At 36.7% G+C, this 57671-nt stretch carries 56 protein-coding genes, 3 pseudogenes and 2 riboswitches (2 of these 61 running past the window's edge); of the genes and pseudogenes, 47 read left to right on the forward strand and 12 right to left on the reverse strand.

Features of this window, described 5'->3' with window-relative positions; all coding sequences use genetic code 11:
- The 11 genes and pseudogenes from M3225_RS14870 to M3225_RS29950 form a co-directional block, all read left to right on the forward strand.
- Positions 1–2001 carry the 3' portion of an efflux RND transporter permease subunit gene (locus M3225_RS14870; protein ID WP_251394963.1) on the forward strand. 1011 nt of this gene lie to the left of the window's left edge, so 2001 of the gene's 3012 nt are visible here — the last part of the coding sequence; its start codon lies beyond the left edge, outside the window; it ends in the stop codon at positions 1999–2001.
- Positions 2002–2094: 93 nt separating this feature from the next.
- Positions 2095–2268 (forward strand): Fe3+ hydroxamate ABC transporter substrate-binding protein, encoded by a 174-nt coding sequence (locus tag M3225_RS14875; protein WP_251394965.1) that lies wholly within the window; start codon positions 2095–2097, stop codon positions 2266–2268.
- Positions 2269–2373: 105 nt separating this feature from the next.
- Positions 2374–2637, forward strand: a complete 264-nt coding sequence (locus tag M3225_RS14880) for an autorepressor SdpR family transcription factor (protein ID WP_013055788.1) — start codon at positions 2374–2376, stop codon at positions 2635–2637.
- Positions 2638–3276 carry an SdpI family protein gene (locus M3225_RS14885; protein WP_251394967.1) on the forward strand — a complete coding sequence of 213 codons (639 nt, stop codon included), beginning with the start codon at positions 2638–2640 and terminating at the stop codon, positions 3274–3276. It abuts the gene before it with no gap.
- 348 nt (positions 3277–3624) lie between these two features.
- The gene (locus tag M3225_RS14890; protein WP_251394969.1) at positions 3625–3774 is read left to right on the forward strand and encodes a hypothetical protein; all 150 of its coding nucleotides are present in this window, start codon (positions 3625–3627) and stop codon (positions 3772–3774) included.
- 739 nt (positions 3775–4513) lie between these two features.
- A pseudogene (locus M3225_RS14895) lies at positions 4514–4867 on the forward strand (EAL domain-containing protein); the annotation flags it as partial.
- A gap of 57 nt (positions 4868–4924) precedes the next feature.
- The gene (gene folE / locus M3225_RS14900; RefSeq protein WP_013055793.1) at positions 4925–5569 is read left to right on the forward strand and encodes a GTP cyclohydrolase I FolE; all 645 of its coding nucleotides are present in this window, start codon (positions 4925–4927) and stop codon (positions 5567–5569) included.
- A 47-nt stretch (positions 5570–5616) separates the two neighbouring features.
- The gene (locus tag M3225_RS14905; protein ID WP_251394971.1) at positions 5617–6543 is read left to right on the forward strand and encodes an NAD(P)/FAD-dependent oxidoreductase; all 927 of its coding nucleotides are present in this window, start codon (positions 5617–5619) and stop codon (positions 6541–6543) included.
- Between the two features lie 528 nt (positions 6544–7071).
- On the forward strand, positions 7072–8016 hold the full coding sequence (locus tag M3225_RS14910; RefSeq protein ID WP_251394973.1) for a PAS domain-containing protein: 945 nt from the start codon (positions 7072–7074) through the stop codon (positions 8014–8016).
- 33 nt (positions 8017–8049) lie between these two features.
- Positions 8050–8169: pseudogene (locus M3225_RS29945) on the forward strand (PAS domain-containing protein); the annotation flags it as partial.
- Positions 8170–8208: 39 nt separating this feature from the next.
- Entirely contained in the window at positions 8209–9516 is a 1308-nt protein-coding gene (locus M3225_RS29950) for a putative bifunctional diguanylate cyclase/phosphodiesterase (RefSeq protein ID WP_374109837.1), read from the forward strand.
- 32 nt (positions 9517–9548) lie between these two features.
- Here the strand turns inward: M3225_RS29950 and M3225_RS14920 are convergent, their stop codons facing one another.
- On the reverse strand, positions 9549–11051 hold the full coding sequence (locus M3225_RS14920) for a glycosyltransferase family 2 protein (protein ID WP_251394974.1): 1503 nt from the start codon (positions 11049–11051) through the stop codon (positions 9549–9551).
- Positions 11052–11074: 23 nt separating this feature from the next.
- Positions 11075–11159: riboswitch (cyclic di-GMP riboswitch) on the reverse strand.
- A gap of 587 nt (positions 11160–11746) precedes the next feature.
- Here M3225_RS14920 and M3225_RS14925 point away from each other — a divergent pair.
- The 3 genes from M3225_RS14925 to M3225_RS14935 are packed head-to-tail and all read left to right on the forward strand — an operon-like array spanning position 11747 to position 15211.
- Positions 11747–13126 carry an APC family permease gene (locus M3225_RS14925; protein WP_251394976.1) on the forward strand — a complete coding sequence of 460 codons (1380 nt, stop codon included), beginning with the start codon at positions 11747–11749 and terminating at the stop codon, positions 13124–13126.
- 52 nt (positions 13127–13178) lie between these two features.
- Entirely contained in the window at positions 13179–14051 is an 873-nt protein-coding gene (locus M3225_RS14930; protein WP_251394978.1) for a carbon-nitrogen hydrolase, read from the forward strand.
- A gap of 38 nt (positions 14052–14089) precedes the next feature.
- Positions 14090–15211: a class II histone deacetylase gene (locus M3225_RS14935; protein ID WP_251394980.1), complete on the forward strand. Its 1122-nt coding sequence runs from the start codon at positions 14090–14092 to the stop codon at positions 15209–15211.
- 342 nt (positions 15212–15553) lie between these two features.
- Here M3225_RS14935 and M3225_RS14940 read toward each other — a convergent pair whose 3' ends face one another.
- Positions 15554–15868, reverse strand: coding sequence for a hypothetical protein (locus M3225_RS14940; protein ID WP_251394982.1), 315 nt, complete (start codon positions 15866–15868; stop codon positions 15554–15556).
- A gap of 319 nt (positions 15869–16187) precedes the next feature.
- Here M3225_RS14940 and M3225_RS14945 point away from each other — a divergent pair, with 319 nt between their 5' ends.
- The 4 genes and pseudogenes from M3225_RS14945 to M3225_RS14960 all read left to right on the forward strand — a co-directional run bounded on the left by M3225_RS14945 (position 16188) and on the right by M3225_RS14960 (position 19357).
- Positions 16188–17345 carry a flagellin N-terminal helical domain-containing protein gene (locus M3225_RS14945; protein WP_251394984.1) on the forward strand — a complete coding sequence of 386 codons (1158 nt, stop codon included), beginning with the start codon at positions 16188–16190 and terminating at the stop codon, positions 17343–17345.
- A gap of 343 nt (positions 17346–17688) precedes the next feature.
- A pseudogene (locus M3225_RS14950) lies at positions 17689–17802 on the forward strand (flagellin); the annotation flags it as partial.
- A gap of 268 nt (positions 17803–18070) precedes the next feature.
- Complete coding sequence (locus tag M3225_RS14955) at positions 18071–18256, forward strand: hypothetical protein (RefSeq protein ID WP_251394986.1); 186 nt, start codon at positions 18071–18073, stop codon at positions 18254–18256.
- A 102-nt stretch (positions 18257–18358) separates the two neighbouring features.
- Positions 18359–19357: an endonuclease gene (locus tag M3225_RS14960; RefSeq protein WP_251394988.1), complete on the forward strand. Its 999-nt coding sequence runs from the start codon at positions 18359–18361 to the stop codon at positions 19355–19357.
- 117 nt (positions 19358–19474) lie between these two features.
- Here the strand turns inward: M3225_RS14960 and pcp are convergent, their stop codons facing one another.
- Genes pcp through M3225_RS14975 form a run of 3 tightly spaced genes read right to left on the reverse strand, consistent with a single transcriptional unit; the run spans position 19475 to position 21801 of the window.
- Complete coding sequence (gene pcp / locus M3225_RS14965; protein ID WP_251394990.1) at positions 19475–20116, reverse strand: pyroglutamyl-peptidase I; 642 nt, start codon at positions 20114–20116, stop codon at positions 19475–19477.
- A gap of 14 nt (positions 20117–20130) precedes the next feature.
- Positions 20131–21096, reverse strand: coding sequence for a DUF979 domain-containing protein (locus M3225_RS14970; protein WP_251394992.1), 966 nt, complete (start codon positions 21094–21096; stop codon positions 20131–20133).
- Positions 21097–21801, reverse strand: a complete 705-nt coding sequence (locus M3225_RS14975) for a DUF969 domain-containing protein (protein ID WP_251394994.1) — start codon at positions 21799–21801, stop codon at positions 21097–21099.
- Positions 21802–22177: 376 nt separating this feature from the next.
- Here M3225_RS14975 and M3225_RS14980 point away from each other — a divergent pair, with 376 nt between their 5' ends.
- Together M3225_RS14980 and M3225_RS14985 are read left to right on the forward strand one after the other, a co-directional pair.
- A complete protein-coding gene (locus tag M3225_RS14980; RefSeq protein ID WP_251394996.1) occupies positions 22178–23089 on the forward strand; it encodes a zinc ribbon domain-containing protein in 912 nt (303 codons plus the stop codon).
- Positions 23090–23153: 64 nt separating this feature from the next.
- A complete protein-coding gene (locus M3225_RS14985) occupies positions 23154–24611 on the forward strand; it encodes a zinc ribbon domain-containing protein (protein ID WP_251394998.1) in 1458 nt (485 codons plus the stop codon).
- Positions 24612–24709: 98 nt separating this feature from the next.
- On the opposite strand, the gene M3225_RS14990 is transcribed toward M3225_RS14985, so the two are convergent.
- A complete protein-coding gene (locus tag M3225_RS14990) occupies positions 24710–25267 on the reverse strand; it encodes an HPP family protein (RefSeq protein ID WP_116074413.1) in 558 nt (185 codons plus the stop codon).
- Positions 25268–25500: 233 nt separating this feature from the next.
- Between M3225_RS14990 and M3225_RS14995 the strand changes: the two genes are divergently transcribed.
- Positions 25501–26292 (forward strand): histidinol-phosphatase HisJ family protein, encoded by a 792-nt coding sequence (locus M3225_RS14995; protein ID WP_251395000.1) that lies wholly within the window; start codon positions 25501–25503, stop codon positions 26290–26292.
- 107 nt (positions 26293–26399) lie between these two features.
- On the opposite strand, the gene M3225_RS15000 is transcribed toward M3225_RS14995, so the two are convergent.
- Both M3225_RS15000 and M3225_RS15005 read right to left on the reverse strand, forming a co-directional pair.
- Positions 26400–26522, reverse strand: coding sequence for an anti-repressor SinI family protein (locus M3225_RS15000; RefSeq protein WP_251395002.1), 123 nt, complete (start codon positions 26520–26522; stop codon positions 26400–26402).
- Positions 26523–26542: 20 nt separating this feature from the next.
- Positions 26543–26629: riboswitch (cyclic di-GMP riboswitch) on the reverse strand.
- A gap of 120 nt (positions 26630–26749) precedes the next feature.
- Complete coding sequence (locus tag M3225_RS15005) at positions 26750–27085, reverse strand: helix-turn-helix domain-containing protein (protein ID WP_016766484.1); 336 nt, start codon at positions 27083–27085, stop codon at positions 26750–26752.
- A 210-nt stretch (positions 27086–27295) separates the two neighbouring features.
- Here M3225_RS15005 and M3225_RS15010 point away from each other — a divergent pair, with 210 nt between their 5' ends.
- Positions 27296–29023 carry a phospho-sugar mutase gene (locus M3225_RS15010; RefSeq protein WP_251395004.1) on the forward strand — a complete coding sequence of 576 codons (1728 nt, stop codon included), beginning with the start codon at positions 27296–27298 and terminating at the stop codon, positions 29021–29023.
- A gap of 68 nt (positions 29024–29091) precedes the next feature.
- Here M3225_RS15010 and M3225_RS15015 read toward each other — a convergent pair whose 3' ends face one another.
- Positions 29092–29538, reverse strand: a complete 447-nt coding sequence (locus M3225_RS15015) for a VanZ family protein (RefSeq protein WP_251395006.1) — start codon at positions 29536–29538, stop codon at positions 29092–29094.
- Positions 29539–30081: 543 nt separating this feature from the next.
- Between M3225_RS15015 and M3225_RS15020 the strand changes: the two genes are divergently transcribed.
- From M3225_RS15020 to M3225_RS15080, 13 genes are all read left to right on the forward strand, one after another.
- On the forward strand, positions 30082–30849 hold the full coding sequence (locus tag M3225_RS15020; protein ID WP_251395008.1) for a tyrosine-protein phosphatase: 768 nt from the start codon (positions 30082–30084) through the stop codon (positions 30847–30849).
- Between the two features lie 304 nt (positions 30850–31153).
- The gene (locus M3225_RS15025) at positions 31154–31324 is read left to right on the forward strand and encodes a hypothetical protein (RefSeq protein ID WP_251395010.1); all 171 of its coding nucleotides are present in this window, start codon (positions 31154–31156) and stop codon (positions 31322–31324) included.
- Positions 31325–31486: 162 nt separating this feature from the next.
- On the forward strand, positions 31487–33316 hold the full coding sequence (locus tag M3225_RS15030; protein WP_285885719.1) for a polysaccharide biosynthesis protein: 1830 nt from the start codon (positions 31487–31489) through the stop codon (positions 33314–33316).
- Between the two features lie 15 nt (positions 33317–33331).
- Complete coding sequence (locus M3225_RS15035) at positions 33332–33946, forward strand: sugar transferase (protein WP_285885584.1); 615 nt, start codon at positions 33332–33334, stop codon at positions 33944–33946.
- 2 nt (positions 33947–33948) lie between these two features.
- Entirely contained in the window at positions 33949–34743 is a 795-nt protein-coding gene (locus M3225_RS15040; RefSeq protein ID WP_251395012.1) for an NAD-dependent epimerase/dehydratase family protein, read from the forward strand.
- 27 nt (positions 34744–34770) lie between these two features.
- Positions 34771–35697, forward strand: coding sequence for a glycosyltransferase family 2 protein (locus tag M3225_RS15045; protein WP_251395014.1), 927 nt, complete (start codon positions 34771–34773; stop codon positions 35695–35697).
- 47 nt (positions 35698–35744) lie between these two features.
- Positions 35745–37064 carry a nucleotide sugar dehydrogenase gene (locus tag M3225_RS15050; RefSeq protein ID WP_251396093.1) on the forward strand — a complete coding sequence of 440 codons (1320 nt, stop codon included), beginning with the start codon at positions 35745–35747 and terminating at the stop codon, positions 37062–37064.
- A gap of 13 nt (positions 37065–37077) precedes the next feature.
- Positions 37078–37647 carry a CatB-related O-acetyltransferase gene (locus M3225_RS29610; RefSeq protein WP_308215743.1) on the forward strand — a complete coding sequence of 190 codons (570 nt, stop codon included), beginning with the start codon at positions 37078–37080 and terminating at the stop codon, positions 37645–37647.
- Positions 37648–37652: 5 nt separating this feature from the next.
- Positions 37653–38768, forward strand: a complete 1116-nt coding sequence (locus M3225_RS15060) for a glycosyltransferase family 4 protein (protein WP_251395016.1) — start codon at positions 37653–37655, stop codon at positions 38766–38768.
- 7 nt (positions 38769–38775) lie between these two features.
- Complete coding sequence (locus M3225_RS15065) at positions 38776–39939, forward strand: hypothetical protein (protein WP_251395018.1); 1164 nt, start codon at positions 38776–38778, stop codon at positions 39937–39939.
- On the forward strand, positions 39932–41128 hold the full coding sequence (locus tag M3225_RS15070) for a lipopolysaccharide biosynthesis protein (protein ID WP_251395020.1): 1197 nt from the start codon (positions 39932–39934) through the stop codon (positions 41126–41128). Before M3225_RS15065 ends, M3225_RS15070 begins: the two co-directional genes overlap by 8 nt.
- 355 nt (positions 41129–41483) lie before the next feature.
- Complete coding sequence (locus tag M3225_RS15075) at positions 41484–42239, forward strand: YveK family protein (protein WP_251395022.1); 756 nt, start codon at positions 41484–41486, stop codon at positions 42237–42239.
- The gene (locus M3225_RS15080) at positions 42229–42939 is read left to right on the forward strand and encodes a CpsD/CapB family tyrosine-protein kinase (protein WP_251395024.1); all 711 of its coding nucleotides are present in this window, start codon (positions 42229–42231) and stop codon (positions 42937–42939) included. Before M3225_RS15075 ends, M3225_RS15080 begins: the two co-directional genes overlap by 11 nt.
- Before the next feature lie 54 nt (positions 42940–42993).
- Here M3225_RS15080 and tagU read toward each other — a convergent pair whose 3' ends face one another.
- The gene (gene tagU, locus M3225_RS15085) at positions 42994–43950 is read right to left on the reverse strand and encodes a polyisoprenyl-teichoic acid--peptidoglycan teichoic acid transferase TagU (protein ID WP_251395026.1); all 957 of its coding nucleotides are present in this window, start codon (positions 43948–43950) and stop codon (positions 42994–42996) included.
- Positions 43951–44129: 179 nt separating this feature from the next.
- Between tagU and M3225_RS15090 the strand changes: the two genes are divergently transcribed.
- The 6 genes from M3225_RS15090 (at position 44130) to M3225_RS15115 (ending at position 51209) form a co-directional block, all read left to right on the forward strand.
- Positions 44130–44897 carry an SGNH/GDSL hydrolase family protein gene (locus M3225_RS15090; protein WP_251395028.1) on the forward strand — a complete coding sequence of 256 codons (768 nt, stop codon included), beginning with the start codon at positions 44130–44132 and terminating at the stop codon, positions 44895–44897.
- A gap of 175 nt (positions 44898–45072) precedes the next feature.
- Positions 45073–45834, forward strand: coding sequence for a tyrosine-protein phosphatase (locus tag M3225_RS15095; protein ID WP_251395030.1), 762 nt, complete (start codon positions 45073–45075; stop codon positions 45832–45834).
- 142 nt (positions 45835–45976) lie between these two features.
- A complete protein-coding gene (locus M3225_RS15100) occupies positions 45977–46717 on the forward strand; it encodes a CpsB/CapC family capsule biosynthesis tyrosine phosphatase (protein WP_251395032.1) in 741 nt (246 codons plus the stop codon).
- 278 nt (positions 46718–46995) lie between these two features.
- Positions 46996–47763, forward strand: a complete 768-nt coding sequence (locus M3225_RS15105; protein WP_116074356.1) for a tyrosine-protein phosphatase — start codon at positions 46996–46998, stop codon at positions 47761–47763.
- A gap of 100 nt (positions 47764–47863) precedes the next feature.
- The gene (locus M3225_RS15110) at positions 47864–49585 is read left to right on the forward strand and encodes a pyruvate oxidase (RefSeq protein WP_251395034.1); all 1722 of its coding nucleotides are present in this window, start codon (positions 47864–47866) and stop codon (positions 49583–49585) included.
- A 43-nt stretch (positions 49586–49628) separates the two neighbouring features.
- Entirely contained in the window at positions 49629–51209 is a 1581-nt protein-coding gene (locus M3225_RS15115) for an FMN-binding glutamate synthase family protein (protein WP_251395036.1), read from the forward strand.
- 25 nt (positions 51210–51234) lie between these two features.
- On the opposite strand, the gene M3225_RS15120 is transcribed toward M3225_RS15115, so the two are convergent.
- Positions 51235–51861 carry a GntR family transcriptional regulator gene (locus tag M3225_RS15120; RefSeq protein ID WP_251395038.1) on the reverse strand — a complete coding sequence of 209 codons (627 nt, stop codon included), beginning with the start codon at positions 51859–51861 and terminating at the stop codon, positions 51235–51237.
- Positions 51862–52153: 292 nt separating this feature from the next.
- On the opposite strand from M3225_RS15120, the gene garR reads away from it, so the two are divergent.
- The 5 genes from garR to M3225_RS15145 all read left to right on the forward strand — a co-directional run bounded on the left by garR (position 52154) and on the right by M3225_RS15145 (position 56578).
- Positions 52154–53056: a 2-hydroxy-3-oxopropionate reductase gene (gene garR / locus M3225_RS15125; RefSeq protein WP_251395041.1), complete on the forward strand. Its 903-nt coding sequence runs from the start codon at positions 52154–52156 to the stop codon at positions 53054–53056.
- Positions 53053–54492 carry a four-carbon acid sugar kinase family protein gene (locus M3225_RS15130; protein WP_251395043.1) on the forward strand — a complete coding sequence of 480 codons (1440 nt, stop codon included), beginning with the start codon at positions 53053–53055 and terminating at the stop codon, positions 54490–54492. Before garR ends, M3225_RS15130 begins: the two co-directional genes overlap by 4 nt.
- A gap of 105 nt (positions 54493–54597) precedes the next feature.
- Positions 54598–55956 (forward strand): GntT/GntP/DsdX family permease, encoded by a 1359-nt coding sequence (locus M3225_RS15135; RefSeq protein ID WP_251395045.1) that lies wholly within the window; start codon positions 54598–54600, stop codon positions 55954–55956.
- Positions 55957–56096: 140 nt separating this feature from the next.
- Positions 56097–56234, forward strand: a complete 138-nt coding sequence (locus tag M3225_RS15140) for a hypothetical protein (protein WP_251395047.1) — start codon at positions 56097–56099, stop codon at positions 56232–56234.
- 11 nt (positions 56235–56245) lie between these two features.
- A complete protein-coding gene (locus M3225_RS15145) occupies positions 56246–56578 on the forward strand; it encodes a competence protein ComK (RefSeq protein WP_308215754.1) in 333 nt (110 codons plus the stop codon).
- Positions 56579–56684: 106 nt separating this feature from the next.
- On the opposite strand, the gene M3225_RS15150 is transcribed toward M3225_RS15145, so the two are convergent.
- Complete coding sequence (locus M3225_RS15150) at positions 56685–57176, reverse strand: sigma-70 family RNA polymerase sigma factor (protein ID WP_251395049.1); 492 nt, start codon at positions 57174–57176, stop codon at positions 56685–56687.
- A 466-nt stretch (positions 57177–57642) separates the two neighbouring features.
- On the opposite strand from M3225_RS15150, the gene M3225_RS15155 reads away from it, so the two are divergent.
- Positions 57643–57671, forward strand: the 5' portion of a protein-coding gene (locus tag M3225_RS15155; RefSeq protein WP_251395051.1) for an SGNH/GDSL hydrolase family protein. The gene runs 718 nt beyond the window's last position; the window shows 29 of its 747 coding nt (coding positions 1–29); it begins with the start codon at positions 57643–57645; its stop codon lies off the right edge, out of view.

Genomic DNA, 57671 nt, shown 5'->3' on the forward strand with positions numbered 1-57671 from the left:
TTTTTACGCAGCGTTCGCTCTACGTTTATTACGATTGTATCCATTCCTTTATCGCTTTGCTTTACGCTGTTTTTATTATCAAAATCAGGCGTCACGCTTAATATTTTAACGCTTGGTGGAGTAGCGGTAGCGATTGGGAGATTGGTAGATGATAGCATCGTTGTTATTGAAAACATCTTTCGGAAAATGCAAAAAGAAGAATTTTCGCTTGGTCTAATTATTGATGCAACTAAAGAAGTAGGCTCTGCTATTACCGCTTCTACGTTAACGACAGTGGCCGTCTTTTTACCAATCGGCCTTGTAAACGGAGGGCTTCAAGACTTTATGCTTCCGTTTGCCTTAACGCTGACGTACTCGCTGCTGTCTTCATTAATCGTGGCACTTACCGTTGTGCCGTTAATGAGCGCCGGATTATTAAAAAATGAAAGACTTCGCAAGCACAAACAGCCGGTTCGTTTTACAAAGGTCATTACATGGTCGCTTAATCATAAATGGGTTGTGCTGCTGCTTTCGCTGCTTTTATTTGTAGGATCCATTGGTGCCTACACGCTGATGCCTAAAGGAGCTGTGGATAACTCTTCATCTGACTTTGTAGGCACAACGTTAAGCTACCCAAATAATACGCCAATTGGAACCGTAGAAGAAAAATCACTGCAGCTTGAACGCTATATTTTAGCTCAAAAAGAAGTAAAAGATGTATATATGCAGCTTGGTAATACGGACGAAGGAGCAAAGTGGGGAGACGTTGGTTCGCCTACTGAAGCCACGTATACGATTTTAGTAAAAGACAGTAAAAACATTGATTCGCTGATGAACCGAATTGAAAATCAAAAGAAACTCTATGACGGAGGGGATCTTAGCGTCAGTGCTGCTTCACTAATGGGAGCTTCCACTACTTCCATTACCGTTGATGTTATTGGAAACGACATGAATAAATTAGAAAAGACAGCAAGCAGCATCAAGAAAGAAATTAGCGATATAAAAGGTATAGACAAAGTTTCTACCAATCAAGATGAAAAGAAAACCGTTTACTCTTTAGACGTAGATCCAACAAAAGCGAATACTCAGCAAGTAGCGCAGCAGCTTGGCGTTATGCTGAACAAAACGCCGGTCGGAACAGTGGATTTAGAAGGCAAACAAGCAAACGTATTTCTTGAATCTGTACTAAATCCAACATCACCGCAAGAGTTAAAAGATATTTCCATTATGACGGAAACCGGAGCATCACCTGTTTTAAAAGTAGCTTCACTAAAGCAAGATGAAAAGCCAACAAATCAGTTTCATAAAAATGGAGACCCTTATATTCAAGTAACAGCGGATGTAGATCCAGAAAAGCTTTCAGAGATTAATAAAGACATTCAAACAACGATTTTTGGAGACGGTAAGAAGAAAGGACTATCGATTTCAAAAGATGTTGACGTTGTAATTGGCGGAGCAAGCACTCAGCAAGGAGACGATTTCTCTGACTTGTTTATTACAATGCTCGTGTCGATTGGTATTGTGTTCTTAATTATGGTGATTACGTTTAAAACGATCCGTACACCGTTTGCGATTTTATTTTCACTTCCGCTTGCAGCTATCGGTGCCGTTTTAGGGTTATTAATCAGCCGTATCACAGTAGACGTAACGGCTTTATTAGGCGCATTGATGCTGATTGGTATCGTCGTGACCAATGCAATTGTACTATTAGACCGCGTTAAGCAAAATGAAAAGAAAATGATTATGCGCGATGCCATTGTTGAAGCTTCCGCTACGCGTATGCGTCCGATTGTCATGACTTCTGCTGCTACGATTTGTGCGATGCTGCCGCTTTTATTTAAACAAAGCGAAAGCGGAAGCCTTGTTTCTCAAAGTCTAGCAGTCGTGGTGATTGGAGGATTGGCCGTTGCGACTCTTCTTACGCTTGTAGTCATTCCGGTTGTATATGAGCTGCTTCATTTCAGAAAATCGAAAAAGCAAAGAATACAGCAAAAACAGCAAGAAGATGTAACGCCACTATAAAATGTTCAAAAGCTCGCTTACTTCAAGCGGGCTTTTTTACGAAACTTTTTTGCTAGTAAAACGTATAGTTATACAAAGGGATGGAGGGGTAGTATGTTTGGAATAAAAGAGCTATGTTCTGTTTGTCAAAAAGAAATTCAGCCCAATGAAGAAGTATGGGTGCGGATGAAGTATCCAAGTAAAAGAGGCATGACCGAAATTAAAGCTTTTTTACATCAAGAAGCGCAGTTTGTATGCATGGACTGCTTTGAAGAAACAAAAAAATGAGCCAAATGTAGCTGTTCTCTTTTCAAAATATTGACATAGTATAATTTATAGTTTAATATTTAGATAATTATCTAAATACTTAAATATGATGGAGATGAACTTCAATTGAATGAAACATTTAAAGCCTTAGCGGATCCCACTCGCAGAAAGATTTTAGAGCTGCTAAAAGAGCGGGATTTAACCGCAGGAGAAATTTCCGAGTATTTTAATATGACCAAACCAAGCATCTCAAATCATTTAAAAATCTTGAAGCAAGCGGACCTCGTTCAAGATGAAAAAAGAGGGCAGTTTGTGATTTATTCATTAAATACAACCGTTTTTCAAGATTTAATCGGCTGGTTTTTCAGCTTTCAGAAAGGAGAGAATTAAATGAAAAAGCACGTATTTCCTTTAGGTATTACCCTCTTAACGCTGGCGGTATGGCTGATTGCACTGCCGCAACTTCCAGCTACGATGCCCATTCACTGGGGAGCAAATGGGGAAGCAGACGGATTTGCAACAAAGATAAATGCAATGATATTAACAGTAGGAATCATGGTACTTATTTACTTTATAATCGCATTCATTCCGCGAATTGACCCTCGAAAAGAAAATTATAAGTATTTTTCAAAAACGTATAACATCCTTTTAAATGCCGTGCTGCTATTATTCTTTTTTATAAATATGAGTACCATTTTACAGGGGCTTGGTTATAATGTGCCGATGTCGTACATTGTTCCAATTGTTGTTGGAATCATTTTTATCATTATCGGAAACTACTTGCAGCGCGTTCGCTCTAACTATTTTATGGGTATTCGTACACCGTGGACGCTAAGCAATGAAACCGTATGGAAAAAGACGCATCGTTTATCTGGAAAGCTCTTTTTTATCGGCGGACTGCTAATCTTCATTAGCGCTTTTTTACCTGATGGATATAAGTCAATGGTCATGTGGGTTAGTATCGTTCTTTGTGTGGCGATTCCTTATCTGTATTCGTACTTGGTGTATAAAAAAGAAATGAATATGTAGGAATACATCAAAAAAATCCGGTGAACATACCGGATTTTTTTATGGATAAAATATCAGCCGTAACGCCACCCTTCGTGTCACGCTGGCTGATGGGAATAAATACAGCATAAAGTATGAAACGCGTTTCAGGTCAAGGCTTACCATGAAAAAACTTACAGATTTTTCGAACGAGAAAGCCCACTCCTTTAGATGTGGGATGAAAGTGAGGCCAAATACATTGTGTCGTTTTATAACCAAAGGGTGATAGTATCTTAAGTATCGGAAACGGTAAGAGAAAATTCTCTTGCTTTTTTTGTTTCCAGGAATGTATAATAACAGAAACATACGTTCGGTTTGGAGGTGCAATGAATGGCTAAAAAGCAGTCCCCTACATTTGTATTAACTCAAGAGTTAAAAGAGCATGCACTATTGTTTTCTGTCATTGAAAAAGAGTTAGAGATTTGTCGAGTTATGTACAATGCTATTTTAGGCAACTATTTAAAGTCGAGAAAGATGTAATATAACGTTTGAACAGTTTAAGACACAGCACGATCAATTTATTAAAACGATTTTAAGTCAGAAAAAGCTCATTCTAAATTCGGGAATCGTTTTTTCTACGTAATAAAAAATAGTACAGATGGCGGTGTGATACCACCGAGCTCGTGAAAGCTAAAGATACAGTCGTCAATGGCAACAGAGGTTGCTTTGGCTGTAAATGTTCTAACGAAAGCCTACCCAGTGCCTTGTACCCTAAAAGCCGAGCATACCCTTGTATGAACTGTGGCTGCCGGGCAAAGAAGAAGGTAAGAGAGTTAGAACCCCTCGGCTTCAGCCGTGTGGAGTATCAGGCATTGATATTTTGAGAAAAAAAGTTAAAATATTATAAGAATACAAATTTGTTCTACCCATGTAAATAAAAGTATTTATTTAATATGTTTTGTAATTAGTTAAGAATAGAGCCAACCAAAGCGGTTGGTTTTTTGTATGAGTTCATTCTTTTTTTGTGGGAATTAAAGCATATAATCCGATGTAAAGCTAGAGCACATAGGCAGGTTTTAAAACTGTCGGATCAGTTCTTTAAACAGGAGGCCATCACTAGTGTCGATAAAGAAAAAGTTATCCGTATTCTTTACTTTGCTGGTATTGTGTATTCTACTAGCGAATAACACCTTGCACTACATTCGATCAAAAAATAGATTAACAGAATTTAACCAAAGGGAAATCACGCTGGTAACAGAAGAAATTGCGTATGCATGTAAAAAAAACAATTAAAGCTTTACATCAGTTAAAGAAATATGGTATATCAATTTCTATCGATGATTTTGGAACCGGATATTCTTCGTTAAGTTATTTAAGAAAATTACCAATCGATTGTTTGAAAATCGACCGGTCTTTTATCCAAGATATTCAAGAAGATTACAGCAACAGTGAAATTGCGCAGGCGATTATCAGCTTATCTCAAAGCTTAAAGCTGCAGGTAATCGCAGAAGGTGTAGAAGAAGAATATCAAAAAGCATTTTTAATAGAAAATGGCTGTGATCACATGCAGGGGTACTTATTTAGCAAGCCCCTTGCTGCAAAAGATTTTGAAGCAGCGTTTTTAAATAGCTGAAGCAAAAACATCATTTGAAAATAAACTTACTAAGAAGAGGGAAGAGGACATAAAAAGATGGCACTTAGTACACAAAATTTAATTGCTCAAAAATTTTTAGAAACATTAGGCACAAATTCAACTGAAATAGATAAAAAAATAGGTCAAGCTGACACATTTATGAATGCGGTGAAAGAACTGATCGATTTATGCGGAGATAATCCGGAAAGAGACGGCCTTGAAGAGACTCCTTACCGAGTGTTAAAGGCATTTTTAGAATATACGGAAGGCTACAGAGAAGACCCGAAAGCTCATTTGGAAAAAACATTCGATGTGAATCACAACGAATTGGTGTTAATACGAGATATTGAATTTCACTCAATGTGTGAACATCACTTCGCGCCGTTCTTTGGCGTTGCTCACGTTGGGTATATACCGGATAAAAAAATCACAGGTCTATCTAAAATCGCTCGTACGGTAGAAGGATACGCAAAGAGATTTCAAGTTCAAGAACGTTTAACGAATGAAATTGCAGATGCAATCGAAGAGGTGTTAGAGCCTAAAGGAGTTATGGTGATTATTGAAGCAAAGCATATGTGTATGTGCGGAAGAGGAATCAAAAAGTCTTCAGCTTCTACAGCCACTTCATCCGTTCGAGGAACATTTATGGAAAAACCAGAGGTTCGAGGAGAGTTCTTATCTCTTTTGCAAAGACAAATGTAAAGAAATAAAAGGCATATAAGCTGAGAAGCAGAAGCGAGGTGAGTGGTATGCAACACGTTGATGTACTGATTATTGGCGGAGGACCCGCTGGCATCTCTGCTGCTGTGTGGTGTAAAAGGTTAGGCGTTGAGTGCTTGCTTCTTGAAGAGCAGGCACAATTAGGCGGACAGCTGTTTACTATTTTTAATGAGATTATCGATTATCCCGGGATACAAGCGGAAAATGGAATAGAGATGCAGCGTAAAATGGTTCAGCATTTTATTGATATGGGCTGCTTATATGAAGTGAATACAAAAGTATTTTCCATTAACGAACGCTCTAAAACAGTAAAAGTGAAGCAGCAAGAAACAGAAAAAGAAATTTGCTATACGTATCTTATTTTAGCGACGGGCTCTAGTCAGCGAAAGCTGGGAGTGCCTGGTGAACAGCAAATGATTGACCGAGGAGAAATATATTCTGCCTCAGCAGACGGCGAACGGTTAAAAGGTAAAAAAGTTGCCCTTATTGGCGGAGGAGACCGGGCTTTTGAAGGAGCACATCTTTTAGCATCAAAAGCAAAAGAAGTGTATCTTATTCATCGCTCTACGCATTTTAAAGCAAGAGAGCAATACGTTGAAAAAGTTCTTTCCAACCCCGATGTTAAAGTGATAACAGATACCGAAGTGACGGCTATCCATGGAAAGCATCACGTCACATCTATCGATTTAAAGAGTGAAAACAAAGAATGCCAGAACTTATTAGTAGACGCAGTGCTGATTAGACTAGGCGTAGCGCCCAATGTTGAACTCATTAAAGAAAAAGTCACCACTACACAAAGCGGGCTTATCGTTATCAATAAAGTGCATCAAAGCAGTAACCCACATATTTACGCAATTGGAGACGCGTGCACGACTCCCTTGTTTTCTAGTATCAGCTCTTCAGCCGGTCAAGGAGCGGTTGTAGCCAAGCATTTATCGAGTCTTTTGAATGAGTGATAATATCAAAAAGCATCTATCCAATCGATAGATGCTTTTTACGTAACATAGTAGAAAAAACATAAAAGCAGTGTGTTCAGGGGCAGACAAACCGTTTGGAAAAAAGCAATGTAGTTTTTAGGAGCAGCGCTGATTCTTTTTACTAGAATATACTCGATGATGAAATTAAAAAGAACAATGATAGAAGAAACCATTATATATGTCCATACATTCTGCTGAAACAAACGAGTAAAAAGAGGCGAGAAAAGAAGTAAAAAAGTAGCGATTTGAAAAGAACCCCTAGAAAATAGATCATGTTTTGTAGCACTTTGAGTCACATTATCCCTCCTTTACATGTTTTATTTTACCAAACAACAAAGTTTTAAAAAACGTTTTTGGTTTTCTTCCCCTAGAAAGTTCCTCAATTTGGGAAAGTAGGATAAAATATATGTCAAATGCAACTTATATTATAATAGTATAGAAGAAATAGATAAAAGGAGGTAAAATGGGACCTTGCCAGATAAAAACACGGAGAAGGAGCAGTCGATCATGATAATGAAACATCTTGATCGTTTGAACACACAGCTTTTAAAAGAATACAGTGAAGGTATTTTTTTCATTAACTGTGAAGGAGACATCATGTTTAGCAACGAAGCAGCCTTCAAGCTAACAGGAAACGAACACAAAGAAAAAAGCCAGCAGCTGACAGCTCTTATACATAAATCCAAACAACAGCAAGCACAAAATCTCTTTCAACGTGCTTTAAAAGGGGAAAAAGTTCAGTTTTCTACGATTATCGACCACAAAACAAAAAAAGAACTTCATTTATATATTACCCTAATCCCTATTATCGTAAGTGAGCAAGTAGCAGGTGTCTATGCCGTCTGCCGAGATCATTCAAAAGAGCAAGAGCGCTCTAATCACATTTCTCAATTAGAAACGCATTTGAAAATGGAGCAAAAGCTTGCGAATGTGGGAAGCTGGTGTTATGACGTTATGGAAGATGAAAGTTATTGGTCTCATCAGCTTTATAATATTTACGGATTAAACCCCAATCAGCTCTTCACTCCCTCTTTTAAAGACGTTCTTCAATTTATCAACGGCCGTGATCAAAAAAGGTTAGAAGAAGCGGTTATGGAGGCACTTTCAACGGGAGAAAGCTATAAAATTGAATACGCACTGATGCGGCCTAGCGGTGAAGAACGTACGGTGTTTGAACAAGCGGATGCGGTAGTAGATGAGCAAGGAAACGTCATACAGCTGATTGGCGTTGTTCATGATATTACAGAATCGAAAGTAATTACGAATAAATTAAAGCAAAAAGAACAGCAGTTTCAAACGATTTATAACAATTTAGACGCTGGAATATGGTCGGTTGATGTACAAAGCAATAAAGTGATTGTATGCTCCAGTGGTGTTAACAACATTTACGGAGAAGATGCGATTAAATTTTTAGAAGATAGAGATCTGTGGGAAAGTTTTATTCATTGGTAATATAAACCAGCTGTTGCAAAAGCGCAACATCAATTAGAAAAAGGAAAAACGATTCGTCAGCAGTATCGGATTTATACGACAACGGGAGAGATGAAATGGGTAAAAGATCGATGCATTCCCACGCTTGACGAGAACGGCAAGCTGGTGCGCATAGATGGTATTATTGAAGATATCACCGCAGAAAAAAAGTATATGGATCAACTTGAATATCTTGCAACTCATGATTATGTAACGAACTTACCGAATCGAAGAAAGTTTGAAAAAAAATTAAAAAATTTCATTCGACAGATGAAAAAAGGTGGAGAATCATTAGCGGTCTTTCATCTAGGACTGGAGCGTTTTAAACATATTAATGATACATTAGGCCACGACGTAGGCGATCGCTTGCTGCAGTGTATCGCCAATCGGTTAAAAAAGTTCGTGGCGCCAGGTGTGATGCTAGCCAGAGTAGGAGAAGACGAGCTTGCGATTTGCTTCTTATCTCTGGCACACATAAATGAGTGTCAAAAGCTAGCCGCTGCTCTTTTTCAAAAAATCGAAAAAGAAGTTACCATTGACGACTTTTCTCTATACGTCACAGCAAGTATAGGAATCAGCATCTACCCGCATGACGGTGAAGATGCAAAGACGCTATTGACGAATGCCAACCTTGCTACGCGCCGTGCAAAAGAAGTAGGACGAAGCGACTGGCAGCTGTATTCTCCGTTAATGGACAGCGAGACGTATAAAAGCTATCATCTAGAAAAAGGCCTGCGCAACGCACTTCTTCAAGATGAGTTTTTTATTGAATATCAGCCAAAGGTTCATACAAACAGCAGAGAAATTGACAGTATTGAAGCGTTAATTCGCTGGAATCACCCGGAATGGGGACGCGTATCACCAGGAGACTTTATTCCATTAGCGGAAGAAACCAATTTAATTATTGAACTCGGCGACTGGATGATCGAGCATGTCTGTAAACAGCTGCAGCAGTGGAAAAGTCAAGGCTTACAAACCGTGCCCGTTTCGATTAACGTCTCATCTAAACATTTGCTAAAACGAGGGTTTGTAGAACACGTTCAAAAAACGTTAGCCCGTTACAAAATCGACCCTTCATTCATTGAATTTGAAGTGACGGAAAGTTCCATTATTCAGTATGAAGAACATGTGAAGAAAGTCATGGACGAATTAAAGCAAATCGGCGTAACGTTTGCTTTAGATGATTTTGGTACCGGTTTTTCTTCGTTATCACATTTAAAAGACTTCGAATTTAACACGTTAAAAATCGACAAAACGTTTATTCGACACGCGATTGATAAAGGAAAGCAGCAGGCCATTACAAAAAGCATTTTGTACTTAGCTCACGCTCTTAACATGAAAGTGATCGCAGAAGGCGTTGAAACAAAAGAGCAGCTGTCCTTTTTACAACAGCATGAATGTTCATTTATTCAAGGCTATATTGCCAGCCAGCCAGCTGCTCCTCAAAAAATCGCAGAATATTTAAAGGTACGATTTCTATAAAAAAAGTGATGTCTTGTCGAGACATCACTTTTTTATGCTTGAATATGTTTTCTAAGCGTCCAAATTTGATAAACCATATAAAGAGACTGATAGATTGTCAAATACGTCAGCAAGATCCAGCCGTTCATTAAGTACGGATAAATGGCTTGTTGTACAGAAGGGCTCGTTAAGTAATCACGGAAATAGATGCACAGCACAACAATCATTCCTATAAACGCAAAGCCTATTAAAATGCCTTGCCCTAATTTACTGCGCGTTTTTCCGTTTTCTGCGTTATATTGATTCGCCCAGCCGTCTTTTTTATTAGCCGCAAGTCTTTCTAGCCATACTTGACTAAACGTAATTAAATTCACCCATAAATAAATCTCCGGACTAATCAAAAGACCGGCCAGTATCACATCAATCGGCCTGTGCATCGGAGTTTTGACGGCGAGCATAATATTTAACACAGAAGCCAACACAATCGGAATTAACCAAAGCCATGACCAGTAAAATTGATCGGTCGCAAGCGCAGCGGATAAAAATAAAATAAACAGCAGGCGAATGAGTAAATCACACAGCGTTTTAATCTGTGAACGCCACAGCTTTCCTTTATGCTTGGTTCTGACGTCAAAGTTTCCGTTTGTCGGTAAATCAACGGTCCCGGACTTCCATTTATTACGCTGTTCACGGTACGTGTGATAGCTTCTCATCGAGTCCACAAAGCAGCGAGCTCCTGGACTAATTAACGTTTTCCAATTAGATTTTTGCAGCTGCCACGTCAGCAGCATATCTTCAACGTCGCTGTCATTTTGCCAAGGACCGTCAAGCTTATTTTCTTCCACTATATTTTGAAGCGCTTCAGGGCGAAACAGCGTAGCCTGACCGCCGAGTACATACGTGCTTCCGCCGTGGTACTGAAGATCTAACAGCCAGCTTGCCATATCCTGCTTTTGCTGATGTGTCCACCACCGGGCTATCGGTCCTCCGTACTCGCCGCTTGCCAGTTTTTCCTCGTAATGCACATCATCTTTTGAAAGAGAGTTCTTCTTTTCAGGCATTCTCATCGTATATTTCGCCATCACGCCGCCGATGTTTCGCGACGTCATTAAATCTTCCCATAAATTAATGAGTGCTTTAGGCGCCAAGCGGCTGTCTGCATCCATTCCTAAAATCGCTTTAATCGACTCTTTATACAGCTGCTGATATTTAGTCAGCGTCGTATTATATAAATCTAGTGTATCTCCATATATCTTTTTCCAAGCCGTATTTAACGCGCCGACTTTTCGCTGTTTATTATTTTCAGTGACCAGTACTTTTACATTTAAATCAAATTCATCTCCAGCCAGCTCCGCTTTTTCTTTCGTGCGGTCCGTACAGTTATCTGCAATCACAAATACATCGAGCTCCACATTATTCGGAAGAAGCTGATCGCCTAACCCTGCCAAGCAGTCGCGAATTGATTTCTCTTCATTATGCGCGGGAATAAATGCCACGATGCGCGGCCTCATATACGAAGCTCCAATACTTCCAGTAACGACACGCTGATTGTTCATGTTTTCCTTTACCTCCTGATGTATCAGGAAACCCAGCCATCCTAGTCCTATGACCTTAGACCTGAGGTTTTGCGTCCCAGCCTTTCAACTAGTTTGCCTTTAACTGAACAAGTTAAGTTCACTACATTTGTTTCTTTTAAAGAACGTAATCATAAAAATGATACTATATAACGAATATCTTTTTAAATTTTACCATAAAAATAGGTTGAATTACCCTAAAAATATTCGACAAATTTCGATAAAAAGTAAATTAAAAAATACGTATATATCCTTATAGGGGTTGCTAATTATGCATACAGTTTTATTTATGTTTATTAGAGTGACAAAGCGGAAGATTCAGAATCGATGTTAAACTACTACAGCTAGCCAAACCCTATAGAAATGTTATTAGACTTGATATGCACAGGATGATGGGATGCAAGAAAGTGATGGTTGATGAATTGTAGTTTTAGGAGATTATAAAATAGAATATATAGTTAAGTGATTTAATATGTTAAAAATTCTGACAAAAGTGAAGACAAAGAAAAAGTTATCGATTATAATAGAAGAATAATGAATGATAGTCATTCATTATTCTTGTGTTATTTATAAATTTCCATTACATTAACCATAAATGAATGATAGTCATTCATTTATGTATATTAAAATAGAAGGGGAGTGTATGAGAATTATACTAGTTGAATGGAGGGGACAAGATGAAAGGTAAGCCAAGTGCTACATTTGTCCGTACGCTAACGCTTCGATCACTTGTCATTTTAGGGCTTGCATATATGGCTCCAATGACGGTGTTTACTACATATGGAGTTGTGGCTCAAACTACGCATGGCATGGTTTCTATGGCGTATGTTTTTGCTCTTGCAGCGATGTTATTTACGGCTTACAGCTACGGGCATATGGCTAAAGAATATCCTTTATCAGGCTCTGCCTATACGTATACTCAAAAATCTATAAGTCCTCATATAGGATTTTTTGTCGGCTGGTCTGTGCTTTTAGATTATCTTTTTTTGCCAATGATTAATTTTTTGTTAGCAGGAACTTTTTTATCGGCTGCGTTTCCCTCTATTCCATCGTCTCTTTGGATTCTACTTTTTATTGTTATCATTACTTGTATAAACGTGTTTGGTATTCAAATGACAGCAAAAGTAAACGGGATACTTGTTCTTTTTCAATTTCTTGTAACAGCTCTATTTGTTATCTTATCTATTAAGAAAATGATAGAAGGAGAAAGTGATATTGTGTTCTTTTCTTCTTTACAGCTCTTTGACTCAGAGGATTCTTTCTCTTTTGTTCTTTCAGGAGCTTCAATCCTTTGCTTATCTTTCCTTGGATTTGATGCTGTGACTACGCTTTCTGAAGAAACGATTAATCCAAAGAAAAATGTACCAAAGGCTATTATTCTTGTAGCATTTATAGGAGGAATACTTTTTATACTCGTTTCGTACATTACCCAGCTTGTTTATCCAAACTATCATTCATTTAAAGTTGTAGATTCAGCTTCGTTTGAAATAGCAGCTTATATTGGAGGAACGCTCTTTTCATCCGTCTTTCTTGCCGGAATTATCACTTCAACGATTGCATCAGGAATTTCTTCACACGCTAGTGCTTCACGACTGCTTTATGCAATGGGCAGAGAATCAATGTTGCCTAAAAGACTATTTACATATATACATCCAAAATATAAAACACCATCGCGAAACGTTATTTTTATTGGGGTACTCTCATTAAACGCACTAGTAATGGACGTAGTTACAGCTGCTTCCTTTATCAATTTTGGCGCGTTAATTGCTTTTACATTTGTAAATATCTCTGTTATTTTTCACTACTATATTCGTCGAAAACAAAGAGATTTTAAAGGCACATGCCGTTATTTAATCAGTCCCATTATTGGAGGAGCCTTTACAATTTGGTTATGGACAAGCTTAGATATAAAATCTCTCTCCTTAGGGAGTATTTGGGTTGTTATAGGCTTTATTTATCTATTATATAAGACGTCATTTTTTACAAAGGCACCGCCGCAATTTACTTTTAATGAAAAAACAGAGCCAAACCAACCCAAAACCGAACATATATCTTGATAAAGTACATTATTAATTATCTGAAATTTCTAATATAAGAGGAGAGATTAAAATGAAAGAAACAGTAAAGGTTGGTCTTATTCAAGTTAAGTGTGAAGAAAACATTGAAGTTAATATTAACTATACGCTCAAAAAAATTAAAGAAGCTGCAGCAAATGGAGCTCAAATTATTTGTCTACAAGAACTATTTAATGCTCAGTACTTCCCTCAAAGTGTGTCACCTGCAAGATACGAACTGGCTATACCATCAGAAAGCTCCGTATTAAAAGAAATGGCAGACCTTGCAGCAGATCTGAAAGTTGTGTTAATTGTTCCTTTTTATGAAAAAGCTGCTAGAGGCGTTTATTTTAATAGTGCAGCCGTATTCGATGCGGACGGAACTTGCTTAGGAATTACAAGAAAGAACCACATTCCTGACGGGCCGAACTATCATGAAAAATATTACTTTGTTCCAGGAAATACAGGATACCCTGTATATGAAACAAAATATGGAACAATTGGAGTGGGAATTTGCTGGGATGAGTGGTTTCCAGAAGTGGCACGAATTTTATCACTGCAAGGAGCGGACATTTTATTTTATCCTTCTGCTATTGGCTCAGAGCCTGATCATCCTGAGCTTTCAACTCGTCCTGTATGGGAAAAAGCTATTTCAGCACATGGTATTTCAAATGGAGTCTTTGTTGCTGCGGTGAACCGAGTAGGAACTGAAAAAGAAATGACATTTTACGGAGGGAGTTTTGTAAGCAATCCAATGGGAGAAATTCTACAAGCTTTAACGGATGAAGAAGGAATTTTGATTCAAGAGATTAATTTAAAAGAAATTGATTCAACACGTAATTTGCTTCAGTTTATGCGTGACAGAAGACCGGACACGTACGAATTATTATTAAAAAAAGAAGCATTCCGCGCACCTTCAAATGTATAAGTTTGATTTCTAGTATAAAAAGAAAGGAGCAAAACAGAATGATACATAAAACAAGCTGGATTTGGGATAAACGATTTTTACGCCATGACACGGGCAAGATTCAGTATATGTTTGAAGGTGGAGAAGTAGTAGAGCCTTGCGAAGAATTTGAAAACAAGCATCGAATGACTGTGATTAAAGAAATGATTGAAAAAAGCGGTTTAGCAAAGCACTTAGTTAGACAATCACCCTATGAAGCAACGGAGGAAGATTTACTTCGCATTCATACCAAAAGCCATATCCAGCGTGTTCAGACAGAATGTAAAGCAGGAACAAGGGAAATTGGACCTGAAGCTTATGCATCTTCTGAAACAGAACATATTGCGAGGCTATCTGCAGGTGCTGTCATGAAAGCAGTAGATACAGTAATGAAGGACGGGGAGATAAGGAAAGTTTACGCTCAAATACGTCCGCCAGGGCATCATGCGTCTTCAGATCAAGCAATGGGCTTTTGTTTTTATAACAATGTGGCTGTAGGCGCTGCTTATGCAATTGAACATTACGGTTTAGAAAGAGTCGTCATCTTAGATTGGGATGTTCATCACGGAAACGGAACGCAGGATATCTTTTATGAACGTGACGACGTACTCGTTATTTCCATTCATGAAGAAAATTATTTCCCATTAGAATCTGGTCAGGTACATGAAGTAGGACAAGGAAAAGGGGAAGGATACAATGTAAATATACCCGTACCTTCGATGACTGGAGATGAAGGCTATCAATATGTATTTGAATCTATTATTGCACCATTTATTAGCCAATTTGAGCCGGAGCTTATCATAATATCAGCGGGGCAAGATGCAAATGCATTGGATCCTATTTCTCGTTTAATGGTAACGAGAGAAGGATTTAAATATATGGCAAACAAGATGCGGAAATTAGCAGAAACACATTGCGAAGGAAGGCTCATTGTAGCACAAGAAGGAGGATATAACCTAGCATATCTTCCTATCGCAACCATGGGAGTTATTGAAGGGCTTACCGGTATAGATGTGAACTGGAAAGATCCGCACGTTTTGCCGAAAAGAAAAACACCGACTACTTTGTTCCAAGCAGTAGACGACGTCATGAACTATCAAAAAAGATTTTGGAAGTTCGCCGAGAAAAAAAGTTTTTGTTGAGAGGTAGGGATTTAAGCTGTTAATAGCTTAAATATGTTAGAGACAAATAGATGAAATTACATGAAAAAAAGAGTCTCTGTCACGGAGACTCTTTTAAACGATCAATTAATATAATAATTGGAGTGTATTTTAAGGCTGTTGGTCACTTTGAGGGAGAATTAAATTCTTTGAATGTTAACCATTTCTATCGCAATTGTACGTTGATGGTTTATCACGGTATAGTGCCTATGCCGTAAGAGTTAAATAATACATATCTTTTTAGAATATAAGATAAGAATACTAGTTTTATCGTTAGGTAAAGTAAGAAGACAGGGTAACTATGTATCCTGTCTTCTTTTGCTGTTAGTCGTTCAACGTATGTAAAAAATCACTTAATGCTTCTGCTGTTGGAAACTTGAATGAATATCCAAAAGAAATCGGCTGTTTTCCTCCGTTTAACCGCTTTGGAAAATGTTTTAAAGCGGTACTATGAACTTTTCCATCGCTTTGACTTAAGTCTACATCAAATGAAAGAGGACTCACTACAAGATTTATTTCTTTTGTTGGCAGTAAATAGACAATAGCTTCAGTCTCTTGATGTCTGTATTCAAGTCCTTTTGTTGTTTCGTTTGTTAGTTCAAAGTTATGAGTTTCAAAAATGTGTTGTAGATTGTGCATGATAGGGGCTCCTGTCTTTTTAGTGGTTATAAGTATTGTACAAGAGTGTAAGTGGTTTTTGAAGGAGTGGAGTAAATGATTCTTTAAATAGCAACTTATCAAAATCTAACCCTAGCAACATCATAAATAAAATTTCAAAAGAAAATAAACCGAGACTGTAAACAACTTAACCTCAATGCCGATATATAGTATGAACATATGTCCTAGGGATCTATGTTTGATTACTGTTATTCCCCACTGAATAAATCAGTAAGCGAGAAACTTCTTGCATACAAGGATGTAACCAAGAAGTAAAACAATTATATGGAGGTAAAGGAAAATGAGAATTAATCACAATATTGCAGCGCTAAACACGTACCGTCAGTTTAACAGTGCAAACAATGCACAAAGCAAATCAATGGAGAAATTGTCTTCAGGTCTTCGCATTAACAGTGCGGCTGATGATGCAGCAGGTCTTGCAATTTCTGAAAAAATGCGCGGTCAAATTCGTGGGTTGGATCAAGCTTCATCAAATGCTCAGGATGGAATTTCTTTAATTCAGACTGCAGAAGGAGCTTTAAATGAAACGCATGACATCCTTCAGCGTATGCGTGAACTTTCTGTACAATCAGCGAATGATACAAATACAGACGATGATCGTGCAGAAATTCAAAAAGAGGTAGATCAATTAGGAAAAGAAATTGATCGTATTGCTGATACAACTCAATTCAACACTAAGAACTTACTAGATGGTTCAATGGATAAGACGACTACGGCAGGTGCTAATGTTAACACTGGAGGAGTATTAAAAGACGCAGGTAACTCAGGCGCAGCCATAGCAACCACTACTTTATTAACTGACCTTCAAGACAAGGATGGCAATAGTTTAGGAATCGTCGCAGGAGATAAAATTGAAGTTTCTTATGTGGTAGATGGTGCAACTAAACAGGATATTATTACTGTTGGAGCGGCATCTGATGTTGCAGCACTTTTTGGTGGAACTAATACAGCCGCAGATACTGATGTAGCAGTAAGTGCTAACGGAGAAGTAGAGTTAACAGCAGCCGCAGATGGTACTGCAGGTGCTGTTCATGGAGTGACATTAACTGTTAAGGATTCAACAGGTAATGAAAAAACAGGTGCAACAAATGCGCTATCTAGTTTCAGTGAAACAACTCAAGCAACTAATGACCACTCTGATGGCTCAGCAACATTCCAAATTGGTGCAAACACTGGTCAGAACATCAATCTTGCTATCAAAGACATGGGTGCTTCAGCTTTAGGGGTAAAAGATATTAAAGTTGGTAACCAAGGTCAAGCTAATGTAGCGATTAAAGTTATGGATGAAGCCATTCAAAAAGTATCTGCTGAGCGTTCAAAACTCGGTGCTACTCAAAATCGTCTAGATCACACAATTAACAACTTAAGTACATCTTCTGAAAACTTAACTGCTGCGGAATCTCGTATCCGTGACGTAGATTATGCTTTAGCTGTATAAGCAGCAACAAGCACAGTCGTCCTAGCTGGTAACGGCTAGCGATTATAATCGGGTGAATTGCTGGAAACCCCTTAGAGCTTTTCTTGCTACAACGTAGTTGGAAACGACAAGCGTGAAGGTTTGAAAAAAGAAAAGATTGGGCAATCAGCAGCCAAACTCCTGTGAGGAAACTCTGGAGAAGGTTCAACGACTAGGGTAGACCATCTAAAAGCTAAGCTCACGATGATGAAATCCATAGGTGAAACAGTATCCATCAGTATTGTGAATCCGAAGTGCCCGACCCCTACTTCTATAAGAGGGTGAAGATATAGTCTGGTCATTTATGAAAGTAAATGTTCGCACGATGGCGAAAGAAATGATGAACCAAACAAAGAATTCAATTCTTGGTCAAGCAGCACAAGCAATGTTGGCTCAATCTAATCAGCTGCCTCAAGGAGTTTTACAACTTTTGAGATAACCGATTAAAGGGCGTCTAGCTTGGTAACGAGCTAGAGAATAACTGGGTGAACTGCTGGAACTTCCTAAAGCTTTATCAACCACAACGTAATCAGAAACGGTAAGCGTGATGGTTTGAAAATGATGAAGATAGTATAATGGATAATCAGCAGCCAAGCTCCTGTGAGGAAACTCTGGAGAAGGTTCAACGACTAGAGAATACGGTCTAAGGTGAAAACTATGACTATGAATCTCGTAGGGCAGTGAAACTGTTCGAAGTGCCCAGCTCCATGAAAAACATGGATGAAGATATAGTCTATTCTGTAACTGAAAAGTACAGTCGCAAAGCAAGCGAACCAACAACCACAGGGAGTTTTACAACTTCTTCGTTAATTTTAAATTATTTAAAAGAGGCTCTAGCTATTTTGCTAGGTCTCTTTTTTTTAGAAGTTTTTTACATTAAAGCAATGAAATGACTTTAAAGAGAGTTTATCTGTTTTACATTTCTTAATATTGAAAAAATATAAAATCTAAATTAAAATAGAGCAAATGTTCTTATTAAAGGAGGGTGAACATAAATGGATGCAGAAAAGCAATTGAGCGAGTTAATTCCGTACAATCAATTATGTATGATAGTAGGGAAGTTATTAGGTGATGGCAATATTTCTATTGAAAAAGGACGTCGGCCGAGGTTTCGCTTTAGCCATTGTTTAAAAGATAAAGAGTGGGTCTTTGGTTGCTATGAACAATTAAGAGATCATATCGAGTTATCATTTCCTAAGTATCGAAAAGTTATAGATCAGCGTTTAAAAAATGGATATAGTGAAAGCTACTACTCACAATCAAAAGTAGGGGAAGTCAGTTCATTATTAAAAGAAATCTGGTATCCCCACGGTAAAAAAGCTCTGCCAGTGGAATTTATAAACGCTCATTTTTCACCATTAACTTTAGCATGGTGGTATCAAGATGATGGTTCTTTAAAGGTTAGCAATTCTAGTATTAAGAAGATTATTCTTGCTACAAATAGCTTTAGTAACCAAGAAAATAAAAAGCTAATTGAAATCCTTTTTACAAATTTACATCTTTCATTTTCTTTAGATAGCCAAAATAGGCTAGTAATATACGATCAGAAGCAAATTCTCTATTTTCTCAGCTTAGTTAGCGAGTTTATTCACCCATGTATGTCTCGAAAGGTTAATATACCTAAAACCAAATCACCATCGTTTCAATCAAATAAAAGAACGACTATTACTTTACCACTTACTATTCTTGTAACTTCACCTACAAAAGATTTACGATACTTCCTTAGCTATTTACCGAAACTTTTACCACAATTGAAAAATAGAGTTACCTATCACCACTTTTTTAAACATCAGTTCTTTCTTGAACGTACTGTTTCCAATAGAAAAAGCTATCAAATTCAATTAGAACAAAATGAGTTGCGCCTTTTGTACGAATGCAGGCAAATTACAGGCTTATCTATGAATCAATTAACAGAACTATGTTATATATTGCAAAATAATAATAATTTAATAAAAGAACGAAAGACAGCGTATCAAATTTCCACTAAAAACTAAGAGAGTTAAGACATTTTATAAATTTAAATAGCCGTTTTTAGTTGTAAAAAACCTTACTCACAAGTGGAGTAAGGTTCAGGTTTTTACCAAGAAAAAATTGTAAGTTAATACTACTATTTAATGCGTAGCCCCACCCGAAACCACAACATCCTCTTCAACCAAAATCGTCGTCTTCACCACGCTCAGCAGTCCCTGCGCGATCAAATCCAGCGACATACTCGCTTTCCCTGGGTGATTGACAGCTTGTTCAGGAAGGTAAGGAATATGCACAAATCCGCCTTTAATCGAGCAGTTTTGAATCATGTTCATGAGCCCGTAAAACACGTGGTTGCAGACAAACGTTCCAGCGGTTTGAGAAACGCTGCTTGGAATGCCTGCTTGGCGTAAGTTTTCGACAGCTGCTTTGATTGGCAGTGTCGAAAAGTATGCGGCAGGGCCGTTTTCGATAATAGGGCGATCAATGGGCTGCTGGCCGATGTTGTCAGAGATTCGCGCATCGTCTACGTTAATTGCAACGCGTTCCACTGTTATGCCTTCTCGGCCGCCCGCTTGTCCTACGCAAATGACGATAGAAGGACTGATTTCTTCTATATACGTATGAAGCTTTGCGAGCGATTCGCCAAACACAGTAGGAAGAGATTTAGCAATAATGTGATAGTCTTCAACAGCTACACCGTCTAAAGCTTTGACAGCTTCTAAAGACGGGTTAACGCTTTCACCTTCAAATGGTTCAAAGCCGGTTAGTAATACAATTGTCATTCTAGTCGTCTCCTTTAAAAATGATATACAAGATAGTACATTAATAGCGTATTAACAACAAAAACGGATAGCGCAATCGGAACTTGAGCTTTAATCACGGCATTTTTGTCTTTTAATTCAAGCAGCATGGCAGGTACGATGTTAAAGTTGGCTGCCATTGGCGTCAACAGCGTGCCGCAGTAGCCAGCAAACATGCCCAGAGCTGCCATAATCGCGGGATTTCCTCCGTGCATGTGTACAATCAGCGGAAGTCCAATACCTCCCGTAATAACGGCAAACGCTGCAAACGCATTTCCCATTACAACCGTAAATAGCAGCATTCCCAAGCAGTAAGCAAGCACTGCAACAAACGCATGGTTAGTCGGCAGTACATCGCTTACAATATCCGAGACGACTGTTCCAACGCCTGATTTTGAAAAGATACCGCCAAGTGCTGCGAGCATTTGCGGTAAAATAACTGCCCAGCCCACTGCTTGAAGCAAACGGCTTCCTTCTTTAACAGGCACGTCCATTTTCGCTTTGGTGACGCCCATTGAAGCGATAAACGCAATCACAGCTGCGATTGCCAGTGAAATTAACGTGACTTTTTCTGGATCAATTAACGCCCAGTTTCCGAACTTAATTTTTCCAAAAAGAAGAGTACCGATAATCGTAAAAATAGGAATAAATAAAGCTGGTAAAAAGATTTTGTTTTTTAATCTTTGCGCATGAGCCACTCGTTCTTCAGCAGGTGTTTCCGCTTCATTGGATTTAGTCACGCGGTTAAATGAAGCAAGCAGCACCATAATAATCACCAAGCAGCCTACATAAAAAGGCGGAATCACGTTGCCAAATAAAAACGTAATGGAAAACAGCGCCCAAAATAAAGAAGATCCTAAACGGTTAGGATGGTTAGGGTCACGTGCGATTCGAATCGCGATAAAAGCGACAATAATACCGAGTAAGTAGTAAATCGTATCAAGTGTCAGGATACTTTTCATTTAGCTCGCCTCCGTCTTTGAAGATGATGTTGATTTGTGCTTCGTCATTTTTTTGTGAATACGTCGGTCTAACTGACGGAAACGAATAGCACTGATCAGCAGCGCTGAGATGGCTGTCGGAATTCCCCAAAGCGCCATATCCCAGACGTCAACGTGAATACCTACGGAGTCAAAGAACCCTTTCATTAAGAGAATTCCACCCGTTGCGATAAAGATATCTTCTCCGAAAAACCAGCCCGTATTTTCAGCTGCCGCTGCATGAGCACGAATATCTTCTTTTACTTTAGGAGGAAGCTCTCCGTATTTTGCACGAGCTGCACCTTCAGACATAGGTGCAACTAACGGGCGCACGGATTGAGCATGTCCCCCGATATTTAAACCGACAGCGGCTGAGATTTCACGGATAAAAAGATATATAAGTAAAACATTTCCAGAAGAAGCGTTTTTGGCTTTTTTAATCAGCACTTCCGCTTGTTCCTTCAGCCCGTATTTTTCTAACACGCCGAAGATAGGAAGAGTAAGTAAAATAGCCATAGACATATAGCGGTTATCCACAAAGAACTGTCCGAACATCGTAATCACTTCATGAAGCGATAAGCCTGATACAAGACCTGTCACGATGCCTGCGATAGTCACCACAAGCAGTGTATTTAGACGAAATATAAACCCCACTGCCACTAGCAAAACCCCAATTAATTTCAACATAGAAAATCCCCCCTTGAGTATGTATAAATCGTGCTGTAAATTCACCTCCATTGCTTTTCTAAAAAAACAAAGATGTTTTGAGTATAAACAATTCTGAAAATTAAAACAAGATAGTTAAGGCATAAAATAGTTTTATTGGTGAACTAAAAGCATAAAAGGAAGGTTTATATGCAACATGCATGTAGAAATCAAAGAAAGGATTCCGCGAAGAAGTTTGGGTAGAAACTTTTTAAGCTAATCTGCTGAAAACAACTCTCCTGAAATACCAAAAATGGTGTATAATGCTAAAAGGTATGAATATAGAATTATATAGATTATATATAGGTAAATCTATATAACTATATTTTAAACAATATATTGAAGGAGGAAGGAGCATTTGAATTGTTCAAATTGCGGCCATTTTAATGATGGCGGAAAGTTTTGCGTGAAATGCGGTCATAGATTAAAAGAAGAGGCAGCTGCAAGCCAGACGGCAGCAGCATCTGAATATCAGCCTCAACCTCAGCCGCAAACAGCGTATGCGCCTCAACAACCTAATCAACGTGTTCGTCAGGCGAAAAAGGTGTCAAAATCATTTTTTAGTTATTTTGCAGAAGGAATTAAAAATCCAACAGCTACAGCGCAAGCAGCAGGAGAAAGCCAATTTGTTAATGCTCTTATTACAGTCATTCTTTATGCTCTTAGTATACCTATTATGCTGTATGTAGGCTGGAAGCTATTATTGATTCAGTTTGTTCGAAGCATGTTCAAACTGCCTATTATCAGTGAAGAGATGGCTCCATCTGACCTGGAGGAATTTAATACGGGTGCTGATTTGATAAAAGCTACAGATATCAATAGCATTATTCATTTCAATTTTACCGATTTTGTCTTTAAGCAAGGAATTCTCACTTTTATTGGACTTGCGGTTATTATTGGAGCAACATATATTGCAGCAAAGTTTGGAAAGGTAGACGTTTCCTTTAAAGAATTTTTCTCACGCTTTGGCACGTTTTTAATCATTCCAACAGCTCTTCTTTTAATTGGGCTTGTGCTTTCATTTCTCCATGTGGAATACTTCTCTTATTTTATGAATTTTGGTTTGTTGAGTATTTTCCTTGTGGTTCCATTTACGATTGCTAGCTTTAAGCAAAGCGGAACAACTGGACTTGATCGTATCTATAGCACTCTTATTGTGTATGTAGTAATTACGATTGTGCTGACGTTCATTGCGAATGGCTTAGGAGAAGAAGCCAAAACCATTATTACAAGAATGGGAAACAGCACTGAATTGAATGACCTATTTTAAGCAGACAGAAAGCATCGTGTACAGCGATGCTTTTTCATACCATTATGACAAAGGAGTGTAGAAATTGGGATATTGTAAAGAGTGTGGACATCAGTTAACAAATGAGCATGAATTTTGTCCAGAGTGTGGACATCCTGTCGAAAGGAAAGCGGCTTCTAGTGAAGGAGCACAATCACAGCGTTACGTAGAAACTGCATCACCTTCAGTAGAGGAGGGCAGAGACTCGGTAAAGCCTTCAAATAAAAAAACAAAGGTTATTGCGATTTCAGTGATAGCAGCAGCTGTGATATTAGGAGGAGCTTATTACGGAATCGATAAAACAATGATGGCTCCTAAAGCAGTATCAGAAAAATTCATTGCTTCAGTAAAGAGCAATGATGTTGATAAAGTAAAAAAATATGTAAATGATGGTCAAATTCAACTAGAAGCCAACGATGAGCAAACAAAAGCATTTATTACATATTTGCATGAAAATCCGAATGTAATGAAATCAATCTCTGAAGGGTTAGCGGCAGATAGCAGAGCGCTTGAAGCAGGAGTTCCAAGCGAAGATCACTCTTCATACGCTAAGTTAGAACAAGACGGAAAGAAATGGGGGATCTTTGATCATTACACGGTACAGGTAAACCCTGTGTATGCAAAAGTTCAGTCTACAGAAGATGCGACAGCGGTATATATTGACGGTCAAAAAGCTGGAACGGTAAGCAGTGACTCTTCTAAAAAAATTGGACCATTTTTACCTGGGACCCATACGGTAAAAGGTGAAGTTCAAAATGATTATGGAAAAGTTGAAAACGAACAAGAGATTGAAGCCACTAACGGAGAAGATGTGAACGTGGAATTTGATTGGTCAGATCATGCGGTATACGTTTCTTCAGATTATGATGACGCGACGCTGTTCGTTAATGGCAAAGACACAAAAACAGAAATTGGCGATATTGATTATCTAGGTCCACTGCCAATGGATGGCTCTGTAAAAGTATATGCAAAACGTAAATTTGATTCTGGAGAAAAGAAAACGGAAGAAGTATCGATCAAAAAAGGAATAGAAGATATTGCGCTTAATTTTGACGAAGAAAATACGGCAGAAGCATTAGCTCCTTCTAAGGAAGAACAGTTGGATGACGAAGATTCAAAAGCTGATTCTGAAGTATCTACTAGCGAAGTTTCTAGTTTTATTGAACAATATATGTACGCTACAATTTCATCAATCAACAGTGGAGACTTCTCTATTGCAGAGCCTTATATCGATTCCAACGGACCAAAATACAAGGAACAAAAAGAGTATACAGCTTACCTAATCAAAAAAGGAATAACAGAAGATTTATTAAGCTTTAACGTAAATAGAGTAACAAAACTTGATGATTCTATGTATAAAGTGTATACAACAGAAGAGTATGATATTTCGTACGGAGACGGATCTGTTAAATACAAAAAATTTAACAGTATTCATAAAGTAAAAGAGTTATCTGATGGAAGTCTAGGGGTTTACCAGCTTATTAGTTCAACTGAAGTAAAGTAAGAGCTACTAAATGAACCCTGAAACAGCAAAACACATAGTGTAGTAAGGAAAAACAAATAAAAAAGACGTCTTCTATGAGGAGACGTCTTTTTTATGTATTAAACCCAATACCTGGGATACTGCCGATCTTGAAATAAATTGTTATACACGGTAGAAATTAGTACAATCACACACGCACAAATCATAATAACCCCTAAAAATCCCCAGCCGGCCCCTGTGTTAATCGCTACAATTGCGCTAGCTGCAGCGGGAGGGTGAACGGTCTTGGTAAGAATCATTAAAATAAGAACAAACGCAAGTACAATCGCAATCGTAATGAGGCTCCGATGAAATAAACTCCAAATAATAAGTGCTGAAATCGTCGCAAGCAAGTGTCCTCCAAGCACGTGGCGCGGCTGTGACAAGGGACCTTTATGAGCGCCAAAGATAAGCACGCAGCTTGCACCAATCGGAGCAAGGGCCATTGGATATCCAAGCGCGAGTGCAATCGAGCTGCTGATGATAATCGCAATTAAGCCTCCTAAAGAAGAAACGACTGCATCTCTATAGTTGATTTTCGGTTCTTCTTTTAGTTCTCCTTTCATCTTTTTCGTATAAGAGCTTAAGTAAGACAGAAAGGGGCTTTTTGTTTGAGAAAAACTCTTTTCAATTTCCATTTCTTATTTCCTTTCTCTTTTGTAAGTAAAAGTCGTTTGTCAAGTTGTATGTCAGAACATCTGCTATATTAAGTTAGTTTATAAGAAAACAAGGTTTACTGGAAGAGGAAAAAAGTCTTTTTTTAGTGGAAATTTTTTTTATGAGCGAAAAGAGGCGGGATAGGCGGGGGAAAGGGTCTCTATGTGCAGTCAGGGCAAGAGAGATGTATAATGAAACGAGAGGTGACTAAATTATGTATCTAGTAGACTACCATCATCACACAAACAATTCATTTGACTCACAGGCAGTCATGAAAGAAGTGTGTGAACAAGCTGTAAAAAACGGCATCAACGAAATTTGTTTTACCGAGCACTTTTCATTAAATCCATTGGCACCAACATATGGTCATATGGATTTTGATAAATACGAACGAGAACTAGCTGAATGCAGAGATCAGTTTCAAGGGCAGTTAGTGATTAAAAAAGGAATTGAAATTTGTGAGCCGCACTATTTGAAAGAAGAATATCAAAAAACGATAAATCAAGAGAAATTTGATTTTATTTTAGGATCGGTTCACAATATTAATAACATCAAGCTTCGTAAACATTTGGAGCTGAATGATAAAGAAGCAATTTACCGCACATACTTTAACGAAATGTATAAGCTAGTAAGCGGAGCGGATATTGACGTGTTGGCTCATTTAGATTTAATGAAGCGCTACGCGTTTGAGCAATACGGCATTTATGACTTTCATCAATTCAAAGATATTTTTGCCGAGATTTTGAAAAAAGCAATCCAGCGCAATATTGGAATTGAAATTAACACTTCAGGGATAAGAGGGAAGCTAGGCGAAGCGCTACCGGCCCTTGAAGTTGTTGGCCTGTACCGTGATTTAGGCGGAGAGATCTTAACGATTGGGTCTGATTCACACTTTGTCGAAACCGTAGGAGCTCATATGAAAGAAGCGGTTGAAATGGCGAAACAGTGCGGATTTACAGAGATTTATACGTTTGATCAACGTAAGCCAAAAGGAATTCGCATTTAATATGAGCGTATTTCACTTTCTCTATACTGAAAAACATACATTTTATTCATTAGAAAAATAATAATAAATTAAAAAAGCACGCTCAGATCAGAGCGTGCTTTTTTAATTTATTTCCGCTTAAACTCCGATAAAAATCTCCGGACTTCTTCGATGGTCAGCCCCAGTTTGCGAGCTACTTCCATAAGACTTACCCATTCTTGATCCATTGACAGTACATATTCTTTTTTCATTACGATTCATCCACCCTTTGCCAGGGAACCCAGCCATCATAGCCGGAAGCGGCCTTAGACCTGAAGCTTTGCGTCACTATTTTTCAATAGTTTTGCCCTTATCTGGATAATTTGTAATATTCATTTCATTATATATTTCAAAGTTATTTTACAAGAAAATAGTTGTCTAGTATGTCGAAATGAGTCGATTATCACAAAAAATTCGAAAAATTAGTTAATTGAGGATGCTAGTTCTTTTTACGGAACTTCAAATAACACTGAAATTCAATAAAATCTTCTCGTGTCATGCCATCTTGGATTGCTTGTTCAATTAATTGAAGCCATTCTTTGTTAAGATTCGGCTTTAAAGGTACCGTTTCAATGCTAATTTCTGGATCAATTAAATAATCAATGGTTGTATGCAGAGAAGAAGCAATTTTATCAAGCATTTTTAAGGAAGGATTACTGTTAAGGCCTTTTTCTAAATGACATAAATATGATTTTGAAATATGAGCTTCTTCAGCCAAGCGAGTCATTGAATAACCTTGCTTTAACCGCAAATTCTTAATTTTTTCTCCTATCACTTCAGTTCATCCTCTTCATATTGTTTTGTTCATTATAACGTATATAAAGTTCTTTTGTGTATATTAAATCGAAAAATGTTCTTTATAAAGAATATAAAGAGTAAAGGAGAAACAAGTCTCTGTCTATGAGGTATATAAGCCAATTCATAAAGAGTTCACACAAGCCATTCACAATAAAAGCAAGAAAAACATAAGACAGGAGAGATGAACATGACGTGGAAAACTGAATGGAAGAAATGGAGTACTCATAAAGAGCTGCCAAGTGAATTAAAAAAACAAATGACTGAAATGAACGAACGTGAACGAGAAGATGCGTTTTATAAACAGCTGGAGTTTGGAACAGGCGGAATGAGAGGGGAGCTTGGTGCGGGACCTAATCGCATAAATATCTATACCATTCGAAAAGTCACGGCTGGACTTGCTAAATACATCGAAGAAAAAGGCCTGGAAGCCAAAAAACGAGGAGTCGTGATTGCATATGATTCCCGCCATGGTTCAGCAGTATTTGCACTAGAAGCAGCCAAAACATTGGGAGCGCACGGAATTAAAAGCTATGTATTCCAAGAACTGCGCCCAACGCCAGAATTATCATTTGCCGTCCGTTATCTTCGCACTTACGCTGGCATTATGATTACAGCGAGCCATAACCCAGCAGCATACAACGGCTATAAAGTATACGGAGAAGACGGAGCACAGCTTCCTCCTACAGCGGCTGATGTTATCGTTACGCATATGAATGAAATTGAAAATGAACTGCTGCTGGAAGTAAAAGAAGAACATGAACTTTTAAGACAGAATCTATTAAGCTATATCGGAGAAAATTTGGATCAAGTGTACTTGGACTATGTAAAAGGCCTTCAGCTAAACAACAATGCGGCAAAAACGAACCTACATATTGTCTATACGCCGCTTCACGGTACGGGACAAACGCTTGTGCCGCAAGCACTTCAAAACGTTGGATTTCAACACATTACTATTGTGGATGAGCAAAGAAATCCAGATCCTAACTTTTCAACCGTTTCATCTCCTAACCCGGAAGAAGCACAGGCTTTTCAGCTAGCAATTCGCTATGGAAAAGAAACAGGTGCAGATTTGCTGCTTGCTACAGATCCAGATGCTGACCGGTTAGGAGTAGCTATAAAAAATAACAGCGGTGATTACGTACTTCTGACGGGGAATCAAACTGGTGCATTATTGCTGCATTATATGCTGTCACACAAAAAAGAAAAAGGGCTTCTCCCAGATAACAGCGTGATGCTTAAAACGATTGTTACATCAGAATTAGGACGTGTCATTGCAGAGGATTACGGTGTTCAAACGATAGATACACTCACAGGTTTTAAATACATTGCAGAAAAAATCGAAGAGTATAATCAAGAAGAAACGAAAACCTTTCAATTTGGCTACGAAGAAAGCTACGGCTATTTAATAGGTGACTTTGTCCGTGATAAAGACGCCGTGCAGGCAGCGGTGATGATTGCTGAAGCAGCGGCTTATTACAAGCAGCAAGGAATGACACTGTATAACGGATTAACCCAACTTTATCAAACATACGGCTATTACAAAGAGTCTCTTACCTCCCTTACACTAAAAGGAAAAGACGGAGCTGAACAAATAGGTCGAATCGTTAACCAATTCCGCGAGAATCCTCCGACAGAACTAGCGGACGCAGCGGTTGAAAAAATTGAGGACTACCAAAGCGGGGAGCGAATCAATTTACTTACAGCGCAGCGAGAAACAATCGATTTACCTTTTTCAAATGTCATTAAATTCTGGCTGAAAGATGGCTCGTGGTTTGCGGTTCGTCCGTCAGGAACGGAGCCGAAAGTGAAGTTTTATTTTGGAGTGAAGCAAGCGACAGAGAATAGAAGTGAGAAGCGGTTGCAGGAAATTCAAGAAAATGTAATGAGTGCAGTAGAAAATATGATATGCACATAAAAAAGCATGAGGCACTAGCCTTATGCTTTTTTATGTGTATATCTATTCTTTCGACAACGCCTATAAACCTATCGCGTCGAAGACTTTCTCACTTTATACAATACAAACAACATTACAGCTGCTCCGAACGAATCAATCATTACATCCACAATCCGTCCGTCTCGGCCAATGATAAAAGCCTGATGAACTTCATCTAAAAAAGCAAATGCTGCGAGACAAAACCAAGCTTTCACATAACGATATCGCTGTTCCTTTAAATTCCAGTAAAAAAGCAGTCCTAATACGCCGAAAAAAGAAAGATGGGCGATTTTTCGAAGGATAAATTCCACATCAAATCCGTATGTATAGGAAGTATAAAACTCACTGTCCGGATGCAAAATGGACCAGAGCGTAGCGTTATGATTCCAAACAGAAGAATTTGTCCATGTAGAAGGATCGGTTACTAATAAGTGCGGTGTGTGGGAGAATTTTGAAATAGCTAAAAGCAGAAGTATTAATAAAGCACGTTTTAACATAATAAAAAAACTCTTTTCTCTACAAAATTTTCACTTAATGATAAAGAAATGAAGAGAGAAATGCAAGAATTTAATGAAATGTTCTTTCGGAACTAGTCTAAATACCTAATCTGGATTGGGTTTATTTAACTATTAAATGTTTCTAAATTATTTACAAAACATTATATTAATAGCAATGGTTGCGTTTTCAAAACAGCTAATCAAAAAAGGTTGATTTATTAGAATTTTTTCATAAAATAATTCAGTTGTCTCAATAAATGTAAGACTTTAACTGATAAAATGAATATTAGGAATAAAATAGAATGATATGGTATTTTTTTATTTTCATCTAGATTATGTGAGGTTTTTAATATATAATTATAACATTTGAAATGAACAATAAGATTCATTTTAAATACAAATACCGGCATAAAAAGTATATTTCCGGGTTATTTGATAACTTTCGACAAAATAAGACATTGAACCTATTTTATGCCTATGGTAGTATTTCATAAGTATGAAGTAGAATTTATGGGTCTTTAGGTATAAGGGGGATTTTAAGGAATGATTGATCTTCACTGTCATATATTACCTGGTATTGATGACGGCGCACAAACAATGGAAGACAGCTTAGATATGGCAAGACAAGCGGTATCAGAAGGAATTCATACGATTGTAGCAACCCCTCATCATCAAAACGGTAAATACATAAATGAAAAAAATGAGATTTTACAACGAGTTGCCGCGTTAAATGAACGCCTGCTTCAAGAGAATATTCCTCTTACAATATTACCAGGTCAAGAGAGTCGTATATACGGAGAAATGATCGAAGACTATCGAAATGGTAAGATTCTCACCTTAAATTCTACTAATAAATACGTGTTTGTAGAATTTCCATCAAGCCAAGTCCCGCGGTTTACAGAACGTTTGCTTTATGATGTTCAAGCAGAAGGGCTAACGCCAATTATTGTGCATCCCGAGCGAAACAGGCGCTTAATAGAAGATCCAGATATCTTATACAACCTCGTTAACAAAGGGGCTATGACGCAAGTTACGGCATCTAGCTTAACAGGGCGATTCGGTAAAAAAATTAAAAAATTCTCTATGGACTTAATTGATGCAAACTTAACACACATGATTGCATCAGATGCTCATAACATTTCAGGACGAAACTTTCACATGCAAGAAGCAAGTGAGCTTATTTCTGCTGAATATGGAATGGACATGCTGTATCTATTTCAAGAAAATGCAGAAGCGGTTGTAAATGGTAGCGCTTGTTTTAGAGATACGCCTGAGAAGGTGAAGAAGAAAAAGTTTTTGGGGATTTTCTAACTACTAATAGATCAAGTATATGAAAGCTTTCTTCTTTTTAAAAATTAAATTAGTTTAATATCCAATAATAGTTACAAAGAGAAAATAATGGTGATATCTCCTAACCACTATCAAAGGAGGTACTCGGCTGTACTGTGGGTGGTGGTTCATTGTCACCTTAGACACGATAGTTGTCGGTAGTAAAGTGTGAGGAAGGGTTAGATGCCCTAATATTTAATAAGCACTTAGCAAAGAGTTGTGCTCCATAGCTTTTTGCTAAGTGTTTATGTTTGTAGATTCTTAATTTCAAAAAAGGATTGGTTTTATGGATAAATTTGAATCATTACCAAAATCAGTTAAGAAAGCTGTGAGGTATATTCGTCAAGATGCAAATTTAGAACAGCTTCAATCAATAAAAATATTGGTGAATAGAACTATAGAGAAGAGAAAAGTCGAGCTTAACAAGCATGCAGGTTGTAAAAAATTAGATGAGTGATTGTGATTGAATAGGTTAAAGTAATGACCATTTTCTTTAAATACTTACTAGCTAATGCAGGGTTAAAAAGTGAGGGGGCTATCTATTTATACAGAAGATATTGAAAGAAAATCTATCATTAAAAAAGAGAATAGATGTAATGATGAAGAGGAGTTGAGTGTTTTGACGTATAAAAAAAGAATTTTATATCTTATGGGAGTAGATTCAGTTATTGTTATAACATCAATCTTTGTAAGTTATTTCTTACTGGTTCCTACAACGTGGAATATATTTTCACCAATTTTAATTGCTAGCTCATTAATTTTATTAATTAGTCACCACATTTTTGCACATTATTATGGATTATATAAAAAAGTATGGCAATATTCGAGTATTAACGAGCTAGTAGCAATTATGAAAGCTGTATCTTTTTCTATCATATTAACTGGAATAGCCCAATTTATAATGTCTGGAGGCTTTTTTACTAGAACACTTGCTATTACATGGATGATGCATATTTTATTAATCGGTGGTTCTCGATTTTCATGGCGTATGTATCGAGATACATACTTAGTAAAAGAAGAAGAGCACTATAAGAAAGTTTTAGTAATCGGTGCTGGAGCAGCAGGTACAATGGTCGTACGAGAACTTAAGCAAACACCATCATTGAAAATGAAACCTATTGGGTTTATAGATGATGATTTTACAAAGCATCATCTAGAAATTATGAATGTACCAGTTCTCGGTGGGGTTAAAGAAATTATACGACTAGTGGATGAATTTGAAGCTGATCATATTATCATAGCTATCCCATCACTAAGTAGAAATGAAATTCAGCGTATATATGAGGAATGTTCAAAATCTAATGCGGAAATTAAGATACTTCCCCTATTGGGAGATTTAATGACTGGAAAAGTGAAAGTAAATCAAATCCGAGAAGTACAAGTAGAAGATTTATTAGGTCGTGAACCAGTTAATTTAGACATGGAAAGCATTGCAAAAAACATTTATGGAAAAACTATATTAGTAACAGGTGCAGGTGGATCAATTGGATCTGAAATTTGCCGTCAAATATGCAAATTTAGTCCAAGTCGTCTGATTTTAGTAGGTCACGGTGAAAATTCAATTTATAAAATTGATATGGAATTACGTAAACAGTATGGAAATAGTATTGAACTATTGCCAATAATTGCAGATGTTCAGGATCGTAACCGAATTTTCGAAATTCTAATGATCAATCAACCAGACGTTGTGTATCATGCAGCTGCCCATAAACATGTTCCTTTGATGGAAGCAAACCCTATGGAAGCTGTGAAAAATAATATTTTTGGAACTAAAAATGTTGCAGAAGCTGCACATTCGGCAGGTGTATCGAATTTTGTTCTTGTTTCTACTGATAAAGCAGTTAATCCCCCAAATATAATGGGGGCAACAAAGCGTTTTGCGGAAATGATTATTCAGAATTTAGCTAAAGAAAGTAGAACAATATTTACTGCAGTTAGATTTGGTAATGTCCTTGGTTCAAGAGGCAGTGTCATTCCTCTATTTAAACATCAGATTGCCACAGGAGGACCAGTTACTGTTACTGATCCAAAAATGACAAGGTATTTTATGACTATTCCTGAAGCTTCTCGATTAGTAATTCAAGCCGGTACTTTGGCAAAAGGTGGAGAAGTATTCGTTCTCGATATGGGAGAACCTGTAAAAATCGTAGACTTAGCAAAAAATTTGATAAAACTTTCCGGATATTCAGAAGATGAAATGAAGATTACTTTTACAGGAAAGAGACCTGGAGAAAAGTTGTTTGAAGAATTATTAAATGAAGATGAAATTCAAAAGGAACAAATATTTGAAAAGATTTTTATTGGTAAAGCAACTCCCATTCCATCATATGAGATGGAATTACTATTGAAACAACTTCAAGAGGGTTCGGAGACTGATATGAAGGAAATCTTAATTTCAGTAGCAAATAAAAAAACAGGAGATACTTCAATGTATCTTCATACAGTATGAGAGTAGGTGTGTTAATTGTATCTAAAAATTAAACATATTTTTGATTTTTTATTCTCTTTAATAGGGCTTATACTACTATCGCCGTTTTTTTTAACAATTATAGTAGCCATAAAATTAGAATCTAAGGGCCCTGTTCTATTTAAACAAAAGAGAATAGGAAGAGGAAAAACACATTTTTATATTTATAAATTTCGGACGATGAAGGTAGATACTCCAAAAGATATGCCCACACACTTATTAGAAAATCCAGAGCAATATATCACAAAAACAGGACGTTTTTTAAGAAAAACTTCATTAGATGAATTGCCTCAAATTTTAAATATATTGTCTGGCAGTATGAGTATTATTGGTCCTAGACCAGCATTATGGAATCAGTATGATTTAATTGAAGAGCGAGATAAATATATGGCTAATAGTGTAAGGCCAGGACTAACTGGCTGGGCACAAATTAACGGAAGAGATGAGCTACCAATTAAGCAAAAAGCTTTACTTGATGGTGAGTATATTCAAAATTTATCTCCTTTAATGGATATAAAGTGTTTTTTCTTGACAATTGTATCAGTTTTAAGAAGTGAAGGCGTTGTGGAAGGGGCCTCTCAAACAGAAAGTTCGAGAGACAAGGAGAGTTAAATGTGAAAAAAATAATTATAACAGGAGCTAATAGTTATATAGGAAGGAATCTTGCTGACCTACTTACAGATAACTTTGATCAATACGAGGTCAAGTTAATGAGTGTAAAAGGTGAAGAATGGAAAAAACAAGATTTTTCAAAATATGATGTTATCGTACATGCAGCAGGAATTGTCCATCAAAAGAAAAATAAAATACCTCAGCAACAATATATAAAAGTTAATGCAGAGTTAACTCGTGAATTAGCAATTAAAGCAAAAAATGAAGGAATAAAACAGTTTATTTTTTTGAGTACCATGTCAATATATGGTGAAATAGGAAGCTTGGAAAGGAAAATTAGTATAAATGAGAATACTTTTCCAAACCCTCAGAATTTTTATGGTGAAAGTAAACTTTTAGCAGAAAAATATCTTCTTGATTTAGAGCAAGATAACTTTAAGGTATATATCTTAAGACCACCTATGGTATATGGGGAAAACTGTCCTGGTAACTATACCCTTTTGAAAAAATTGAGTACATATATACCTGTATTTCCATTAATAGATAATGAAAGAAGTGCGATAAATGTAAAAATACTTGTAAAGGAGATAAAAAAAGGTATAGATTGTCACTTGCAAGGAATATCTCTTCCTCAAGATGATGCTTACATAAATACAAGTGAATTAGTAAAAAAGATGGCATTTGAAAATGGAAGGAGTATCTACCTTTCTAAGGTGTTAGGTGTTATGGTGAAAGTTTTTTTAAAAAACACACCTGTTGTAAAAAAGATTTTTGGTAATTTAACATATACTAAATAAAATATCGAGTAAGGGGCACTAAAGAATATGCAAGAAATACTAGTTAGTGTTATCGTTCCAACTTATAAAAGAGAACCTAGATTCTTAAAAAGAACAGTTGAGTCGTTATTAGATCAATCTTATAAAAATATTGAAATAATTATAGTAAATGATAACCCCCCTGATTCAGATCATAAGTCAGAAATTAATAATGCTATTAAACAAGAATATAAGCAGTTTAATAATATAGTATTAATTGATAATCCAGTAAATTTAGGAGGTTCATTGGCGCGTAATAAAGGTATAGAAGCTGCAAATGGTGAGTATATAACCTTTTTAGACGATGATGATATATATTTAAGAGAAAAAATTGAAAAGCAATTAGAGTTTATGATACAGAGAAATTTAGATTTAAGTTTTGCTGATTTAATAATAAAAAATGAAGATGAAAAGGTAATAGATTATAGAGAATTTAGTAAACTCTCTAACTTTGAAACAAATCATTTATTAAGGTATCACCTTACTCGTCATATTACTGGAACACCAACTTTTATGTATAAAAAAGAAAAATTAATAGAAATTGGTGGGTTTGAAAAAGTAGTAATGGGTCAAGAATTCTTCTTAATGTTAAGAAGTATAGAAAAAAAATTGAATATCGGATACTTTGCTCAAGCCCATGTTGTAGCATACAGACATTCTAATGAAAGTATTTCTGTGGGGAAAAATAAAATCATTGGAGAAAAATACTTATACGAGTATAAAAAACGTTATTTTCATTTGTTCAACAATAATGAAAAAAGGTTTATAAAATTCAGACACTATGCAGTAATGGCTATAGCTAATAAAAGAGATGGAAAAATAATAGATTCAGCTAAAAATATTTTGAAAATGATTATAACATCTCCTAAAGATGTTATGGCTGAAACTTTTGGATTTATTACAAAACAAAAAAGAATGGTAGGTAAGTTAAAATGAGTTTATCTGTGAAAGTTAAAGACGAAAATTCTAAAAAAGGAAATGCAATAAATTTATACACAGAAATTAAAGAGAAGAAATCTAAAATTGCTGTGATTGGTTTAGGTTATGTGGGTATGCCAATTGCTATAGCATTTGCTAGGAAAGCAGAGGTTATTGGATTTGATTTAAATCAAAAGAAGGTTGAACAATATCAATCTGGTATTGATCCTACATTAGAAGTAGGTGACGAAGAGATAAGCAAAACGACAATGAAATTCACGTTTGATGAGTCAGAATTAAAAAATGCTAAGTTTCATATTGTAGCAGTTCCTACTCCTATCAACTCTGATAAGACTCCGAATTTAACTCCTATTGAAGGAGCTAGTGAAATTATTGGAAGAAACTTAGTTAAAGGGTCAATTGTTGTATTTGAATCTACTGTATTTCCTGGAGTAACTGAAGATGTTTGTGTTCCAATACTTGAGAAAATGTCCGGTTTAAAATGTGGACAGGATTTTAAAGTAGGATATTCTCCAGAGAGAATTAACCCTGGGGATAAGGTGCATAAACTTGAAAATATTATTAAAATTGTTTCTGGCCAAGATGAAGAGAGCTTAGAAGAAATTGCCAAAGTATATGAATTAGTAATAGAAGCTGGAGTGCATAAAGCCAGTTCAATAAAGGTGGCTGAAGCAGCTAAAGTAGTTGAAAATAGTCAAAGAGATATAAATATTGCTTTTATGAATGAACTTGCTATGGTTTTTGATAAAATGGATATCGATACAAAAGATGTAATAGAAGCTATGGGGACAAAATGGAATGCATTAAATTTTTATCCCGGACTTGTAGGTGGACATTGTATTGGTGTAGATCCTTACTATTTCATTTACCAAGCAGAACAACTTGGTTATCACAGTCAAATAATTTTGTCAGGTAGAAAAATAAATGATGGCATGGGTAAATTTGTGGCTGATAATATTATTAAACAGTTAGTTAAAGCCAATAAACTTGTTAAAGATGCAAAAGTTGTTATTTTAGGTCTAACATTTAAAGAGAATTGTCCAGATATTAGGAATTCTAAGGTAGTAGACATCATTGAAAATTTGAAAGAGTACGATATTGATCCTGTAGTAGTCGATCCGTATGCAGATAATGAAGAAGCAAGAAAGGAATATCAAATATCATTAACAAATCTAAATGATGTTGAAAATGCTGATTGTATCGTTTTTGCAGTAGCCCATGATGAATTCAAAGAAATTTCTATACCTGAATTAGGAAGATATTTCAATTCTAAAGATAATAGTGCAAATATAGTTATTGATGTTAAAAGCATGTTAGATAAAGAAAGTCTGAAAGAATGTAATTTTAGATACTGGAGACTCTAATAGGTGATTAATTGTGAAAAAATTATTCAAAAAAGCATGCTTACGTGTTTTGAGACTTATTATATACAGAAAAAGTGTCTTTGGACAGGTGGGAAAAAAGAATAGGTTTACTAAAGGTGTATTTATATCTGAAGATGCTAAAATAGGTAGCTATAATTATTTTGGCCCTTATTCCATGGTTAATAACGCATCTATAGGGAATTATTGTTCTATTGCTCCAAGTGTTAAAATAGGACAGGGAGAACATAGTCTTCACTTTGTAACTACTTATCAAAAAATAAGTAAAAAGGTTATAAATTATTCATTAAATACGTCTCCTGCTGTTATAGGTAACGATGTTTGGTGTGGAGCTAATGTAGTTATCAAGCAAGGCGTTACAGTTGGAACGGGCGCTGTAATCGGAGCGAATTCAGTAGTAACTAAGAATATTCCTGAATATGCAATTTGTGTAGGGGCCCCTGCGAAGGTTATTAAATTTAGGTTTTCTCAAGAAGAAATAGATAAAATTAAAAATACAAATTGGTATGATTATGATATTGATGAAGCTATTAATATAGTTAATGAGTTAGAGAAGAAAAGGTGAGAAGTGTGAGAGTTTTTCATTTAAATTCGAACTATCTGTATACAACGTTGCATGATTTGTTGATTAACGAGTTAAAGAATCATGGAGTAAATAATACTATTTACATGCCTTATAATGGGAATGGAAACTTTCGCACTACTTCAGAGAATGAAGTATTATGCGATAAAATATTTAGTAAAGGCGATAGGTTTTTTTATTTAAAAAAACAAAAAAAAATTATTGCTGCTATAAATGAGAAGTATTCTTTTAAAGACTATGATGTTACTCACGCTCACACATTATTTACTGATGGATTTGCAGCATTATATTTAAAAGAAAAATACGGTATTCCTTATGTAGTTACAGTAAGGAATACCGATTTAAATTATTTTTTTAAATACCGAATTAACCTTCGGAAAATAGGTCTGAAAATATTAAGAGAAGCAGATAAAGTGATTTTCTTATCTGCTTCTTATAAGGAACAATTGATTGATAAATATGTCAAAGAAAAAACTTTTAAACATCAATTAAAAATAAAAAGCATAATTCTTCCTAATGGAATCGACAAATTTTGGTTAGAAAATAAGTATTACATTGACAAGTCACCCGTAGATAAGGAATTGAAGCTAATTTATATAGGTGAAATAAGTAAAAATAAGAATGTTATAACAAGTATAAATGCAATAAAGCGTTTAAGAGAAAGAGGAATGGATGTTAGCTATACAATAATAGGGAGCATAAAGGACAAATCTATAATGCAAGAAATAAAAAAACACAAATATATTAATTTTTTAGGACGAAAAGATAAGAAGGAACTAATGAGAATTTTAAGAGAACATCATATATTTATAATGCCCTCAAAGAACGAGTCATTTGGATTAGTTTATGCAGAAGCTATGAGTCAAAGTGTACCAGTAATATATTCAAAGAATCAGGGTTTTGATAATCAATTTGAAAATGGTACAGTAGGGTATTCTGTAGTATATAACTCTGAAGAAGATATTGTAAAAGCGATACAATTAATAATCAAAAATTATAAAAAAATATCTAAGAATTGTTTTATTAATGTTGATAAATTTAACTGGAAAACTATATCACTCAACATTAAAAATCTATATTACGATATAAAAGATAATAGGTGAATTTCCATTGAACATTACCAAAATAAATTCATTAATATTAGTACTATATATTTATCTTAGTTCATTCTCGCTTTTAATTTATATGTTTGACAGTACGCTTATAAGGTATGCTTTATATGGAGGATTAATTGTAATTACTCTTATATTAAATAATATGAATTTTTCTAAAGGTTTTTTATATGTATTAATTTCAATAGCAGTACTTTTAGGAATTAATATATTAGCAGTTGATTATAAAAATTATGTTATAGGAGATTCTATTGTTTTTCTATTAACACTCTTTATTCCTTTTTATTTATTCTCTCTTCGAAACATAAATTATGATAAGATTACTATTTTTTGGTATAAAGCATCTATTATTTTTACAATTTTTTTACCTAGTTACTACTTTTTATATGTAAATGATAATATTACATACTTAGAATTGGGAACTGTTACACACTTAAATATTATAATTCAATCCATGTTTTTCTTTAAAAATATTAGTAAGCAAAAAATAATACCATTTTTTTTAATAATAATTAACTTTACAGTAGGGCTAATATTTGGTTCAAGGATGATATTAGTAGCATCGATAAGTGTAATTGTAGTTGCTGCAATAATTGTAGTAGAACGAAATAAAATAAAACGTTATTTTTTCTTAGGGTTGTCTCTAATAAGTGCTATTTTTGTATTAATAAATTTAGAAGCTATTATTAGATGGTTGATTTATTTGCTATTAAATAGAGGAATAAGGTCTAGAAATCTTCTTTTATTCTATGATCAAATCCAAAATGGAAGTGACAATGTATATTATGCAGGTAGAGAAGATGTTTATGAAACAGCAGTAAATTACTTGAGTACAAACGGCTACTTCCCGTCAGGGTTTAGTGTTATTAGACATTTAACACACGGTGCATTTTATCACTCTCATAACTTTTTTCTGGAAATATTTTTAGTATTTGGTTTTATTTTTGGAAGTTTATTCATAATAATTTTTATATTTAAATTCATTGAGAAAATTAAAAAAACGGGATTCAATAATAGTTTATCTTACATTTTATGTTTACTAACCTGCTCTTTTATTGTGAGATCTTTAACAGGTACAAACTTCATTGTTGATACATTGTTTTTAATTTCTATAGCAATTATTTTTTCAAATGATAGAAAGATTGTGAATTTAAATGAGTAAAAAAGTTATTCAGGATGTTTTTTTAAATTTAATTGCAACTGCGTTACCTATTTTAATTCTACAGTTTGTTTGCCTCCCAATAATATCAAATATAGAAGGCGTAGAAACTTTTGGGCAAATCCTATCTTTAATAAGTCTATTTACTTTAATAAGCTTTCCAATTGGTAATGTGTTAAACAATATAAATTTATTGAATAACAAAAAATATACAGATAATCAGCTTATCGGAGATTTTAATTTTAATTGGATATTAGGGATTTTCTTAGGTGGAGTTATTATTTCTATCGTTTATTTTTCATTTTTTAATAGTTTTTCTTGGACAACTTTAATCTTTTTAAACATACTTACAATTTTATCTCTATCCAAAGAATACCTCGTCGTTATCTTTAGATTATCACTAAATTTTAAAGGTATTTTAGTAAACTCTTTCTTTATATGTATAGGTTATTTATTGGGGATATTAATGTATTTCTATTTTCATTTTTGGGAGTTAATATACATTATAGGAATGTTTTTTTCAGTTATGTATTTGATTTATAAAGCTAATTTAAACAAAGATTCATTCAAAAGAACAAAGTATTATTTTAGAACTACTAAAGATACACTGATATTATTGAGTTCATCACTCTTGCGAAATTCTATTAACTATGCTGATAAATTTGTAATATTAATCTTACTAGGACCTAAAAGTGTTAGTGTATATTACACTTCAAGTATCATAGGTAAAATAATATTGATGGGAGTCAATCCTATTAATTCGGTTATCCTTAGTTATTTAATTAGAAAAGAAAAATTGAATATAAAAGGATTTTTAAAAGGATTTTTAAGCATCATCGTTATTAGTATATTCTCTTATTTTCTGATAATTTTTATTAGTCCCTTCTTTTTTAGGTCATTGTATCCTGTTCTTTCAGAAGAAGCACTAAACATAATTTGGATAACTGCTGGAATAGCTATTTTAAACGTCTTATCTGCGGTTTTGCAACCTTATAATTTAAGATTTAATAATGTAAAGTGGCAGTTACATTTAAATTTAATTTACGCTATAACCTTCTTTTTAATTACAATATTTGGATCTATTTATTGGGGGTTAGGAGGGTTTGTCTTGAGCGTATTGTTTTCTAGTGTTATCTTTTTAATATTGCAAGTTGTACTTCTCATCAACAAGACAATTAATCATAAAGTGTAAATTATATAAATTTAATTACTATATAATAGATTGAATATAATATTATTATAAGTTTCTAAGATTTGTTTATTAACAATCAATACTAGAAAATTTACGCTGAATATATTTGAAGTTTATAGCCTATATCTTAGCATAAAGAGTTTACGTCAAGCCTTTAAGGTAGCATTTAGAAGTATATTTAAGAAAATTAAATATAGAGAGATTCCGGACATTTTTACTATTACATAATAAGAATGTCAAATTAAATATATGTAAATATTTAATAATATTGTAAAAACTATATAGATAAATATATCTATGTCAATTATAATAGAAATTGCATTGTTTTAATCTCATAAAATATTCGGAGGTCATCATGGAGGAAACAATTAGTTTAAAGGAATTGTTTCAGACGTTGAAAAAGCGTCTTTGGCTTATTGGGTTAATCATGATAATTGCTGCTATTATAAGCGCGGTAGTTAGCTTTTTTATTTTAACACCAATTTATCAGTCTAAAACGCAAATTCTTGTTAATCAAGCAAAGTCTGATCAGCAATTATATACGGGAACTGAAGTACAAACAAACATTCAATTAATAAATACGTATAACGTAATTATTAAAAGTCCAGCTATCTTAGATAAAGTGAAGGAAGAGTTAAATTTAAATCGCACAGTGGATGAATTAAATGATCAAATTACTGTTAGTAGTGCTAAAGATTCTCAAGTGGTAGAAATTACTGTAGAGGATGAGTCTCCATACATAGCAGCTCAAATTGCTAACAAAACAGCAGAAGTATTCCAAACTCAAGTTTCGAAAATTATGAAAATTGATAATGTAAGTATATTATCAAAAGCAGAAGTAAAGGCAAATGTTTCCCCAGTTAAGCCCCAACCATTGTTAAACATTGCTATAGCTATTGTAGTAGGTTTAATAGTGGGTATTGGACTAGCAGTGTTACTAGAATATCTAGATAACACCATTAAAACAGAACAAGATATTGAAAGTATTCTTGAAGTTCCAGTGATAGGTGCGATTACAAATATTAAAGAAGTACCAAAGCCAACAAATGTAGCAGTAAGAGCACCGTTAAATACTCGTGCTCCGCAAAGAGGTGAAACATATGGCTCGTAAACGAAAAGATCCTAAGAATGATAAATTACTTACGTTAAAGCGTCGTTTATTAGCTCATAATAGTCCAAAAGATCCTGTAGCTGAGCAGTACCGTACGATTCGTACGAACATCCAGTTCTCGGGGGCTGACCAAGAAATTAAATCTATCGTTTTAACGTCAACAGGCCCTGGGGAAGGAAAGTCAACAACGGCTTCAAACTTGGCAACCGTTTACGCTCAGCAGGGGCTTCGCGTGCTGTTAATTGATGCAGATCTCCGTAAGCCGACTGCTCACTATACGTTTCGTTTAGAGAATCATGTTGGCTTAACGAATGTATTAACGAAACAGTCTACGTTAGGACAAGCTGTTCAAGGAACGGAAGTACCAGAATTATTTCTGCTTACAAGCGGTCCTATTCCGCCTAACCCGGCAGAGCTGCTTGCATCAAATAATATGACTGAACTTTTAAAAGAAATGAAAGAACAGTTTGATATGGTTATATTTGATACACCACCTGTACTTGCCGTAGCGGATGCACAGATTTTAGCGAATCAAGTAGATGGCTCGATTCTTGTAGTCAGCAGCGGAAAAACAGATAAAGAAGCAGCTTTAAAAGCAAAAGAGCTTTTGCTTAAAGCTAATGCCAAATTATTGGGAGCTGTGTTAAATAATCGTAAGATGGAAGAAGGTAGCGATTACTACTATTATTACGGTGTATAAGATCAATTCTTTTTGTACAAAATAAGCCCTCTAGCTATGCTAGAGGGCTTATTTTTATTTTAGGTTTAAATGTTCCTTTAACGTATTTGATACTTTTGTACGCTCTGATTCTGGTACTTCATAATAGTAAATACCATTTAATTTTTCACCACTACCACCAATTTGAATTTGTTCTAAGTTGCTTCGAGCTTCCTTATAGTTGGCTTGAATATCTTTCATCTGGTCAAATGTTAAATTTGTTTTTACGTTATTACCTATAGCATCAAGAATAGTTCCGTAATTTGTTAATGATTTAACACTAGCCCCTTCATCAATAACTGCTTGAATAATTTGACGCTGACGTTCTTGACGTCCAAAGTCTCCTCTTGGATCTTCATGACGCATACGAGAATAAGCTAATGCTTCTTCACCATTTAACGAAATTTGACCTTTTGAAAAAGAGAATCCATCTTGCTTAAATGAAAGAGGGCTGTTAACTGTAACACCTCCAACAGCATCTACAATATCTTTAAAACTTTCCATATTTACTTGAACATAATAGTCAATTGGGATATCTAGAAAGTTTTCAACTGTTTTAATCGACATATCAACTCCGCCAAATGCATAGGCGTGGTTGATTTTATCTTTTGTACCTTTACCCACAATTTCAGTACGCGTATCACGTGGAATACTTACCATTTTCATAGATTTATCTTTAGGATTTACAGTTAAAACAATTAAAGAATCTGAACGTCCGCGATCACCTTTACGTTCATCTACTCCTAGTAGTAAGAAAGAGATTGGATCTTGCTTTTCAAAGCTGACTCCTGTATTACGTTTCTCAGACTTTGCTCGACTCAGAGGTTCATGTGTTTTATTAAAGGCATTTGCCACTGAACTGTATACGGAATATCCGTAAATCCCAACCCCTAAAATAAGAAGAAGTATAATAGCTAATGCAATTTTAAACCCTTTTTTCTTTTTTGACTTGCGCTTTTTTCTCCTGCGCTGTACTTCGTATTCTGTTTCCATTTTTTTATCGTCCTTTACAATTTTTTAGATAAAAAGATCATGTCTTTCATCATGTGACAAAATACACAACTATTCTACTATCTTATCAAAAAAATGTCATTTTTAATCATTTTTTATAAAAAAACAGTAAAAAATATATTATAATGGAAAGACAAGTAAACAAATAAGGGAGTTAATTTATGAAAGTATTTGTGAATATTTTTGCGGCTGTTGTGCTAATCATTACTATCGTCGCAGGTAAAATGTATTGGGATCATCAAATGTCTGCAGAAGCTTCTAGTACAAGCAAGTCAAGTAGCAGTGCTAGTAAAGCGGCTAGTGGAAATTGGGAAGACTATGCAGAGAATCTTCCAAAATCCGTGAAAGAGAAGTTAAAAAAAGCAGAAGCATCAGGAAAGCCGATAAAGTTATTAATTGTAGGTTCACAAGCAACAGCTACTGATTCGAAGGCATGGCCTGAAACGTTAAAGCAAACATTAAATCATACATATGGTTCGCTTGTAGAAACGAGCGTACTCGAATACAAAGACGAAACCACGCTTGATTTTGTTCGTAATCAAGATTATAAAGATATTATCAAAGAAAAGCCCGATGTACTGTTATTTGAGCCTTTTTTATTAAATGATAATGGTGTAGTAGGGATTACAAACACGCTGGATAACTTAGATGTGATCATGTCTCATATTACAGAGGCTGACAAAGATCTTGTAACGATTTTACAGCCGTCTCAGCCAATTTATAATGCGACCAACTATCCAAAAGAAGCAGAAGCTTTAGGCAAGTTTGCGAAGAAGAATGGCTATGAGTATGTCAATCATTGGAGTGCATGGCCTGATTATAAGTCAGAGAAAATCCTAGATTATCTAGTAGAGAAGCAGCGCGTTCCAACTGCTAAAGGCAACAAAGCGTGGAGCAGCTACTTAGAAGAATATTTTACAGCATCTTAAACCTGTCGTTTGACAGGTTTTTTTATTGAGATGAAGCTGCTTTTAATATAGTCTGTAGGACTTCTTATTCTATGTAAAAATTTTGTAAGAAAACCTATTAATTTATTGAAAATTGCCAAAAACAGTATTAAGATTAGATATAATTATCGTTATTAAGTAAAGGAGGAAATGTGCTGTGATAGATTTATATACGAATATCTTGCCTAATGTAGACAAAGGGCCGCGCGATACGACTGCTTTTTTAGCCATGGCAAAATCCCTGGTTGATCAAGGTGTAACGTCTGTAGTAGCGGCTCCGGTATATGATAATCGAGACACCGAACAACTTACGATTCAAATGCATGTAGACGCAGCGAATGAGCGCTTGCAGCATTCATTTATTCCTCTTACCATTCTTCCTGGACAAAAGGCAATCATTCATGATCGTCTTGTTACAGCGTTTGAACAAAATACACTCATCACGGTTAACCGCTCTACGAAATATGTGCTTTTACAGATTCCAAACCAATACACATTTAGCTCTACTGAACAAATTCTTTATCAGCTTCAATTAAAAGGTGTTGTCCCAATTATTAGTGAGCCGGAACGACAATCGGTATTTCTAGAAAATCCTGATCAGCTTTATGAACTTGTGAAAAAAGGAGCTATTGTTCAGCTGTCCGCAGGCAGCTTAATCGGTAAAAATGGCCGCAAAGAGAAAAAAGCCGCTTTTTCGTTTATTAACAACGGACTGGCTCACGTTATTGCATCAGGGGTAAGTGCTGATACATACGAAAGTTATACATTGCCTAACGCATACGAGATCGTATCTAAACAGCTCGGTACACAAGCTCTTTATAAGTTTATGGGGAATGCTGACTATGTAGCAGAAGGAAAAGCCATCTTTAAAGAACAGCCAGAACGAGTAAAAAAAGGAAAAATACTAGGTATATTTTAGTTTGTTTTAAAGCCTGTTCGTATCGGATGGGCTTTTTGTTATGGTTCTAAAGGTTATTATTCCGGTAAAAAAAGTATGCTAAAATGAGGAACATAATATTAGAATTTCCAAATTACTGTGTAAAAAACAAGGAGAAGATTTTGTGATAGATATTTACACCCATATGTTACCCAGAACAGCAAACAGCAAGCAGCAGTTTGTAGATGCTGCTAAACATCTAGTTAGTCAAGGCATAAAAGCAGTAGCGACGACTTTAAATGATAAAGAAACGAATACTTCTCTTTCTCTTTATGTTAAAGAAGCAAACCAAACATTAAAAGATAATAATATCCCTCTTACGATTGTTGAAGGAACGGAAGTGGTGGCGAACCGTACGTTTGCAGAATCTTATCAACGCCGTGATGCTATGCTTGCTTCAAATGAAAAATATATCGTGTTAACCATTCCTAAACAGGAAGAAGCGGATTATCTTAAACAGCTGGTATATGAAATTCAGCTAAATAAAATTGTTCCGATTATTAGCGAACCTGAATGTCACCCATACTTTTTAGAACATAAAAACGCATTGTATAAATTTGTTAAAAAAGGAGCTATTGTACAATTATCTTCAGATAGTATTATTGGTAAAAACGGCAAGCAAGCTAAAAAAGCTGCGATGCAGTTTATTGAACGTAACCTTGCCCATGTGATTGCTTCTGGTGCAAGCTTGGATAACTACAAGCAGCATTCACTGCGTCAAGCTTATGATGTAATCACAAAAGAAAAAGGAGCTGAGACATCTCAGCTGCTGATGCAAAACGCAGAAGCTACATTTAATGGTCAAGGCATTCAAACTTTACCGCCTGACCGCATCAAAAAAACAAAATTCCTAGGAATCTTTTAATATTTCCCTATGTACCCTGGTTAACATTCGGTTAATCGGGGTATTTGCATACAAAGACCTATTTTAGACCCTTCTTTTTTCATCATTATTTGGCGTTATTTTACAAATTATGTTTGCGTTTTCACAGAGAGTGATAGTAAAATATTGTTAGTTAAGTAGAGGACAGGAAAGTGCGCGGTTTTCTGGGGTTTGTGGTGGTAAATGTCGAGAAGAATACATAGTGTATAATGCCGAATCGTCGTAGAATAGAGCTATACAAAACGCAGGAGGGGAATAAAGTGATTGATATTCATACGTACATATTGCCTAATATCGATAGCGGACCTGAGGAAGTAGACGGCTTTTTGAAGATGGCACGTTCGTTAGCGGATCAAGGCGTTCAGTCCGTGGTCGCCACTCCGCTTTATGATAGCGATCAAGAGTTTATGAAACACCATTTATTTCTCTATGTAAATGCAGCTAATGAATGGCTCACAAATTCATATATTCCTCTTCAAGTATTACCAGGTCAACTTGTCCCTTTATCGCCTCAGCTTCTGCGAAACTATGAGCGAAATCAGCTTCTCACGCTTAATCACACCGATAAATATTTGTTTCTTTCACTGCCTGAGTTTGATGTCCCACCTTATTTTGAAAACATACTGTATGATCTTCAAGCAAAAGGCATTGTGCCTATTCTTCGTTCACCAGAATGTCATCCGATTTTCCGAGATCACCCTGAGCGTTTGTATGAGCTGGTGAAAAAAGGTGTACTCGTTCAGCTAAGCGCCGCTAGTATTCTCGGTTTAAATGGAAAAAAAGAAAAGAAAGCGGCATGGACATTTATTAAATACCGCTTAGCCCACGTGATTGCCTCTGGCGTTCATGCTCGAAATTACCACGACTATTCACTTTCAAAAGCGTATGATTACATTTCCGATATGTATGGTGCTTCAGAACTTTATTTTTTTATTGAAAATGCAGAGGCTATTATTGACGGTCGTCCGGTTCATCAATTGGAGCCTGAGCCGATGAAAAAATTTAGTTTATTTAAATTATTCGGCTGAAGACAAGGCGCTTTACCATAAAAATGGTAAAGCGCCTTGTTTTATCTTTCCCTCATTGTGGTATGGGATAGAAAGGAAGTTAAAGAAAGGAAGATTAAATATGATGAAAACTACAGCTGGAAAAGCAGCCATGTCTGTGTTAAAAGAATGGAATATCGATCATATTTTCGGTATGCCCGGAGATTCAATCAATCATTTTATGGACAACTTGCGCAGTGAAAAAGACGAAATTGAATTTATTCAAGTCCGTCACGAGGAAGTAGGCGCACTTGCGGCATCTTCTTATGCTAAAATCACGGGCAAAATCGGCGTGTGTCTGTCAATTGGGGGGCCGGGTGCGATTCATTTGTTAAACGGTTTGTATGATGCGAAAGCAGACGGTGCACCAGTGTTAGTGCTAGCTGGACAGGTGCCACGTGAGAAGCTTGGCAATGAATCGTTTCAAGAAGTGAACTTAGAACGTGTTTTTGATGATGTGTCGGTGTTTAATCACCGAGTAGACTCGCCTGAATCGTTTCCGCATCTGCTGCAGCAAGCGATTCGAACGGCTTATGCAAAAAAAGGTGTCGCGGTATTAGTTATTCCAGATGATATTCCGTCTTCAACGATTAAAATTGACTCAAAAACGCCAGTTGCCAATGTATCAAAATCAATTTCTCATAGTGATCCCGAAGATATAGCTAAAGCGCTTCTAGCGATTAAATACGCAAAAAAACCGGTTATTTTAGCGGGAACAGGTGCAAAGCACGCGAAGCTTGAGTTAGCACAGTTTGCGGAGAAAATTGCGGCGCCGGTTATTTTTACGCTTCCCGCTAAAGGAATACTGCCTGATCATCATCCTTATAATCTTGGGCAGCTCGGACAGCTTGGGACGAAGCCGTCTTATGAAGCGATGGAAGAAACCGATTTGTTAATTATGGTTGGGACTTCGTATCCATACCGTGAGTTTTTACCGGATGGAGCCGAAGCAATACAACTGGACTCAGATGCCACACAAATTGGCAGACGCTATCCTGTATCAATCGGATTAGTCGGTGACTCTAAAACGACGCTGTCACAGCTTACGCATAATTTAGATTATCAAGAAAACCGCCGTTTTTTAGAAGAATGTCAAGTCAATATGGAAAACTGGTGGAAACACGTAGAAAAAGAAGAAAATGAAGTGAGTACGCCAATCAAGCCGCAGCAAGTAATTCCGAAGCTTCAAAAAATAGTTGATGATGATGCAATTGTATCTGTTGATGTCGGGAACGTTACGGTATGGATGGCGAGACATTTCCGCATGACGAATCAAAAATTTGTAGTTTCCAGCTGGCTGGCAACGATGGGCTGCGGACTTCCGGCTGCGATTGCAGGAAAGCTTGCCCATCCTGAAAAACAATCGGTAGCCGTATGCGGTGACGGAGGCTTTACGATGGTGATGCAAGATTTTGTAACGGCTGTGAAGTATAAGCTGCCGATCGTTGTAGTGGTGCTGAACAACAGTGAAATCGGGATGATTAAATATGAACAAGCGCTTCAAGGTCACTTGGATTATCAAACGCAGCTTGGTGAAATGAACTTTGCGAAGTTCGCTGAATCGTGCGGAGGAATTGGTTACCGAGTTGAAAAATACGAAGAGCTAGAAACAGCTTTTGAAAAAGCAGCGCTTGCGAATGTCCCTGTTGTGATTGATGTGGTCGTAGCAGATGAACCGCCGCTTCCAGGCAAAATTTCATTCGGACAAGCGGCCAATTATTCGAAGCATATGATGAAAAAGTTCTTCAAAGAACATGAGCTCGAAATGCCGCCGCTTCGTAAAGGACTAAGCAGAATGCTTTAATCAGTGACTCTCCTTACAGGGGAGTCTTTTTAGGAGGGATATCATGGGAGTGTTTGAAATCATTTTACTTATTTTTGGCGCGGTAATGATGCTTGTTATTTTAGTACCAATTATCATTGCTATTATTCTTTGGATGAAAGATGAAAAACAAGAAGAGCATTCGGTGCTTAGAAATTATCCGCTGCTCGGGAAAATGCGCTATATTTTTGAGAAAATGGGGCCTGAACTGCGTCAGTATTTATTTTTAAATAATAACGAAGACAAGCCGTTTTCTAGAAATCAATATGAACAAACCGTTAAGTCAGGTAAATACTTGAACCGAATGATGGGATTCGGTTCAGAGCGTGATTTTAACGAACCGGGCTATTATATTCGAAATGCGGTGTTTCCAAAGCAGCGCGACGAAATGAAAGTGGATAATAAACAAAAAATCAAAACAAAAGTATATAAAATGGACGCGGATAACTTATTCAGCCGAAGAGAGCACCGAGAAGAAAAAAAAGCGGATCCGTTTTATTTGCGGGATGAAGATGCGATCGTCATAGGGCCTTCATGCAAAGAGCCGTTTGTTGTAAAAGGATTAATCGGTCAATCCGGCATGAGCTTTGGAGCGCTTGGTGACCATGCGATTACCGCTTTATCACTAGGATTAGGACGAGCAGGCGGCACGTGGATGAACACGGGAGAAGGCGGACTGTCACCGTATCATTTAAAAGGAAACGTCGACATTATTTTTCAAATTGGTCCAGGACTTTTTGGCGTTCGGACAAAAGAAGGCGAATTTTCATGGGAAGAATTTAAAAAGAAAAGTGAAATGGAACAAATTAAAGCGTTTGAAATTAAGCTGGCGCAAGGAGCTAAAACGCGAGGCGGTCACGTGGACGGTTCAAAAGTAACGGAAGAAATCGCCGAGATCCGCAACTTGAAGCCAGGAGAATCTGTAGACAGTCCAAACCGTTTTAAAGAGTTCGCGTCGTATCCTGAAATGTTTCAGTTTATTGAAAAACTTCGAGATGTGGGCGGCAAGCCCGTAGGCATTAAAATGGTTGTTGGAAACACAAATGACCTTGAAGAAATGGCGGCCTATATGAAAGAGACGGGAAGTGGTCCTGACTTTATTACCATCGACGGAGCAGAAGGAGGAACAGGCGCATCGTTTCAAGAATTAGCGGACGGAGCGGGCGTACCGCTATTTTCAGGATTGCCTTTTGTGGATGAACTGCTTAGAAAGTATGGCGTTCGTGATGAAGTAAAACTGTTTGCATCCGGCAAGCTGTTAACGGCTGATAAAATTGCGACTGCTTTATCGTTAGGTGCTGACTGCGTCAATATTGCCAGAGGCTTTATGTTTTCTGTTGGCTGTATTCAAGCGGAGGTTTGTCACAACAATAGGTGCCCAGTCGGTGTAGCCACAACAGCTCCAAAGCTGCAAAAAGCGCTTATTATTGAAGAAAAATCGTACCGTGTGTGCAACTACGTGCTGTCGCTTCGTGAAGGATTGTTTAATTTAGCAGCAGCAGCCGGTATTGATTCCCCGACGAAGTTTTCAAAAAAACACGTGGTGTTCAAAAACAGCAGCGGACAATTAGCTGACATTTCTGTAAAAGAAAAGATTTACGTATAAAAAAAGCTGCCGGTTGGCAGCTTTTTTATTGTCTTCGCTGAAGCAAATGCAGGCAAAACTCTAAGTCTTTTTGAAGATGTTCTTGCATTAACGCTTCGGCTTTTTCGGCATTGCGTTCTTTAATGGCGTTATAAATGTCTTCATGTTCGTCAATTAAAAATGGACGGTTGTAAAACACCACGGTATGACGGAATAAGTAAATGATGGACTGCATGCGGTCGATGATATTCACCATCACATCATTGTTGCTTGCGTTCACAATAATGGCATGAAAACGTTCATTCGCGCTCATAATTTCTTCAAAAGAACCGTTCCTTCCGATGTCTACGCATTCTTTTAATTCTTCTAATTCTTTGTCAGATAAAAAAGTTGCGGCAGCCTTAGAAGCCGAGCCTTCTAGCAGCATTCGCACTTCAAACAAGTTGCGTAAGTCTTTTTCCGTAGGCGACACCACTTTTTTTCGAACAATCAGTCCTTCATATTCTAAGCGTCTGATGGAATCACGAATCGGCGTTCGGCTGAATCCAAGCTCGCTCGCTAATTTTTCTTCGACGATTTTTGTACCGCCTTCAAGTTCACCGTTTAAAATTTTATCTCGAATCATCTCATAAGAAGGGTGATGAGACGAACGAGAACCTTGATTTCTTAACATACTCTGCTTCACCTCTAGCATTTGACACGAGGAATCTCGTCTCTTTCTCTCTTTATTTTTTATCATTTTGTACGCGTATACCCAAATCATACTATAACTTGTGAGTAGTTGGGACGGAAAGTTTCGCTTTTGGAAATAAATTTCATTTAAAAAAAGTCTAGACAAATAAATAGAATGCGAATATGATGAGTGTATACAAAATTATCAGAAATGTATACAAAAAATATTTCATCGTATACATTATTTTTTTAAATGTATTTGAAAACGTATACAACAAGGGGAGGAAACGAAAATGACAAAACGCGTTGGATTTATTGGACTTGGAATTATGGGAAAACCGATGACACTCAATTTACTAAAAGCAGGTTTTGAGGTAACGGTTTACGATATTAATAAAGCAGCAGTGGAAGAAGTGAAAGCAGCAGGAGGATTTGGAGCAGAAAGCCTTGCTGAAGTTGCAGTGAATAGCGACGTGATGATCACGATGCTTCCGGCTTCACATCATGTAAAAAGCGTGGTGCTTGGAGAAGAAGGGTTAATTCATAGCGCAAAAGAAGGAAGCGTTATCATCGATATGAGTTCGATTTCACCGGTAGCATCAAAAGAAATTGCGGCTGAACTTGCACAAAAAGGAATTCACATGCTAGATGCTCCTGTTAGCGGAGGAGAGCCAAAAGCAATTGACGGCACGCTTGCAATTATGGTGGGAGGAAATGAACGTATCTTTGAAAGCGTTTCACCAATTCTTCATGTAATGGGAACGGAAGTAACGCTTGTTGGAGACAATGGAAGCGGCGTAACGGCTAAGCTTGCAAACCAAGTAATTGTAAACTTAAATATTGCAGCGATGTCTGAAGCGCTTGTATTAGCAGCCAAAGCGGGCATTGACGTTGAAAAAATGTATCAAGCTATTCGCGGCGGATTAGCAGGAAGCGCTGTATTAGATGCAAAAGTGCCGCTTATTTTAGATCGCAATTTTGTAGCAGGCGGACGCATTGATATTAACTTAAAAGATATGACAAACGTGATGGAAACGGCTCATGACATTGGTGTACCGCTTCCGCTTTCAAGTCAGCTTGTCGAAATTTTCCACGCGTTAAAAGTAGACGGAAAAGCAAGCGATGATCACGGCGGAATTGTACAGTACTATGAAAAATTAGCAAACGTTGAAGTGAAAAAGAAGGTGGAAGCATGATTAAACAACAGGAAAAACGTCTTGTAAGCGATGTGTTTAAAGACATTCCAGCGGTCGATGAAGCACTTGTACAAAAAATGCTTGATGAAGAGCTTCTGACGTTCAATCAAAAAATTATTGTGTTAGATGATGATCCAACGGGTGTTCAAACGGTCAACGGTATTTCCGTATATACAGACTGGAGCAAAGACAGCATCAAGCAAGGATTTTTAGAAGAAAATCCAATGTTTTTTATCTTAACAAATTCACGCGGATTCACCGCTTCTGAAACGGAAAAAGCACATGAAGACATTGCTGCTGCTATTACAGAAGTAGCAGGTAAACTGAATAAAGAGTTTTTAATTATCAGCAGAGGTGATTCGACTCTTCGCGGTCACTACCCGTTAGAAACAGAAGTGTTAAAGAAAACCGTTGAACAGCACTCCAATCAAGTGCTTGACGGCGAAGTGATTTTTCCTTTCTTTAAAGAAGGCGGACGATTTACGATTGATAACATTCACTACGTGCAAGATGAAGACTACTTAGTGCCGGCAGGAGAAACGGAATTTGCAAAAGACCGTACGTTTGGCTACAGTAAATCTCATTTAGGCGAGTGGGTGGAAGAAAAATCAGAAGGGAAATTCAAAGCAAGTCATACGACGTATATTACGCTGCAAAGCATTCGTACACTTGATTTAGTGACGATTACAAATCAGTTAATGGAAGTGAAAGACTTTAACAAAGTGGTTGTGAACGCAGTGGATTATGTAGACGTGAAAGTTGTGACGATTGCGCTTCTTCGCGCTATGAAGCTTGGGAAGCACTTTATGTATCGAAGTGCTGCAGCTCTAACAAAAGTGATGAGCGGCGTGAACGATAAAGATCTGTTAACAAAAGAAGAGCTCATTAAAGAGAAGTCGTCAAATGGCGGATTAATTATGGTTGGTTCGCACGTTAAAAAAACAACAGAGCAGCTGGAAGAATTAAAGAAATGCAGTTTCATTGAATTTATTGAATTTGACTGTCATCTTGTCTTGGAACCTGAAAAGTTTGAAGAAGAAGTGAATCGTATTATCAATGAAGCAGAGAAGCTTATTTTACAAGGGCAAACGGTAGCTGTGTATACAAGACGCGAACGCTTAGATCTTGGGGAAGGAAAAAAAGAAGAAGAGCTTAAATTATCTGTAAAAATTTCAGATGCGGTTACAAGCATTGTTCGCCGCTTAAACGTTCGTCCAAACTTTATCGTCGCAAAAGGCGGCATTACGTCAAGTGATATTGGCGTAAACGGCTTATCTGTAAAGCGTGCGACAGTTGCTGGACAAATCAAGCCAGGCATTCCGGTATGGGTAACGGGAGAGGAAAGCAAGTTTCCAGGCATTGCGTACATTATTTTTCCTGGGAACGTTGGAGCCAAAACAACGCTTCGAGAAACGGTTGAATTACTAAGTAAATAGTAAGAAGTGAACGTGCGATGTGCGTTCACTTTAGAAAAAAAAGAAAGCGTATACATTATTTGGATGTACGTACGTGAAAAATGGTCACACTAAGGGGATGAACATATGAATTCAGTATTCGGATTAAGTCATGAAGCAAGTCTTTTGCTGTATGCAATTGTATCGATTGTCGGACTAATCTTTTTAATTGCCAAATTTAAAACAAATCCATTCGTAGCGCTGATTGTCGCGGCTTTGTTTATGGGCCTTATTTCAGGTATGAAGCTGCCTGATATCGTAACAGCTTTCCAAGAAGGAGTAGCAAGCGTATTAGGGTTTATCGCGATTGTTCTTGGTCTTGGAACGATGTTAGGTAAAATGATGGCAGAGTCAGGCGGAGCCGAGCGTATTGCCCGCACGTTAATCAAAGCGTTCGGTGAAAAGAATGTACACTGGGCAATGATGATTGTCGCCGTTATTTGCGGTATTCCAGTCTTTTTCCAAGTAGGTGTTGTGTTATTAATTCCGCTTGTGTTTGTCATTGCCAAACATACGGGCACGTCACTTATTAAAATTGGTTTATCGTTAATTGCCGGCTTAGCCGTTGTTCACAGTTTAGTACCTCCGCATCCGGCAGCGATGCTAGCGGTAGATATCTTTAAAGCAGATTTAGGTAAAACGATTTTGTATTCATTAATTGTTGCGTTTCCAGCTGCAGCCGTGGCAGGTCCCATTTACGGCTCGTTCATTTCACGTCGTGTTCTTGTAGAGCCAACGGGTGAAATTATGGAGCAGTTCACAGAGTCGAAGCATAAAGATCTTCCTCGTTTCGGGATTACGCTATTTACGATTTTACTTCCAGTACTATTAATGCTTTTAGCAACGATTACCGGCTTTGTTTATCCAGAAACAAGCAGTATTCGCTACGTCACAAACTTTATCGGAAGTCCAATCGTTGCGCTGTTAATTTCGTTAGTGTTTGCTTTTTATTCGTTCGGCTTTGCAAGAGGATACAATAAAGATGATTTATTAAAATTCACAAATGAATGTCTTGGACCCGTTGCTTCTATCATTTTAATCATCGGAGCAGGCGGCGGTTTTAATAAAATTTTAACAGCAAGCGGTGTAGGTGACGCCATCGCAGGATTTGCTCAAGATGCACATCTTTCTCCAATTGTTTTAGCGTTTGTGATTGCAGGCTTGATTCGTGCAGCAGTTGGTTCAGCAACAGTGGCAATGACAACAGCGGCAGGTATTGTAGCACCTATTGCAGCAACAATGCCAAACGTAAGCCCAGAATTGCTAGTACTAGCAACAGGCGCAGGTTCTGTTATGTTATCGCACGTAAATGATTCTGGATTCTGGTTAATCAAAGAATTCTTCAACATGTCAGTTGCCCAAACGTTAAAAACGTGGACAGTGATGGAAACCATTCTATCATTTGCGGCGTTTGCGATGGTTCTTATTTTAGACATTTTCATCTAAGAGAAAAAGCGCTGGTTTCAGCGCTTTTTTCTTTGGATACAAATATATTCAAAATATTTCAAATAATGAGAAAAAAAGACTAGATTTTCCCCGTTTCGATAGTATAGAATAGTTATAAAGTAGCAAAAGGGGGTAGATGTATGATAAATAATGAAAATTATCAAATTGGTTTGACGACAAAAGCATTGATTCCAGTGAATGATCCTATTCACCGAACGAAGGTGCTAGATGAAGCAGGAGAATACATGCTAAGCAAGACACATGTAAGCAATTATTAGAAGAAGCGTGTATTCGAGAATTAAGTACGTTTAACGGCTCCATTGCTGCCGTTCGAAAAATGTTTCCGTACAAACAGCTTACGCCGCTTGTTATTAATCGTTCACAAGCCATCATTGCATTTCCGACATCTTCGCCAAACGACTATAGCTGCGCTTGGATTTTTGCTTCTCATGTTCATACTTCACATACGCTTGCTTCAGTTGATCCAACCTCCATGCTGATTCACTTCAAAGACGGAACGTTCATCCCAGTGAAACTTTCTTATTATAGTTTAGAAAAAAAGTTAGCCAGAGCGGCTGTTATTCGCAATTATTGTTTAGAAAGTTCGCTTGTCTTTGCATAATGCATTCGATTTATCAAACGAACTTGTCCTACATATGAACAATCGGTTGTACGGGACTACACATATGTACTGAAGGAGGAAGCTTATCATAAGCTTCCTCCTTTCCTTACTCTTGGAGAAGCGAGGCTTTTAGCTTTTTGCGAGCTGCTTTTCCCCAGTTTTTAACGGCTCCTGTGGAGACATGGTATTTGTAGGCAATATCTTTATAAGAGTAGCCTTCTAGCAAATGTTCGATTACATAGATTTTTTCTCTTCCTGTTAAATGTTCGATATGCTGCTTGATGATTTCAGCTTCTAGCGGGACGGGAAGAGCGGGATCTTCGTTTAGTGAAAGCAGGTTCTGCTCAGCTGGTGTTTCGCGTTCTTCGTATAAAATGGTGCCTTTTAAATGAGAAAGGATGGTACCGCGCACCGTTGTGTAGGCATAAGCGGAAAAAGAGCCTTTGCTTTCATCAAATTTTTGATACGCTCTCCATAAACCAATCAAAGCAATTTGATAATATTCGTCGTAGTCTTTGTAAATATGAAGTTTTTTAATCATCGACACAATTAATGGATGAAAAGATGAAGCGATTTGATCGAACGAGTCTTTTTGCATCTAGCATTCCTTTTTCAAAAACGCGTTTTTGCTGTATTCCGCCGGTATCTCTACTGTACAAGGGGAAGATCACACGCGCGAATGAACGTACATTATGTTTTCTTTTTAAGAAACGTGACGTAATTTCCCCGGAAACTTCACGTTTCGCTAGAAAATATGCGAAGTATACGTGTATTTGTAGAGATTTTACGTACGAAAGGTCCCCCATCCCCAATCCTACTAATCTATAATATGTTTATATCGATGTAGCAACTCTAGCATAACCAAAGAGCGGTTATGCTAGAGTTGCTAGACCTGTCCGGCTGAGCCTCTCCCTTGCGGGCTGGTCTCATCCGGACAGGTGGACCTTTGAAGGCAAGTTCGAGGGAGTGTGTCCGTGTTTGTTTGGTTATCCTATTAAATGTAGAGTGAAGATTGAATAATAGAATATATTTGGTTCTTAAAATGGGGTAAAAGGGGAGATTGAATGAAGGCGACGGTTGGGGTAAATGTGGC

Origin of the sequence: Priestia aryabhattai (assembly GCF_023715685.1) — a bacterium.
Taxonomy (GTDB): Bacteria; Bacillota; Bacilli; order Bacillales; family Bacillaceae_H; genus Priestia; species Priestia aryabhattai_B.

Excerpts from the sequence above, each read along its gene's own strand:
- M3225_RS14970 (WP_251394992.1), bottom strand. The coding sequence starts at position 21,096 with ATGAAAAGTATCCTGACACTTGATACGATTTACTACTTACTCGGTATT.
- M3225_RS14975 (WP_251394994.1), bottom strand. The coding sequence starts at position 21,801 with ATGTTGAAATTAATTGGGGTTTTGCTAGTGGCAGTGGGGTTTATATTT.
- garR (WP_251395041.1), top strand. The coding sequence starts at position 52,154 with ATGACAAAACGCGTTGGATTTATTGGACTTGGAATTATGGGAAAACCG.
- M3225_RS14945 (WP_251394984.1), top strand. The coding sequence starts at position 16,188 with ATGAGAATTAATCACAATATTGCAGCGCTAAACACGTACCGTCAGTTT.
- M3225_RS15075 (WP_251395022.1), top strand. The coding sequence starts at position 41,484 with ATGGAGGAAACAATTAGTTTAAAGGAATTGTTTCAGACGTTGAAAAAG.
- M3225_RS14925 (WP_251394976.1), top strand. The coding sequence starts at position 11,747 with ATGAAAGGTAAGCCAAGTGCTACATTTGTCCGTACGCTAACGCTTCGA.
- M3225_RS15025 (WP_251395010.1), top strand. The coding sequence starts at position 31,154 with ATGGATAAATTTGAATCATTACCAAAATCAGTTAAGAAAGCTGTGAGG.
- M3225_RS14960 (WP_251394988.1), top strand. The coding sequence starts at position 18,359 with ATGGATGCAGAAAAGCAATTGAGCGAGTTAATTCCGTACAATCAATTA.
- M3225_RS14905 (WP_251394971.1), top strand. The coding sequence starts at position 5,617 with ATGCAACACGTTGATGTACTGATTATTGGCGGAGGACCCGCTGGCATC.
- M3225_RS14885 (WP_251394967.1), top strand. The coding sequence starts at position 2,638 with ATGAAAAAGCACGTATTTCCTTTAGGTATTACCCTCTTAACGCTGGCG.
- M3225_RS29950 (WP_374109837.1), top strand. The coding sequence starts at position 8,209 with ATGGATCAACTTGAATATCTTGCAACTCATGATTATGTAACGAACTTA.
- M3225_RS15110 (WP_251395034.1), top strand. The coding sequence starts at position 47,864 with ATGATGAAAACTACAGCTGGAAAAGCAGCCATGTCTGTGTTAAAAGAA.
- folE (WP_013055793.1), top strand. The coding sequence starts at position 4,925 with ATGGCACTTAGTACACAAAATTTAATTGCTCAAAAATTTTTAGAAACA.
- M3225_RS14955 (WP_251394986.1), top strand. The coding sequence starts at position 18,071 with ATGAAAAACATGGATGAAGATATAGTCTATTCTGTAACTGAAAAGTAC.
- M3225_RS14875 (WP_251394965.1), top strand. The coding sequence starts at position 2,095 with ATGTTTGGAATAAAAGAGCTATGTTCTGTTTGTCAAAAAGAAATTCAG.
- pcp (WP_251394990.1), bottom strand. The coding sequence starts at position 20,116 with ATGACAATTGTATTACTAACCGGCTTTGAACCATTTGAAGGTGAAAGC.
- M3225_RS15140 (WP_251395047.1), top strand. The coding sequence starts at position 56,097 with ATGATAAATAATGAAAATTATCAAATTGGTTTGACGACAAAAGCATTG.
- M3225_RS15000 (WP_251395002.1), bottom strand. The coding sequence starts at position 26,522 with ATGAAAAAAGAATATGTACTGTCAATGGATCAAGAATGGGTAAGTCTT.
- M3225_RS14890 (WP_251394969.1), top strand. The coding sequence starts at position 3,625 with ATGGCTAAAAAGCAGTCCCCTACATTTGTATTAACTCAAGAGTTAAAA.
- M3225_RS15015 (WP_251395006.1), bottom strand. The coding sequence starts at position 29,538 with ATGTTAAAACGTGCTTTATTAATACTTCTGCTTTTAGCTATTTCAAAA.
- M3225_RS15080 (WP_251395024.1), top strand. The coding sequence starts at position 42,229 with ATGGCTCGTAAACGAAAAGATCCTAAGAATGATAAATTACTTACGTTA.
- M3225_RS15090 (WP_251395028.1), top strand. The coding sequence starts at position 44,130 with ATGAAAGTATTTGTGAATATTTTTGCGGCTGTTGTGCTAATCATTACT.
- M3225_RS15150 (WP_251395049.1), bottom strand. The coding sequence starts at position 57,176 with ATGCAAAAAGACTCGTTCGATCAAATCGCTTCATCTTTTCATCCATTA.
- tagU (WP_251395026.1), bottom strand. The coding sequence starts at position 43,950 with ATGGAAACAGAATACGAAGTACAGCGCAGGAGAAAAAAGCGCAAGTCA.
- M3225_RS15120 (WP_251395038.1), bottom strand. The coding sequence starts at position 51,861 with ATGTTAAGAAATCAAGGTTCTCGTTCGTCTCATCACCCTTCTTATGAG.
- M3225_RS15045 (WP_251395014.1), top strand. The coding sequence starts at position 34,771 with ATGCAAGAAATACTAGTTAGTGTTATCGTTCCAACTTATAAAAGAGAA.
- M3225_RS15010 (WP_251395004.1), top strand. The coding sequence starts at position 27,296 with ATGACGTGGAAAACTGAATGGAAGAAATGGAGTACTCATAAAGAGCTG.
- M3225_RS15070 (WP_251395020.1), top strand. The coding sequence starts at position 39,932 with ATGAGTAAAAAAGTTATTCAGGATGTTTTTTTAAATTTAATTGCAACT.
- M3225_RS15020 (WP_251395008.1), top strand. The coding sequence starts at position 30,082 with ATGATTGATCTTCACTGTCATATATTACCTGGTATTGATGACGGCGCA.
- M3225_RS14940 (WP_251394982.1), bottom strand. The coding sequence starts at position 15,868 with ATGCACAATCTACAACACATTTTTGAAACTCATAACTTTGAACTAACA.
- M3225_RS14990 (WP_116074413.1), bottom strand. The coding sequence starts at position 25,267 with ATGGAAATTGAAAAGAGTTTTTCTCAAACAAAAAGCCCCTTTCTGTCT.
- M3225_RS15135 (WP_251395045.1), top strand. The coding sequence starts at position 54,598 with ATGAATTCAGTATTCGGATTAAGTCATGAAGCAAGTCTTTTGCTGTAT.
- M3225_RS14920 (WP_251394974.1), bottom strand. The coding sequence starts at position 11,051 with ATGAACAATCAGCGTGTCGTTACTGGAAGTATTGGAGCTTCGTATATG.
- M3225_RS14995 (WP_251395000.1), top strand. The coding sequence starts at position 25,501 with ATGTATCTAGTAGACTACCATCATCACACAAACAATTCATTTGACTCA.
- M3225_RS14910 (WP_251394973.1), top strand. The coding sequence starts at position 7,072 with ATGATAATGAAACATCTTGATCGTTTGAACACACAGCTTTTAAAAGAA.
- M3225_RS14935 (WP_251394980.1), top strand. The coding sequence starts at position 14,090 with ATGATACATAAAACAAGCTGGATTTGGGATAAACGATTTTTACGCCAT.
- M3225_RS15130 (WP_251395043.1), top strand. The coding sequence starts at position 53,053 with ATGATTAAACAACAGGAAAAACGTCTTGTAAGCGATGTGTTTAAAGAC.
- M3225_RS14930 (WP_251394978.1), top strand. The coding sequence starts at position 13,179 with ATGAAAGAAACAGTAAAGGTTGGTCTTATTCAAGTTAAGTGTGAAGAA.
- M3225_RS15115 (WP_251395036.1), top strand. The coding sequence starts at position 49,629 with ATGGGAGTGTTTGAAATCATTTTACTTATTTTTGGCGCGGTAATGATG.